Source organism: Micromonospora sp. BS32 (genome assembly GCF_059089345.1).
In genome coordinates, this window is record NZ_JBSSHR010000010.1 from 170,162 (window position 1) to 225,468 (window position 55,307).

Annotated in this window: 55 protein-coding genes, 2 tRNA genes and 1 pseudogene (2 of these 58 running past the window's edge); 27 read left to right on the plus strand and 31 right to left on the minus strand. The window is 73.6% G+C overall.

Annotated features, from left to right (window positions below):
* The 6 genes from AC5RWQ_RS17300 to AC5RWQ_RS17325 all read left to right on the plus strand — a co-directional run.
* Positions 1-651, plus strand: partial view of an ABC transporter ATP-binding protein gene (locus tag AC5RWQ_RS17300; RefSeq protein ID WP_494283735.1) — the 3' portion only. Its footprint begins 282 nt before the window's first position; the window shows 651 of its 933 coding nt (coding positions 283-933); its start codon lies off the left edge, out of view; the stop codon is at positions 649-651.
* On the plus strand, positions 648-1,460 hold the full coding sequence (locus AC5RWQ_RS17305; RefSeq protein WP_494283736.1) for an ABC transporter permease: 813 nt from the start codon (positions 648-650) through the stop codon (positions 1,458-1,460). The genes AC5RWQ_RS17300 and AC5RWQ_RS17305 overlap by 4 nt, the downstream gene beginning before the upstream one ends.
* A gap of 258 nt (positions 1,461-1,718) precedes the next feature.
* On the plus strand, positions 1,719-5,444 hold the full coding sequence (locus tag AC5RWQ_RS17310) for a multifunctional oxoglutarate decarboxylase/oxoglutarate dehydrogenase thiamine pyrophosphate-binding subunit/dihydrolipoyllysine-residue succinyltransferase subunit (protein WP_494283737.1): 3,726 nt from the start codon (positions 1,719-1,721) through the stop codon (positions 5,442-5,444).
* Positions 5,445-5,514: 70 nt separating this feature from the next.
* Positions 5,515-5,694 (plus strand): DUF6104 family protein, encoded by a 180-nt coding sequence (locus tag AC5RWQ_RS17315; RefSeq protein ID WP_334490048.1) that lies wholly within the window; start codon positions 5,515-5,517, stop codon positions 5,692-5,694.
* A 93-nt stretch (positions 5,695-5,787) separates the two neighbouring features.
* A complete protein-coding gene (gene pta / locus AC5RWQ_RS17320; RefSeq protein ID WP_494283738.1) occupies positions 5,788-7,857 on the plus strand; it encodes a phosphate acetyltransferase in 2,070 nt (689 codons plus the stop codon).
* Positions 7,854-8,972 carry an acetate/propionate family kinase gene (locus tag AC5RWQ_RS17325; RefSeq protein ID WP_494283739.1) on the plus strand — a complete coding sequence of 373 codons (1,119 nt, stop codon included), beginning with the start codon at positions 7,854-7,856 and terminating at the stop codon, positions 8,970-8,972. The genes pta and AC5RWQ_RS17325 overlap by 4 nt, the downstream gene beginning before the upstream one ends.
* 58 nt (positions 8,973-9,030) lie before the next feature.
* On the opposite strand, the gene AC5RWQ_RS17330 is transcribed toward AC5RWQ_RS17325, so the two are convergent.
* On the minus strand, positions 9,031-9,204 hold the full coding sequence (locus AC5RWQ_RS17330; protein WP_494283740.1) for a hypothetical protein: 174 nt from the start codon (positions 9,202-9,204) through the stop codon (positions 9,031-9,033).
* Between the two features lie 159 nt (positions 9,205-9,363).
* Between AC5RWQ_RS17330 and AC5RWQ_RS17335 the strand changes: the two genes are divergently transcribed.
* Positions 9,364-10,251 (plus strand): alpha/beta hydrolase family protein, encoded by an 888-nt coding sequence (locus AC5RWQ_RS17335; protein WP_494283741.1) that lies wholly within the window; start codon positions 9,364-9,366, stop codon positions 10,249-10,251.
* 134 nt (positions 10,252-10,385) lie between these two features.
* Positions 10,386-11,351: an alpha/beta hydrolase family protein gene (locus AC5RWQ_RS17340; protein WP_494283742.1), complete on the plus strand. Its 966-nt coding sequence runs from the start codon at positions 10,386-10,388 to the stop codon at positions 11,349-11,351.
* 25 nt (positions 11,352-11,376) lie between these two features.
* Here AC5RWQ_RS17340 and AC5RWQ_RS17345 read toward each other — a convergent pair whose 3' ends face one another.
* From AC5RWQ_RS17345 to AC5RWQ_RS17355, 3 genes are all read right to left on the minus strand, one after another.
* The gene (locus tag AC5RWQ_RS17345; protein ID WP_494283743.1) at positions 11,377-12,339 is read right to left on the minus strand and encodes a zinc-binding dehydrogenase; all 963 of its coding nucleotides are present in this window, start codon (positions 12,337-12,339) and stop codon (positions 11,377-11,379) included.
* Positions 12,340-12,470: 131 nt separating this feature from the next.
* Positions 12,471-13,649, minus strand: a complete 1,179-nt coding sequence (locus AC5RWQ_RS17350; RefSeq protein WP_494283744.1) for an NAD(P)-dependent malic enzyme — start codon at positions 13,647-13,649, stop codon at positions 12,471-12,473.
* Positions 13,650-13,814: 165 nt separating this feature from the next.
* Positions 13,815-14,162, minus strand: coding sequence for a S24/S26 family peptidase (locus AC5RWQ_RS17355; protein WP_494283745.1), 348 nt, complete (start codon positions 14,160-14,162; stop codon positions 13,815-13,817).
* 84 nt (positions 14,163-14,246) lie between these two features.
* Between AC5RWQ_RS17355 and sodN the strand changes: the two genes are divergently transcribed.
* From sodN to AC5RWQ_RS17370, 3 genes are all read left to right on the plus strand, one after another.
* A complete protein-coding gene (gene sodN / locus AC5RWQ_RS17360; protein ID WP_334490076.1) occupies positions 14,247-14,651 on the plus strand; it encodes a superoxide dismutase, Ni in 405 nt (134 codons plus the stop codon).
* Between the two features lie 65 nt (positions 14,652-14,716).
* On the plus strand, positions 14,717-15,208 hold the full coding sequence (locus AC5RWQ_RS17365) for a GNAT family N-acetyltransferase (protein ID WP_494283796.1): 492 nt from the start codon (positions 14,717-14,719) through the stop codon (positions 15,206-15,208).
* Positions 15,205-15,609 carry an ATP-binding protein gene (locus tag AC5RWQ_RS17370; RefSeq protein WP_334490079.1) on the plus strand — a complete coding sequence of 135 codons (405 nt, stop codon included), beginning with the start codon at positions 15,205-15,207 and terminating at the stop codon, positions 15,607-15,609. The genes AC5RWQ_RS17365 and AC5RWQ_RS17370 overlap by 4 nt, the downstream gene beginning before the upstream one ends.
* A gap of 20 nt (positions 15,610-15,629) precedes the next feature.
* On the opposite strand, the gene AC5RWQ_RS17375 is transcribed toward AC5RWQ_RS17370, so the two are convergent.
* Positions 15,630-16,019 (minus strand): hypothetical protein, encoded by a 390-nt coding sequence (locus tag AC5RWQ_RS17375; protein ID WP_494283746.1) that lies wholly within the window; start codon positions 16,017-16,019, stop codon positions 15,630-15,632.
* A 43-nt stretch (positions 16,020-16,062) separates the two neighbouring features.
* Between AC5RWQ_RS17375 and AC5RWQ_RS17380 the strand changes: the two genes are divergently transcribed.
* Complete coding sequence (locus tag AC5RWQ_RS17380; RefSeq protein WP_494283747.1) at positions 16,063-17,013, plus strand: diacylglycerol/lipid kinase family protein; 951 nt, start codon at positions 16,063-16,065, stop codon at positions 17,011-17,013.
* A 446-nt stretch (positions 17,014-17,459) separates the two neighbouring features.
* Positions 17,460-17,717 (plus strand): WhiB family transcriptional regulator, encoded by a 258-nt coding sequence (locus AC5RWQ_RS17385; RefSeq protein WP_334490087.1) that lies wholly within the window; start codon positions 17,460-17,462, stop codon positions 17,715-17,717.
* A gap of 121 nt (positions 17,718-17,838) precedes the next feature.
* On the opposite strand, the gene AC5RWQ_RS17390 is transcribed toward AC5RWQ_RS17385, so the two are convergent.
* The 4 genes from AC5RWQ_RS17390 to AC5RWQ_RS17405 form a co-directional block, all read right to left on the minus strand.
* Positions 17,839-18,558 (minus strand): sirohydrochlorin chelatase, encoded by a 720-nt coding sequence (locus AC5RWQ_RS17390; protein WP_494283797.1) that lies wholly within the window; start codon positions 18,556-18,558, stop codon positions 17,839-17,841.
* Positions 18,559-18,635: 77 nt separating this feature from the next.
* On the minus strand, positions 18,636-19,397 hold the full coding sequence (locus AC5RWQ_RS17395) for a phosphoadenylyl-sulfate reductase (protein WP_494283748.1): 762 nt from the start codon (positions 19,395-19,397) through the stop codon (positions 18,636-18,638).
* Entirely contained in the window at positions 19,394-19,552 is a 159-nt protein-coding gene (locus AC5RWQ_RS17400; protein WP_494283749.1) for a hypothetical protein, read from the minus strand. Before AC5RWQ_RS17400 ends, AC5RWQ_RS17395 begins: the two co-directional genes overlap by 4 nt.
* Positions 19,549-21,261, minus strand: a complete 1,713-nt coding sequence (locus AC5RWQ_RS17405) for a nitrite/sulfite reductase (RefSeq protein WP_494283750.1) — start codon at positions 21,259-21,261, stop codon at positions 19,549-19,551. Before AC5RWQ_RS17405 ends, AC5RWQ_RS17400 begins: the two co-directional genes overlap by 4 nt.
* 537 nt (positions 21,262-21,798) lie before the next feature.
* Between AC5RWQ_RS17405 and AC5RWQ_RS17410 the strand changes: the two genes are divergently transcribed.
* On the plus strand, positions 21,799-23,274 hold the full coding sequence (locus AC5RWQ_RS17410; protein WP_494283798.1) for a glycosyltransferase family 39 protein: 1,476 nt from the start codon (positions 21,799-21,801) through the stop codon (positions 23,272-23,274).
* Positions 23,275-23,293: 19 nt separating this feature from the next.
* Here AC5RWQ_RS17410 and AC5RWQ_RS17415 read toward each other — a convergent pair whose 3' ends face one another.
* Entirely contained in the window at positions 23,294-24,823 is a 1,530-nt protein-coding gene (locus tag AC5RWQ_RS17415; RefSeq protein ID WP_494283751.1) for a histidine kinase N-terminal domain-containing protein, read from the minus strand.
* Between the two features lie 24 nt (positions 24,824-24,847).
* A complete protein-coding gene (locus AC5RWQ_RS17420) occupies positions 24,848-25,879 on the minus strand; it encodes an SIS domain-containing protein (RefSeq protein ID WP_494283799.1) in 1,032 nt (343 codons plus the stop codon).
* Between the two features lie 183 nt (positions 25,880-26,062).
* Between AC5RWQ_RS17420 and AC5RWQ_RS17425 the strand changes: the two genes are divergently transcribed.
* Positions 26,063-27,895: a tetratricopeptide repeat protein gene (locus AC5RWQ_RS17425; RefSeq protein WP_494283752.1), complete on the plus strand. Its 1,833-nt coding sequence runs from the start codon at positions 26,063-26,065 to the stop codon at positions 27,893-27,895.
* 77 nt (positions 27,896-27,972) lie between these two features.
* Here AC5RWQ_RS17425 and AC5RWQ_RS17430 read toward each other — a convergent pair whose 3' ends face one another.
* Positions 27,973-29,559 (minus strand): MDR family MFS transporter, encoded by a 1,587-nt coding sequence (locus AC5RWQ_RS17430; protein ID WP_494283753.1) that lies wholly within the window; start codon positions 29,557-29,559, stop codon positions 27,973-27,975.
* 106 nt (positions 29,560-29,665) lie between these two features.
* Between AC5RWQ_RS17430 and AC5RWQ_RS17435 the strand changes: the two genes are divergently transcribed.
* Positions 29,666-30,259 (plus strand): TetR/AcrR family transcriptional regulator, encoded by a 594-nt coding sequence (locus AC5RWQ_RS17435; RefSeq protein WP_334490107.1) that lies wholly within the window; start codon positions 29,666-29,668, stop codon positions 30,257-30,259.
* Positions 30,260-30,305: 46 nt separating this feature from the next.
* On the opposite strand, the gene AC5RWQ_RS17440 is transcribed toward AC5RWQ_RS17435, so the two are convergent.
* Complete coding sequence (locus AC5RWQ_RS17440; protein ID WP_494283754.1) at positions 30,306-30,818, minus strand: GNAT family N-acetyltransferase; 513 nt, start codon at positions 30,816-30,818, stop codon at positions 30,306-30,308.
* Entirely contained in the window at positions 30,815-31,030 is a 216-nt protein-coding gene (locus tag AC5RWQ_RS17445; protein ID WP_494283755.1) for a biotin/lipoyl-binding carrier protein, read from the minus strand. The genes AC5RWQ_RS17440 and AC5RWQ_RS17445 overlap by 4 nt, the downstream gene beginning before the upstream one ends.
* A 264-nt stretch (positions 31,031-31,294) precedes the next feature.
* On the opposite strand from AC5RWQ_RS17445, the gene AC5RWQ_RS17450 reads away from it, so the two are divergent.
* Complete coding sequence (locus AC5RWQ_RS17450; RefSeq protein WP_369700219.1) at positions 31,295-31,369, plus strand: 50S ribosomal protein bL37; 75 nt, start codon at positions 31,295-31,297, stop codon at positions 31,367-31,369.
* A gap of 58 nt (positions 31,370-31,427) precedes the next feature.
* On the opposite strand, the gene AC5RWQ_RS17455 is transcribed toward AC5RWQ_RS17450, so the two are convergent.
* The 6 genes from AC5RWQ_RS17455 to AC5RWQ_RS17480 all read right to left on the minus strand — a co-directional run bounded on the left by AC5RWQ_RS17455 (position 31,428) and on the right by AC5RWQ_RS17480 (position 35,455).
* On the minus strand, positions 31,428-31,880 hold the full coding sequence (locus AC5RWQ_RS17455) for a hypothetical protein (protein ID WP_494283756.1): 453 nt from the start codon (positions 31,878-31,880) through the stop codon (positions 31,428-31,430).
* A gap of 113 nt (positions 31,881-31,993) precedes the next feature.
* Positions 31,994-32,272, minus strand: coding sequence for a mycothiol system anti-sigma-R factor (rsrA, locus tag AC5RWQ_RS17460; protein WP_334490128.1), 279 nt, complete (start codon positions 32,270-32,272; stop codon positions 31,994-31,996).
* A 1-nt stretch (position 32,273) separates the two neighbouring features.
* Positions 32,274-33,092, minus strand: a complete 819-nt coding sequence (locus AC5RWQ_RS17465) for a sigma-70 family RNA polymerase sigma factor (RefSeq protein ID WP_494283757.1) — start codon at positions 33,090-33,092, stop codon at positions 32,274-32,276.
* Positions 33,093-33,420: 328 nt separating this feature from the next.
* Positions 33,421-34,032 carry an alpha/beta hydrolase family protein gene (locus AC5RWQ_RS17470; RefSeq protein ID WP_494283758.1) on the minus strand — a complete coding sequence of 204 codons (612 nt, stop codon included), beginning with the start codon at positions 34,030-34,032 and terminating at the stop codon, positions 33,421-33,423.
* A 132-nt stretch (positions 34,033-34,164) separates the two neighbouring features.
* Entirely contained in the window at positions 34,165-34,557 is a 393-nt protein-coding gene (locus tag AC5RWQ_RS17475; RefSeq protein ID WP_494283759.1) for a WhiB family transcriptional regulator, read from the minus strand.
* A 199-nt stretch (positions 34,558-34,756) separates the two neighbouring features.
* Positions 34,757-35,455, minus strand: a complete 699-nt coding sequence (locus AC5RWQ_RS17480) for an SOS response-associated peptidase (RefSeq protein ID WP_494283760.1) — start codon at positions 35,453-35,455, stop codon at positions 34,757-34,759.
* Positions 35,456-35,557: 102 nt separating this feature from the next.
* Here AC5RWQ_RS17480 and aroA point away from each other — a divergent pair, with 102 nt between their 5' ends.
* The 4 genes and pseudogenes from aroA to AC5RWQ_RS17500 all read left to right on the plus strand — a co-directional run bounded on the left by aroA (position 35,558) and on the right by AC5RWQ_RS17500 (position 39,774).
* A complete protein-coding gene (gene aroA / locus AC5RWQ_RS17485) occupies positions 35,558-36,859 on the plus strand; it encodes a 3-phosphoshikimate 1-carboxyvinyltransferase (RefSeq protein ID WP_494283761.1) in 1,302 nt (433 codons plus the stop codon).
* Positions 36,860-36,980: 121 nt separating this feature from the next.
* Complete coding sequence (gene rsgA / locus AC5RWQ_RS17490; protein ID WP_494283762.1) at positions 36,981-37,964, plus strand: ribosome small subunit-dependent GTPase A; 984 nt, start codon at positions 36,981-36,983, stop codon at positions 37,962-37,964.
* 26 nt (positions 37,965-37,990) lie between these two features.
* On the plus strand, positions 37,991-38,809 hold the full coding sequence (gene hisN / locus AC5RWQ_RS17495; protein WP_494283763.1) for a histidinol-phosphatase: 819 nt from the start codon (positions 37,991-37,993) through the stop codon (positions 38,807-38,809).
* A 60-nt stretch (positions 38,810-38,869) separates the two neighbouring features.
* Positions 38,870-39,774, plus strand: a pseudogene (locus AC5RWQ_RS17500) (hypothetical protein).
* Here AC5RWQ_RS17500 and AC5RWQ_RS17505 read toward each other — a convergent pair.
* On the minus strand, positions 39,729-40,931 hold the full coding sequence (locus tag AC5RWQ_RS17505; protein WP_494283764.1) for a glycosyltransferase: 1,203 nt from the start codon (positions 40,929-40,931) through the stop codon (positions 39,729-39,731). The pseudogene AC5RWQ_RS17500 and the gene AC5RWQ_RS17505 overlap by 46 nt on opposite strands.
* Before the next feature lie 231 nt (positions 40,932-41,162).
* On the opposite strand from AC5RWQ_RS17505, the gene AC5RWQ_RS17510 reads away from it, so the two are divergent.
* The 3 genes from AC5RWQ_RS17510 (at position 41,163) to AC5RWQ_RS17520 (ending at position 43,607) form a co-directional block, all read left to right on the plus strand.
* Entirely contained in the window at positions 41,163-42,164 is a 1,002-nt protein-coding gene (locus AC5RWQ_RS17510; RefSeq protein WP_494283765.1) for an SDR family oxidoreductase, read from the plus strand.
* A gap of 56 nt (positions 42,165-42,220) precedes the next feature.
* Positions 42,221-42,961 (plus strand): ATP-binding protein, encoded by a 741-nt coding sequence (locus tag AC5RWQ_RS17515; protein ID WP_494283766.1) that lies wholly within the window; start codon positions 42,221-42,223, stop codon positions 42,959-42,961.
* Between the two features lie 73 nt (positions 42,962-43,034).
* Positions 43,035-43,607 (plus strand): DUF5709 domain-containing protein, encoded by a 573-nt coding sequence (locus tag AC5RWQ_RS17520; RefSeq protein WP_494283767.1) that lies wholly within the window; start codon positions 43,035-43,037, stop codon positions 43,605-43,607.
* A gap of 13 nt (positions 43,608-43,620) precedes the next feature.
* On the opposite strand, the gene AC5RWQ_RS17525 is transcribed toward AC5RWQ_RS17520, so the two are convergent.
* Together AC5RWQ_RS17525 and macS are read right to left on the minus strand one after the other, a co-directional pair.
* Positions 43,621-44,289 (minus strand): response regulator, encoded by a 669-nt coding sequence (locus tag AC5RWQ_RS17525; protein WP_494283768.1) that lies wholly within the window; start codon positions 44,287-44,289, stop codon positions 43,621-43,623.
* Positions 44,286-45,437 (minus strand): MacS family sensor histidine kinase, encoded by a 1,152-nt coding sequence (macS, locus tag AC5RWQ_RS17530; RefSeq protein ID WP_494283769.1) that lies wholly within the window; start codon positions 45,435-45,437, stop codon positions 44,286-44,288. Before macS ends, AC5RWQ_RS17525 begins: the two co-directional genes overlap by 4 nt.
* A gap of 120 nt (positions 45,438-45,557) precedes the next feature.
* On the opposite strand from macS, the gene AC5RWQ_RS17535 reads away from it, so the two are divergent.
* Positions 45,558-45,992 carry an ATP-binding protein gene (locus AC5RWQ_RS17535; RefSeq protein WP_494283770.1) on the plus strand — a complete coding sequence of 145 codons (435 nt, stop codon included), beginning with the start codon at positions 45,558-45,560 and terminating at the stop codon, positions 45,990-45,992.
* Between the two features lie 9 nt (positions 45,993-46,001).
* Here AC5RWQ_RS17535 and AC5RWQ_RS17540 read toward each other — a convergent pair whose 3' ends face one another.
* Entirely contained in the window at positions 46,002-46,940 is a 939-nt protein-coding gene (locus AC5RWQ_RS17540; protein ID WP_494283771.1) for a ribose-phosphate diphosphokinase, read from the minus strand.
* 64 nt (positions 46,941-47,004) lie between these two features.
* Between AC5RWQ_RS17540 and glpK the strand changes: the two genes are divergently transcribed.
* Entirely contained in the window at positions 47,005-48,489 is a 1,485-nt protein-coding gene (gene glpK / locus AC5RWQ_RS17545) for a glycerol kinase GlpK (protein WP_494283772.1), read from the plus strand.
* Here glpK and AC5RWQ_RS17550 read toward each other — a convergent pair whose 3' ends face one another.
* A complete protein-coding gene (locus tag AC5RWQ_RS17550; RefSeq protein WP_494283773.1) occupies positions 48,490-49,323 on the minus strand; it encodes a phosphoribosylaminoimidazolesuccinocarboxamide synthase in 834 nt (277 codons plus the stop codon).
* A gap of 125 nt (positions 49,324-49,448) precedes the next feature.
* On the opposite strand from AC5RWQ_RS17550, the gene AC5RWQ_RS17555 reads away from it, so the two are divergent.
* Positions 49,449-50,822 carry an ABC transporter substrate-binding protein gene (locus AC5RWQ_RS17555; RefSeq protein WP_494283774.1) on the plus strand — a complete coding sequence of 458 codons (1,374 nt, stop codon included), beginning with the start codon at positions 49,449-49,451 and terminating at the stop codon, positions 50,820-50,822.
* 63 nt (positions 50,823-50,885) lie between these two features.
* Here the strand turns inward: AC5RWQ_RS17555 and AC5RWQ_RS17560 are convergent, their stop codons facing one another.
* From AC5RWQ_RS17560 to AC5RWQ_RS17585, 6 genes are all read right to left on the minus strand, one after another.
* Complete coding sequence (locus AC5RWQ_RS17560; protein WP_494283775.1) at positions 50,886-51,125, minus strand: hypothetical protein; 240 nt, start codon at positions 51,123-51,125, stop codon at positions 50,886-50,888.
* A gap of 133 nt (positions 51,126-51,258) precedes the next feature.
* Positions 51,259-51,332, minus strand: a tRNA-Met gene (locus AC5RWQ_RS17565).
* Positions 51,333-51,546: 214 nt separating this feature from the next.
* Positions 51,547-51,620: transfer RNA gene (locus AC5RWQ_RS17570), tRNA-Met, on the minus strand.
* Between the two features lie 59 nt (positions 51,621-51,679).
* On the minus strand, positions 51,680-52,624 hold the full coding sequence (locus tag AC5RWQ_RS17575; RefSeq protein WP_494283776.1) for a hypothetical protein: 945 nt from the start codon (positions 52,622-52,624) through the stop codon (positions 51,680-51,682).
* A complete protein-coding gene (locus AC5RWQ_RS17580; protein WP_494283777.1) occupies positions 52,614-53,123 on the minus strand; it encodes a SigE family RNA polymerase sigma factor in 510 nt (169 codons plus the stop codon). Before AC5RWQ_RS17580 ends, AC5RWQ_RS17575 begins: the two co-directional genes overlap by 11 nt.
* A 148-nt stretch (positions 53,124-53,271) precedes the next feature.
* Positions 53,272-55,307 carry the 3' portion of a UPF0182 family membrane protein gene (locus AC5RWQ_RS17585; protein ID WP_494283778.1) on the minus strand. It continues 946 nt past the right edge of the window, so the window shows 2,036 of its 2,982 coding nt (coding positions 947-2,982); its start codon lies beyond the right edge, outside the window; the stop codon is at positions 53,272-53,274.

Genomic DNA, 55,307 nt, shown 5'->3' on the forward strand with positions numbered 1-55,307 from the left:
GCGCACAAGGGCCGGACCGGCCGTAACCACCTGCGGGTGATCTGCGCGGCGGCCGGCCTGCCGCAGCGGCGGGCGGACGAGGCGCTGGCCCTGGTCGGGCTGACCCCGGCGGCGAACCGCAAGTTCAAGGGCTACTCGCTGGGCATGAAGCAGCGGCTGGGCATCGCCGCGGCGATGCTGGGTGACCCGCGGGTGTTGATCCTCGACGAGCCGGCCAACGGGCTGGACCCGGAGGGCATCCGGTGGATGCGGGGCTTCCTCAAGGGCCTCGCCCAGGACGGTCGCACCATCCTGGTCTCCAGCCACCTGCTCTCCGAGATGCAGCTGCTCGCCGACGACGTGGTGATCATCGCGGCCGGCCAGCTGGTCCGGCAGGGCCCGGTGGACCAGGTGATCGGCTCGATGGCCAGCGGCGCCCAGGTGCGGGTGCGCACCCCGCAGGCCGAGGAGCTGACCGCCGCGCTGAAGGCGCAGTCGGCCACCGTCGCCCCGGACGGGCACGGCGCACTGCTGGTGGACGGGGTGGACGCCCCGACCGTCGGCCGGGCCGCCCTGGCCGCCGGCGTGGAACTGCACGAACTCACCACGGAACGGCCCGACCTGGAACGGGTCTTCCTGGAGCTGACGGCCGGGAAGGCGGGCATCCGATGAACCTCGTCCGGTCCGAACTGCTCAAGATCCGTACGACCAGCACCTGGTGGCTGCTCGGCATCGGGGCGTTCCTGGCGACCGCCCTGGCCTTCGCGATCAACGCCTGGCTGGCCCACCAGGTGCTCAGCGGCAACGCCGAGGACTTCGGGGTGAGCGGGGACCAGGCGGCGGCGCCCGCCCAGGCGGCCAACCTCTACACCTCGGGCCAGTACCTGGGCCTGCTCTTCGTGATGCTGATCGGCATCCTGATGGTGACCAACGAGTTCTTCCACCAGACGGCGACCACCACCTTCCTCACCACGCCACGGCGTACCTCGGTGATCCTGTCGAAGCTCGGCGCGGCCTCGCTGCTCGGCTTCGGCTTCTGGCTGGCCACCACGGTGATCGACCTGGCCGCCGGGTCGATCTTCCTGACCCTGGACGGGCACGGCACCCAGCTCGGTGAGTGGACGGTGCACCGGGCGCTGCTGCTCAACCTGCTGGCGTATGCGATCTGGACGATCCTCGGGGTGGGCATCGGCACGCTGATCCCCAACCAGCTCGGCGCGGTGATCACCGCGGCGGTGCTCTACCTGGTCGGCACCCAGGTGGTGCAGCTGCTCTTCTTCCTGCTCTCCGGCTGGCTGGACAGCCAGGCGGTGGTGAAGTGGCAGGTGGTCTGGCCGGCCGTGGCGTCCCAGGTGATGATCAGCGGGGGCAGCACGGAGCTGACTCCCGACTGGTGGGTAGGCGCCCTGGTGCTGGTCGGTTACGCGCTGGTCAGCGGTGTCTTCGGCGTCCTGATCACCCGGCGGCGCGACATCTCCTGACCTCCGCCGGCCCCGACGGCCCGGTACGACGGCGACCCGCCGCCGTGCCGGGCCGTCGGGCCATAACAGGCGCGGACGGGACACGCGGCGTTTACTGAACTTCTGGCATCTTCTGTGAAACGGACCACCCGTCAGAGGCGGAAATGCCTGGCGCACTCCCACGGCGTAGCCTGGGACCCGTCGCTCGCGTGCCCTTGATCGGGTGCCGGCGGACACCGCGTGACATACGAACCCGCGTGAAAGAGGCGATTACCGGCCGTGTCGACCCAGCAGACTTCGCAGGAGAACCCACTGGCGGGTTTCGGCCCGAACGAGTGGATCGTCGAGGAGATGTACCAGCGCTACCTCGCCGACCCGTCGAGCGTCGACTCGGCATGGCACGACTTCTTCGCCGACTACCGACCGGCCCCGGGTGCCGCTCCGGCCCGTCCGGCCGAGGAGAAGGCGCCCGCCAAGCCGGCCGCGCCCGAGCCGGCCGGCCAGCAGGAGGCCGCCGCGACGGTGGCCCAGCCGACGACGAAGCCCGCCGCCCGACCGGCCCCGGCCAAGCCGGCCCCGGCGAAGGCCGCCCCGGCGGCGCCCGCCGCGAAGGCCGCCCCGTCCAAGCCGGCCGCGAAGGCCGCGCCCACCGGCGCCGGCACCACCCCGCTGCGCGGCGTGGCCGCCAAGATCGTTCAGAACATGGACGCCTCGCTGGCCGTGCCGACCGCGACCAGCGTGCGCGCGGTCCCGGCCAAGCTGCTGGTGGACAACCGCATCGTGATCAACAACCACCTCGCCCGCGGCCGCGGTGGCAAGGTCAGCTTCACCCACCTGATCGGCTACGCGCTGGTCCGGGCGCTGGTCGAGCACTCGGAGATGAACAACTCCTTCACCGAGGTCGACGGCAAGCCGGCGGTGGTCCGCCCCGAGCACGTGAACCTGGGCATCGCGATCGACCTGGCCAAGCCGGACGGCTCCCGCAACCTGGTGGTCCCGTCCATCAAGGCCTGCGAGCAGATGGACTTCCGGCAGTTCTGGCAGGCGTACGAGGACGTGGTCCGGCGCGCCCGCCGCAACGAGCTGACCATGGAGGACTACTCCGGCACCACCATCTCGCTGACCAACCCGGGCGGCATCGGCACGGTGCACTCGATCCCGCGCCTGATGCAGGGCCAGAGCGCCATCATCGGCGTCGGCGCGATGGAGTACCCGGCCCCGTACCAGGGCATGAGCGAGGCCACCCTCGCCGAGCTGGCGGTCAGCAAGATCATCACGCTGACCAGCACGTACGACCACCGGATCATCCAGGGCGCGCAGTCCGGCGAGTTCCTCAAGGTGATGCACGAACTGCTGCTCGGCGAGCGCGGTTTCTACGACCAGATCTTCACCTCGCTGCGCATCCCGTACGAGCCGGTGCGCTGGGTCCGGGACGTCGCTGTCGACTCCGAGGGCCAGATCAACAAGACCGCGCGGGTGCACGAGCTGATCCACGCGTACCGGGTGCGCGGCCACCTGATGGCCGACACCGACCCGCTCGAGTTCAAGATCCGCAAGCACCCCGACCTGGACGTCCTCCAGCACGGGCTGACCCTGTGGGACCTCGACCGGGTCTTCCCGGTCAACGGCTTCGCCGGCAAGCAGCGGATGAAGCTGCGCGAGATCCTCGGCGTGCTGCGCGACTCGTACTGCCGCCGCGTCGGCATCGAGTACATGCACATCCAGGACCCGGAGGAGCGCCGCTGGATCCAGGAGCGGATCGAGCGCAAGTACGAGAAGCCGCCGGCCGACGAGCAGAAGCACGTGCTCAACCGGCTCAACGCCGCCGAGGCCTTCGAGACCTTCCTGCAGACCAAGTACGTCGGGCAGAAGCGCTTCTCGCTGGAGGGCGGCGAGTCGCTGATCCCGCTGCTGGGCGAGATCCTCGAATCGTCCGCCGAGGGCGGGCTGGACGAGGTCGTCATCGGCATGGCCCACCGCGGCCGGCTCAACGTGCTGGCGAACATCGTCGGCAAGCCGTACGAGAAGATCTTCTCGGAGTTCGAGGGGCACCTGGACCCGCGTTCGACGCAGGGTTCCGGCGACGTGAAGTACCACCTCGGCCAGAACGGCAAGTTCACCACCCCGGACGGCGACCACGCGGTCAAGGTCTCGCTGGTGGCGAACCCGTCGCACCTGGAGGCCGTGGACCCGGTGCTGGAGGGCATCGTCCGGGCCAAGCAGGACCGGATCGACCTCAAGCTGGAGGGCTACACCGTGCTGCCGCTGGCGGTGCACGGTGACGCCGCCTTCGCCGGCCAGGGCGTGGTGGCCGAGACGCTCAACCTCTCCCAGCTGCGCGGCTACCGCACCGGCGGCACCGTGCACGTGGTGGTCAACAACCAGGTCGGCTTCACCACCGCCCCGGAGTACTCGCGCTCCAGCCTCTACAGCACCGACGTCGCCCGGATGATCCAGGCGCCGATCTTCCACGTCAACGGCGACGACCCCGAGGCCGTGGTCCGGGTCGCCCGGCTGGCCTTCGAGTACCGGCAGGCGTTCAACAAGGACGTCGTGATCGACATGGTCTGCTACCGCCGGCGCGGGCACAACGAGGGCGACGACCCGTCGATGTCCAACCCGCAGATGTACAAGATCATCGACTCGAAGCGGTCGGTCCGCAAGCTCTACACCGAGGAGCTGATCGGGCGGGGCGACATCACCGTGGAGGACGCGGAGGAGCTGCTGCGCGACTACCAGGCGCAGCTGGAGCGGGTCTTCAAGGCCACCCGCGACGCCGCGACCACGCCCCGCCAGCTGAGCCGGCCGCGCCGCGAGGACGAGCCGGAGCCCCAGGTCGAGACCGCGACCGACGCCGCGGTGGTCAAGGCGATCGGCGAGGCGCACGTCAACCTCCCCGAGGGCTTCACCCCGCACAAGCGGATCCAGCAGCTGCTCGACCGGCGGGCCAAGATGTCCGTCGAGGGCAACATCGACTGGGGCTACGGCGAGATCATCGCGCTCGGCTCGCTGCTGCACGACGGGATCACCGTCCGGCTCGCCGGTCAGGACTCCCGCCGCGGCACCTTCGTCCAGCGGCACGCCTCGGTGGTCGACGCCAAGACCGGCGAGGACTACCTGCCGCTGAAGACCCTCACCGCCGACGGCGAGCGGTCCCGCTTCTTCGTGCACGACTCGCTGCTCTCCGAGTACGCCGCGATGGGCTTCGAGTACGGCTACTCGGTGGAGAACGTCAACGCGCTGGTCTGCTGGGAGGCCCAGTTCGGCGACTTCGTCAACGGCGCCCAGTCGGTGATCGACGAGTTCATCTCGTCCGGCGAGGTGAAGTGGGGCCAGCGCTCCGCGGTCACCCTGCTGCTGCCGCACGGCCACGAGGGCCAGGGCCCGGACCACACCTCCGGCCGCCCGGAGCGGTTCCTCCAGCTCTGCGCCGAGGACAACATGCGGGTGTCCATCCCGACCACTCCGGCGAACTACTTCCACCTGCTGCGCCGCCAGGCGCTGTCGCCGAAGCGCAAGCCGCTGGTGGTGTTCACGCCGAAGTCGCTGCTGCGGCACAAGCTCTGCGTCTCCCAGGTCGAGGACTTCACCACCGGCACCTTCCAGCCGGTGCTCGCCGACACGGCCGCCCCGGCGCCGGAGCAGGTGAAGCGGGTGCTGCTCTGCTCGGGCAAGGTCTACTACGACCTGTTCCGGGCCCGGGCCGAGCGGGGCGTCACCGACACCGCGATCATCCGGATCGAGCAGCTCTACCCGATGCCGGTGGAGGAGATCCGGGCCGCCCTGGCGCAGTACCCGAACGCCGAGGACTTCGCCTGGGTGCAGGAGGAGCCGGCCAACCAGGGCGGCTGGAGCTTCGTCGCGCTCAACCTGCTGGAGCACCTGACCGACGTCCGGCTGCGCCGCATCTCCCGTCCGGCCGCCGCCGCCCCGGCGGTCGGCTCGGCCAAGATGCACGAGGTCGAGCAGACCGCGCTGATCGAGGCGGCTCTCCCCCGCCCGTGACCCACCCGAACCCGGCCCGTCCCCTCCCGGGGGCGGGCCGGGTTCGTCGAATCCAGCCAGAGGAGGCACGGTGTACTTCACCGACCGTGGGATTGAGGAACTGGTCGAGCGGCGGGGCGACGAGCAGGTGAGCATCGAGTGGCTCGCCGAGCGGCTGCGCGACTTCGTCGACCTGAACCCCGAGTTCGAGACCCCGATCGAACGCTTCGCCACCCACCTGGCCCGGTTGGACGACCCGGACGACGAGTAGTCGCCCCGCCCCGGACCGCGGTGTGATCAAGGACCGGGGTGGGCGGGACCAAGGTCCCGGGCGGGGCGCGGCGCGATCTTCTAGGGTGGGGTCGTGGCCCGCAGCGTCTATCTGACCAGCGTGGGTTCCGGCGGGGGTAAGTCGACCATCGCGCTCGGGCTCGCGGAACTCCTCTCCCGGCAGGTCGAGCGGATCGGCGCGTTCCGCCCGCTGGTCGCCGGCGGCGGCCCCGACCCGATCCTCGCCCTGCTGCACGACCGCTACCGGGTCGACCTGCCGCAGGAGGAGCTGACCGGCGCCACATACGCCGAGGCGAGCGCGCTGGTCGCCGACGGGCGGCGGGAGGAGCTGATCTCCCGGATCGTCGAGCGCTACCGCGACGTCGAGCGGCGCTGCCCGGCGGTGGTCGTGGTGGGCAGCGACTTCGCCGACGGCGGTGACGGCGCCGGGCCCCGCGAGCTGGCCTTCAACGCCCGGCTGGCGACCGAGTTCGGCAGCGTGGTGGTACCGGTGATCGACGGCTTCGGGCAGGAGCCCGAGGCGATCGCGGCGGCCGCGCGCGGGGCGTACCACGATCTGGAGGACCTCGGCGCGACGGTGCTGGCGGTGATCGCCAACCGGGTGCCCGGGGCGATGGCGCTGCCCGAGCTGCCCGTCCCCGCGTACGCGATCCCGGAGGTGCCGACCGTGTCGGCGCCGACGGTGGCCGAGGTGGCGGCGGCGCTCGGCGCCACCCTGCTCTCCGGCGACGACGCGGCGCTCGGCCGGGACGTGCTCGACTTCGTGGTCGGCGCGGCGCACGTGCCCACCCTGCTGGACCACCTGACCGAGGGCGCGCTGGTGATCACCCCCGGCGACCGGGCGGACCTGCTGGTCGCCGCGAGCGCCGCGCACGTCGCCGGCCAGGTGTCGGTGGCCGGCCTGGTGCTCACCCTCGGCGAGCAGCCCGACCCCCGGGCGATGCGCCTGGTGGAGGGGCTGAACACCGGCCTGGCGGTGCTCTCGGTGCCCAGCGACAGCTACGACACGGTGGCGGCGTCCAGCCGGATCGAGGGCCGCCCCGGCCCGGCGAACCCGCGCAAGGTCGAGGCGGCGCTCGGGGCGTTCGAGAACAACGTCGACACCGTCGACCTGGCCCGCCGGCTGCGGGTCAGCCGCTCCGAGCGGGTCACCCCGCTGATGTTCGAGTACGACCTGATCGACCGCGCCCGGGCCAACCGGCGCCGGCTGGTGCTGCCCGAGGGGACCGAGGAACGGATCCTGCGGGCGGCGGAGATCCTGCTCCGCCGGGGCGTGGCCGACCTGACCCTGCTCGGCCGCCCGGACGACGTCGCCCGGCGGACCCGCGAGCTGGGCATCGACGTGGCCGGCGCGGACGTGGTCGACCCGGCGACCAGCGCCCTGCGGGACGAGTTCGCCGCCCAGTACGCGGAGGTGCGGGCCCACCGCGGCGTCACCTACGAGCTGGCGCACGACGTGGTGGCGCAGCCCAACTACTTCGGCACGATGATGGTGGCCACCGGGCACGCCGACGGCATGGTCTCCGGGGCCACCCACACCACCGCGGCCACCATCCGCCCGGCGTTCGAGATCATCCGCACGGTGCCGGGGGTCTCGGTGGCCTCCAGTGTCTTCTTCATGCTGCTCGCCGACCGGGTGCTGGTCTACGGCGACTGCGCGGTCAACCCGGACCCGGACGCCGCCCAGCTCGCCGACATCGCCATCTCCTCGGCCGACACCGCGGCCCGGTTCGGTATCGAGCCCCGGGTGGCGATGCTGTCGTACTCGACCGGCGACTCCGGGGCGGGCGCGGACGTGGAGAAGGTCGCGGCGGCCACCAAGCTGGTCCGGGCCCGCCGGCCCGAGCTGCTGGTCGAGGGCCCGATCCAGTACGACGCGGCGATCGACCCGCAGGTGGCGGCCACGAAGCTGCCGGAGAGCGTGGTGGCGGGGCGGGCGACGGTCTTCATCTTCCCGGACCTGAACACCGGCAACAACACGTACAAGGCGGTGCAGCGGTCGGCCGGCGCGGTGGCGGTCGGCCCGGTCATGCAGGGCCTGCGCCGACCGGTCAACGACCTGTCCCGGGGCGCGACCGTCGCCGACATCGTCAACACCGTGGCGATCACCGCCATCCAGGCCGCCGCCGAGGAGTCGTCATGAGCCGGATCCTGGTCCTCAACTGCGGGTCGTCGTCGGTGAAGTACCGGCTCTACGACGGCGAGGCGGTCCGGGAGAAGGGCACCGTGGAGCGGGTCGGTGAGCCGGGCGGCGGCCCGGCCGACCACGAGACGGCGGTCCGGGAGATCCTCGACCGGCTCGACCTGGACGGGCTGGCGGCGGTCGGGCACCGGGTGGTGCACGGCGGTCGGCGGTTCAGCTCGCCGGTGCTGGTGGACGACGCGGTCTTCGCCGCGATCCAGGAGCTGGTGCCGCTCGCCCCGCTGCACAACCCGGCCAACCTGGCCGGCATCGAGGTGACCCGGGAGGCGCTGCCGGAGGTGCCGCAGGTGGCGGTCTTCGACACCGCGTTCCACCACACCCTGCCGGAGGCCGCCGCCACCTACGCCATCGACCGGGACACCGCCGAGCGGTACGGCATCCGCCGGTACGGCTTCCACGGCACCTCGCACGCGTACGTCTCGAAGCGCACCGCGGAGCTGCTGGCGCGCCCGTACGAGGAGCTGCGCACGATCACCCTGCACCTGGGCAACGGGGCGAGCGCCTGCGCGGTCGACGGGGGCCGCAGCGTCGCCACCTCGATGGGGATGTCCCCGCTGGAGGGCCTGGTGATGGGCACCCGCAGCGGCGACCTAGACCCGACGGTCATCTTCCACCTGCGCCGCGAGGCCGGCCTGTCGGTCGACGAGATCGACAACCTGCTCAACCACCGCAGTGGCCTGCTCGGCCTGACCGGGGTCAACGACATGCGCGAGGTGCTCCAGCGGCGGGAGGCCGGGGACCGGGCGGCCGCGCTCGCCTTCGACGTCTACTGCCGCCGGCTCACCGGCTACGTCGGCGCGTACTACGCGCTGCTCGGCGGGGTCGACGCGGTGACCTTCACCGCCGGGGTCGGCGAGCACGCCGCCCCGGTGCGGGCCGCCGCGCTGGCCGGGCTGGAGCGGCTCGGCATCGCCGTGGACCCGGTGCGCAACTCGGCCAGCGGCGACCGGGTGATCTCGCCGGACCTCGCCGAGGTGAGCGTCTGCGTGATCGGTACCGACGAGGAGCGGGAGATCGCCCGGGAGACCCACGCGGTCGTGGCCGCCCGGAGCTGAGCCGCCGGGCGGCCCCGCGGCCCGCCGCTGCCGGACCGGCGGGCAGCGGCGGGCCGGATCAGCCCAGCGCCAGCCAGGCCACGGCGACGACCAGCAGGACCGCCACCACGGCGGCGCCGGCGATCAGCGGCAGTCGGGAGTTCGTGGCGGCCGGCGCGACGGCCTCCGGGGAGTGCGCGAAGGCACGGAACTGCTCGGTGTTGCCGCTCGGGTCCATGTACTCGTCAGACATGCCGGAGACCCTAGCGAAACCACCCGCGGCGCGGCGTCCCGCCGGACCGAGGGTGACCGGTCCGATCCGAGCGGTGGAGGCGGTCCGGGCCGGGTGGCGGTCGGCGGACGGTCCGGACGGCGGGCCCGGGGTACCCCCACGGCGGCCTACCGTGACGGGATGGGGGCGAGGCGGCTGGTCGGCGTGCTGATGACGACGCTGCTGACCGGTTGCGGCCCGGCCGTCGCCGCGGCCCCGGGGCCGCCGCCGGCCCGGCACGCCCCGGACCGGCTCCACCCCGTCGCGGTACGCACGTTCACCGTCGACCCGGCCGGTCCCCGGCCGCTGCCGGTGACGCTCTGGTATCCCACCGAGGGGGGCCGGGTGGCGCCCGGTCGCTTCCCGGTGGTGGTCTACAGCCACGGCCTGCACAGCCTTCCCGAGCTGCACGCCGGGCTGACCGCCCGGTGGGCCGCCGCCGGTTTCGTGGTGGCCGCGCCGGCCTACCCGCACACCAACCTGCGGGCGGCCCGGTTCACCCGCGCCGACGTGCGGCACCAGCCGGCCGACGGCTGGCGGCTGATCCGGTACCTGGTCGGACTGGACGCGCGGCCGGGCGACCCGCTCGCCGGGCACCTGGACGTGGCCCGGTTCGCTGCGGCCGGTCACTCGGCGGGCGGCTTCACCACCGCCGGGATGTTCACCTCGGGCCACTCCGCCCGGCTGCGGTCCGGCATCGTCATCGCCGGCGGCGGTCTGGCCGGCGCCTTCGCCGGTCCGGCCGCTCCCCTGCTCTTCGTGCACGGCACCGCCGACCCGGTGGTGCCGCTCTCCGTCGGGCGGGCCGCCTTCGACCGCAGCACCGGCCCGGCGGGGTTCCTGAGCGTGCTGGGGCAGGGGCACGGCGAGTACCTCACCCCGGGCCGGCCCGGCTACGACGAGGTCCTCGCCACCACCACCGACTTCCTCCGCTGGACCCTCTACGACGACCCGGCGGCGGCCCACCGCCTCCGCGCCGACGCCACCCACGCCGGCCGCACCACCCTCGACGACCGGCTGGCCCGCTGACCGGCCGAACGACGCCGCCGGCCTGTCCCGGCTCCGCGACAGCCTGCCCGGCGGAGCCCACCGTCGGTCCCGCCCGGGTCATCGTGGGTCGGGAAGTGGCTGGTCACCCCGTCGGGCGGGGCACAATCGGATTCATGTCCCGTCGCCCCACCCCGATGCTGCTCGCCGCCGCCCTGCTCAGCGCGGGTCTCGTCGGCTGTTCCGCCCCCGCTCCCACGGCCCGGCCCGCCGCGCCGCCGGAGCTGCCGAGGGCCACCACCCCGGCGCCGCGGGTACCGGCCGGCAGCGCGCCGGCCGAGTCCTTCGCGGTCGGCGTACGCCAGTTGACGCTGAACCGGGGCGGCGACCGCCGGCTGCCGGTGACCCTCTGGTACCCGGCCCGGGGTGAGGCGGGCGGCGCGGCTGAGCGCGGGGCGACGGCGGCGGCCGGCCGGTTCCCGGTGGTGATGTTCAGTCACGGGCTGGGCGGCCGGCCGGAGGACTACCGGCTGCTGCTGACCCGGTGGGCGGCGGCCGGTTTCGTGGTCGCCGCACCGACCTTCCCGCACACCGGCCGGGGCGGCGACGGCAACGTCCTCGACGTGCTCAACCAGCCGGCCGACGTCTCGTACGCCCTAGACAAGGTGCTCGCGCTGAACGGCACGGCGGGCGACCCGCTGCGCGGCCGGCTGGCCACCGACCGGGTGGCCGCGGCCGGGCACTCGGCGGGCGGGGTGACCACCATCGGGCTCTTCACCGCGAGCCGGGACAAGCGGCTCGACGCCGGGGTGGTCTTCGCCGGCACCGCGCTCGGGGTGGGCACCGCCTTCGCCGGTACGGCGGCACCGCAGCTCTTCGTGCACGGCGAGGCGGACGAGGTGGTCGACTACGCCGCCGGAAAGGCCGTCTACGACGCGGTGCCCTGGCCGAAGGCGATGCTCAGCCTGCCGAAGGGCGACCACGGGCGGGCGCTGCTCGCCGACGGCGCCGCGCTGCGGGTGGTCTCCGACACCACGCTGGAGTTCCTCCGCTGGACCCTCTACGGCGACGCGAAGGCGAAGGCTCGGATGCCCGCCGACGCGGCGCGCGGCGACCTGGCCACCCTCGACGACCACCTGTGAGCGGCCGTCGAGGGCGGCGTGCCGGTCAGGCGGTGTGGTCGAGGACGACCTTGCCGAAGACGTCACCGGAGTGCAGCCGGGCGAAGGCGTCCGCCACCTTGCCGAACGGCACCACGCTGTCCACCACCGGGCGGACCTCGTGCTCGGCGCAGAACGCCAGCAGCTCGGTCAGCTCGTCCGGGGTGCCCATCGAGGTGCCGAGGATCTCCAGCTGCATGGCGAAGACCCGGCGCAGGTTGACCTTGGGGTCGTAGCCGGCGGTCGCGCCGGAGACCACGATCCGGGCCATCGGGGCGGCCGACTTCAGCGAGTGGTCGAAGGTGGCCGCGCCGACCGTCTCGATCACCACGTCGACCCGCTCGGGCAGCCGCGCCCCGGGCTCCACCGCGGTCGCCCCGAGCGCGGTGATCCGCTCCCGCTTGCCGGCGTCGCGGCTGGTCGCGTAGACCCGCTTGCCCAGCGCCACGCCGAGCGCCACGGCCGCGGTGGCGACCCCGCCGCCCGCGCCCTGCACCAGCACCGACTCGCCGTCGGCGACCCGGCCCTTGGTGGTGAGCATCCGCCACGCGGTGAGCCAGGCGGTGGGCAGGCAGGCCGCGTCGGTCACCGACAGGCCCGCCGGCAGCGGCAGCAGGTTCACCCGGGGTACGGCCACCCGCTCGGCGAAGGTCCCCTGGTAGTGCTCGGAGAGGATGGAGACCCCGCGCGGGTCGCCGGGGGTGGGGATCACCGGGTAGATGACCACCTCGTTGCCGTCCGGATCGGTGCCGACGGCGTCACAGCCGAGGATCATCGGCAGCTGGTCGGGGCCGAGCCCGACGCCGCGCAGCGACCACAGGTCGTGGTGGTTGAGCGAGCTGGCCCGCACCTGCACGGTCACCCAGTCGTCGTCCGGGTGGGTCGGCTCGGGACGGTCACCGACGGTGAGCGCGGCGAGCGGGTTGTCGGCGTCGAAGCGGGAGGCATAGGCGGCACGCATGGTCGGCACCGTAACAAGCCCCGCCGCCCGACAGAACCTCAAGCCGCCCGCCTCTCTCCAAGTACCCGGAAAGAGTGGCCTCCCGATGTCGGGAGGCCACTCTTTCCGTGAAAGTGCGCGAACCTTGCCGGGCGGGTCGGTCAGGCGCGGGCGACGCCGTCGCGGCGGGCCGCCTCGGCGACCGCCTCGGCCACCGCGGGGGCGACCCGGGGGTCGAGCGGGGACGGCACGATCGCCTCGGCGGTGAGCGATCCGGCGACCACCCCGGCGATCGCGTCCGCGGCGGCCACCTTCATCCCGTCCGTGATCCGGGTGGCCCGGGCGTCCAGCGCGCCGCGGAACACGCCGGGGAAGGCGAGCACGTTGTTGATCTGGTTGGGGTAGTCGCTGCGCCCGGTGGCGACCACGGCGACGTGCCGGGCGGCCACCTCCGGGTGCACCTCCGGGTTCGGGTTGGCCAGCGCGAAGACGATGCCGCCCGGGGCCATCCCGGCCACCGCCGCCTCCGGGATCTGGCCGCCGGAGACGCCGATCAGCACGTCCGCATCGCGCAGGGCCTCGGTGATGTCGCCCTCGCGCGCCTCGGCGTTGGTCGTCTCGGCCAGGTGCGCCTTGGTCTCGGTCAGGTCGGCCCGGTGCCGGCCGATGATCCCCTTCGAGTCGCAGACCACCACCTGGTCCGGGTTCACACCCCCGGCGACCAGCATGTGGGTGACCGCCACCCCGGCCGCGCCGGCGCCGCTGACCGTCACCCGCAGGTCGCCGAGCTTCCGGTTGAGCAGGGTCGCCGCGTTGCGCAGGGCGGCCAGCACCACGATCGCGGTGCCGTGCTGGTCGTCGTGGAAGACCGGGATGGGCAGGGCCTCGTCGAGCCGGCGCTCCACCTCGAAACAGCGCGGGGCGCTGATGTCCTCCAGGTTGATGCCGCCGAACGACGGGGCGAGCGCCTTCACCGTCGCCACGATCTCGTCGACGTCCTGGGTGTCGAGGCAGATCGGCACCGCGTCCACGCCGGCGAACTGCTTGAACAGCACCGCCTTGCCCTCCATCACCGGCAGCGCCGCGCGGGGGCCGATGTTGCCCAGCCCGAGTACGGCGGAACCGTCGGTGACGACCGCCACGGCGTGCGACACCCACGTGTAGTCGTCGGCGAGGGCGGGGTCGGCGGCGATCGCCTCGCAGACCCGGGCCACACCCGGGGTGTACGCGAGGGAGAGGTCCTCCCGGCTGGTCAGCGGGACCGTCGAGGCGACGGCCATCTTGCCGCCGACGTGCAGCCGGAAGACGGGATCAGCGGGATCCACGGTGGACGCAGACATGGTGACTCCAGGATCTGTCGAGCAGACGGAGCGGCCGGCGCGGGCGCGTGGTGGTGAGGCGGATCCGGCGGCGCGCGGTGCAGGGGGTCACCCGGGCACTTTTCGAGCATAGTGGGGACGCCGGCGCCCGGATGTGAGCAGGGTCATAACAGGGGCGGAGCGGGGTCACGACAGGGGGTGCACGCGCCCCGGGCGGGGCCAGTAGCGGGCCACCACCCGGCCCAGTACGTCGGCCACCCCGTACGCCCGCGAATCGTCGGTGATCAGCTCGTTGTCGCCGCGTACCCACCAGCCGCCGTCCTGTGGTCGGACCACGCGCTTGACCACGAGCAGCCCCGGGCGGGTGCGGAAGACCGCGACCACGACGTCGCCGGGGCGGACCGCCCGGCCGCCCGGGCGGACCAGCAGCGCGTCGCCGTGGCGCAGCGTGGGCGACATGGACGGGCCGATCACTCCCACCGCAGCCAGCGGCCGGCGCAGCCGGGCCGGCGGTCCAGTCCCCTCGACCGTCACCAGGTTTCCCCTCTGCCCCTGCCGGGGACGTCCCCAGGAGTAATGTCGGCTTGGATCATCGCAAACATCCCGTGGAGGACACTGATGCGACTTCCCCGCATCCTCACGCCCCGTTTGACCGCTAGCGCCCATTGCGACCTGCCGTGCGGCGTGTACGACCCGGCGCAGGCCCGGATCGAGGCCGAGTCGGTCAAAATGATCTGCGAGAAGTACCAGTCGAACACCGACCCGGAGTTCCGCACCCGGGCGATCCTGATCAAGGAGCAGCGGGCCGACCTGGTCAAGCACCACCTCTGGGTGCTCTGGACCGACTACTTCAAGCCGGCCCACTTCGAGAAGTACCCGCACCTGCACCAGCTCTTCAACGAGGCCACCAAGGCGGCCGGCGCGGCCGGTGCCAAGGGTGCGACCGACCCGGCCAAGGCCGACGAGCTGCTGCAGAAGATCGACGAGATCTCGAAGATCTTCTGGGAGACCAAGAAGGCGTGAGCCTCGCCTCTTCGGCACCGACGATCCGGCCGGCGCGTCCCGAGGACGTGCCGGCCGTCGTCGCGATGGTGCACGAGCTCGCCGCGTACGAGCGCGCCCCGGAGCAGTGCCACCTCACCGACGCGCAGTTGACCGCCGCCCTGTTCGGCCCGGCACCGGCCCTCTTCGGCCACGTCGCGGTGGACGGCGACGACCGGCCGGTCGGGTTCGCGCTGTGGTTCCTCAACTTCTCCACCTGGGCCGGCGTGCACGGCATCTACCTGGAGGACCTCTACGTCCGTCCGGAGCACCGGGGCACCGGGGCGGGTCGACTGCTGCTCGCCACGCTCGCCGCGATCTGCGTGGAGCGCGGCTACCAGCGGCTGGACTGGTGGATGATCGACTGGAATCCGGCCGCCCGCTTCTACGCGTCGATCGGCGCCGCGCCGATGGACGAGTGGGTCCCCTACCGGCTCACCGGGGCGGCGCTGGCCGATCTCGCCGCCCAGGCGGCGACCGTGACCGCCCGCGCGGACGCCGGGGCGGGTAGAGTCCCCGACCGGGGGGATGAGGCGTGACTCAACTGACCGGCCAGCCGACCACCGACGACGACGTGGTGCACCTCACGGTGCCCGCCGACGGCGGCTACCTCGGCGTGCTCCGCACCGCCACGGCGGGTCTCGCGGCCCGCCTCCAGTTCGCCCTCGACGAGATCGAGGATCTGCGGATCGCGGTGGACGAGGCCTGCGCGATGCTCCTCGCGATCGCCACCCGCGACGCCGAGCTGTCCTGCCGCTTCGCGGTCACCGAGGACGCGCTGACCGTCGAGGTGACCGTGCCGACCGTGCGGGGCGCCACCCTGCCGTCGGAGTCCTCGTTCGCCTGGAAGGTGCTCACCGCGCTGACCACGGGGGCCACCGCCCGGGCCGACGAGGGCCGGGCCACCATCTCGCTGCTGACCCGCCGCTCCGGCTACTGAGCCCCAGCGGCGGCCGGCGCTCACCCGACACCGAGCGCCCGGGTGGTGGGCGGGCTGACCAGCAGCGCGCAGACGCCCACGCCGAGCAGCATCAGCGGGACGCCGAGCCAGCCCATCCCGCCCTGGACCATGTACCAGCCGACCGGCAGCAGCATCAGCTGGAGCACGATGGCCGGTGCCCGCGCACCGCTGCGACGACGGGCCAGCGCACCGCCCAGGGCCCAGAGCGCGGCCGCGCCGGCGACGGCGAACCCGGTCACGAAGAGCGCTGACACCAGGTCCGTCTTGGCGGCGGTGAGGTCCGCCCAGACCAGCCAGGCGGCGAGCAGCGCCAGGGCGACCGCCTCGCCGCGCAGCAGGCGTACGGCCCACCGCAGGGTGTCGGGAACCGGCTCGGAGTCGATCGTCACGCGCGTCACGATACCCGCGCCCGATCGCGGTACAGTGCCGCCCATGCGGGCCGTCCTGGTGGTCAATCCGAAGGCCACCACCACGAGTGAGCGCAGTCGGGACGTCCTGGTCCGGGCGCTGCGCAGCGAAGTAGACCTGTCGGTGCGGTACACCCGGCGGCGGGGTCACGCCACCGACCTGGCCCGCGAGGCGGCCGAGGAGGGCGTTGACGTGGTCGTCACGCTCGGTGGCGACGGCACGGTCAACGAGGTGGTCAACGGCCTGATGGCGGCACAGCCGCCGACCTTCCGCACCGGCGGCACGTCGGCCGAGCGGCTGCCCGCGCTGGCCACCGTGCCCGGGGGCTCGACCAACGTCTTCGCCCGCGCCCTGGGGCTACCCAGGGAGTGGCCGGAGGGGACCAGCATGATCCTGGAGGGGCTGCGGCTGGGCCGCTCCCGGAGGATCGGGCTGGGCCGGGCGGACGACCGCTACTTCACCTTCTGCGCCGGCTTCGGCGTGGACGCCGCGGTGATCCACCGGGTGGAGCAGGCGCGCAAGCGGGGACGGGTCTCCACCCCGGCGCTCTACTTCCGCTCGACGCTGAGCCAGTACTTCCTCGCCTCGGACCGCCGGCACCCGACGATCACGCTGGAGCGGCCCGGTGAGACGGCCGAGGCCGAGCTGGCGACGGTCATCATCCAGAACACGGCACCGTGGACGTACCTGGGTGAGCGGGAGATCAACCCGAACCCGGAGGCGTCGTTCGACCTCGGGCTCGATGTGATGGCGCTGCGTCAGCTCCGCGTCGCCAGCACTACACGGACGGTGACCCAATCCCTGTCCCGACAACCCGATCCGCGCGGCAGGCAGGTGCTGCGGCTGCACGACGTGGCCGAGTTCACCCTGGTCGCGGGCCGTCCGCAGGCCTTCCAGCTGGACGGCGACTATCTCGGGGAGCGACAGAAGGTCAGATTCACCTCCGTACCCGAGGCACTGAGAGTAATCTGCTAGGTCTCGGGTAACGCCCTTGGTTGAGCGGTCAGGACACCGCCCGACGCGGTGGCCGCCACACCGAGGGGATAGGTGCCGGAATGTCAGCAATGTCACGCGGACTGTACTATATTGATCCTCGACTGTGGTACGGCGGGTAACCAGGGAAGCCTGAAACCCGGACAAAAGGGTCGTGAGCTTGCTCACCGAGCGGAGTTTTTCCGAGCGTCGCCCTTGACATCACGTACGTTCGTGAAAGTATTCACAAGCGAACTTGAGTTACCGGGACATTGCCTGGATATGCTCAGTAGGTTGAGCTGTTCCAGCAGGCCCCAGGGGCTGAACGAGCCTGCTCACGCGCTGCCGAATAGTCGGATGCGAACTGTCACGACCGGCACCGCGGATGCATATAAAGAAAAAGCAACAGCGTTATCTGCCGCCCATCCAGAATGAGGAGTGTTGCCGCCATGGACTGGCGCCACGATGCCGTCTGCCGCGACGAGGACCCGGAGCTGTTCTTCCCGATCGGGACGTCCGGCCCGGCCCTCCTGCAGGTAGAGCAGGCGAAGGCCGTCTGCCGGCGCTGCCCCGTGACCGACGCCTGCCTGCAGTGGGCGCTCGAGTCTGGGCAGGACGCCGGCGTCTGGGGCGGGATGAGCGAGGAGGAGCGCCGCGCGGTCAAGCGCCGCGGCGGTCTCCGGGTGCTGCGCGCTCACTCCGCCTGACCGATCACACAGCCGTCCGCCCCGGTGGGTTCCGACCCGCCGGGGCGTTCTGCTGTCCGGATACGACACACCGGGGTCGGTTACCCCGACCGCACCCTTTTCGATCATGATGAGACGCCGGTCACCGCGGGCCGTCCGCGTCCACCCGGCGCAGCACCAGCTCGGCCAGCTCCGACGCATCGGTCAACGGCCCGCTGACCGCCACCGCCCCGGCCTCCCGCGCCCCCACCACCACCGCGTCGTGGAAGAGACCGGGCGCCAGGAAATAGCCGACCACCGCCACCCGCCGGGCGCCCGCCGCGCGCAGCCGGGCCACCGCGATTCCGGCCGCCGGTGGCGCCGCCGAGGCGTACGACACCCGGCAGGGCACCCCGAGCCGGCCGCCCAGCGCCGCGGCGACCCGCCCCACCGAGCCGCGGGCCCGGGCGTCCCGGGTGCCCGCGGCGGCCAGCACCAGCGCGTCCACGCCGCCCGGCTCCGCCTCGACCAGCCGCCGCTCCAGCCCGGCCAGCAACCCCGCGTCGACCGTCCCGTCGGCCGGTCCGAGCACGTCGGTGACCCGTACCGTCAGCTCCGGCGCGGACTCCCGGGCAGCCGCCACCGCCGCCGGGATGTCCACCCGGCGGTGGTACGCGGCGGTGAGCAGCAGCGGCACCAGCACCGCCGAGGTGTGCCCGGCATCGGCCAGCGCCCGCAGCACCGCCGTCGGCCCCGGCTCGGTGTGGTCCAGCCAGCTCGGCAGGACCGGCGTGCCCGGCCGGGCCGTCTCGACCGCCCGGGCCAACGCCCGGGTCGCCTCGGCGGCCCGGGGATCCCGACTGCCGTGCGCGACCAGCACCACCGGCGAGGTCCCGGGCGGGCAGGGCGCGGACGGGCCGGCGGCCGGCGCGGACGACCCCACGCCGGCCTCCGCGTCGCTCAGAGGTGCAGCCCGCACTCGGTCTTCTCGAACATGGCCCACCGGCCGGCGCGGGGGTCCTCCCCCGCCTTGGTGCGGCGGGTGCAGGGCCAGCAGCCGATCGAGCCGTAGCCCCGGCTGAACAGCTCGTTGACCGGGATGTCGTACCGGGAGATGTAGGAGTCCACGTCCGCCTGGCTCCAGGCGGCGATCGGGTTGACCTTCACCTTGCCGCGCCGGGGGTCGAAGGTCACCACCGGCGTGTTGGCCCGGGTGGGCGACTCGTCCCGGCGCAGGCCCGCGGCCCAGGCGTCGTACCCGGACAGCGCCCGCTCCAACGGCTCCACCTTGCGCAGCTGGCAGCAGTCGTCCGGGGAGCGGTTGAACAGCCGGGGGCCGTACTCGCCGTCCTGCTGGCCCACGGTCTGCCGGGGCCGGATCGACCGGACGTTCACCGGCAGCCGGCGGGCCACCTCGTCGCGGACCCGCAGCGTCTCGGGGAAGTGCAGCCCGGTGTCGAGGAAGACCACGTCCACCCCGGGAGCCACCCGGGAGACCAGGTGGGCCAGGACGGCGTCCGCCATCGAGCTGGTCACGCAGAACCGGTCGCCGAAGGTGTCGGCGGCCCAGCGCGCGATCTCCAGCGCCGGGGCGCCCTCCAGCTCCCGGCCGGCCCGCTCGGCCAGGGCGCGCAGCTCCTCCGGGTCGCGGCGGGCCGGGTCGGCCGGCTTCGGGCCGCCGGGCCCGACCAGGCCCAGGTTTGCGGCGGAAACGAGGTTCATCGGATGACCCCCCGGGAGAGCAGGCCGGTGAACTTGACCGTGAAGACCCGGGCGCAGGCGTGGCACTCCCAGGCGCCGTGCCCGGCCTCGCTCGGCCGCAGATCCTCCTCGCCGCAGTACGGGCAGTACAGCGGCGCGGAACGGGCGTCACTCATCGCAACTCCTCCTCGTCGACCCTGATCACCCAGTTGGCGAACGTCTCGCCGTCGGTCCGGCCGGCCAGGTAGCGGCGGGCCAGCCGTTCCACGTACTCGGGAAGCTCATCGGCGGTGGTCTTCAGGCCGCGCAGCTTGCGGCCGAACCCGGCGGTCTGCCCCTGCGCCATGCCGAGCCCGCCGCCGAGGTGCACCTGGAAGCCCTCCACCTGGCGGCCGTCCGGGCCGACCACCAGCTGGCCCTTGAGCCCGATGTCGGCGACCTGGGTGCGGGCGCAGGCGTTCGGGCAGCCGTTGAGGTGGATGGAGATGTCCGCGTCGAAGTCGCGCAGCCGCTCCTCCAGCCGGGCCACCAGCTCCTCGCCGCGGGCCTTGGTCTCGACGATGGCCAGCTTGCAGAACTCGATGCCGGTGCAGGCCATGGTGCCGCGCCGCCAGGCCGACGGCCGGGCCTCCAGGCCGATCCCGCGCAGCTCGTCGACCAGGGCCTCGGTCCGCTCCGGCGGCACGTCGAGCACCAGCAGCTTCTGGTACGGGGTGAGCCGCACCCGGTCGCTGCCGTGCGCCTCGACCACGTCGGCCAGCTTCGCCAGCTGCCCGCCGGAGACCCGGCCGACCACCGGGGCGGCCCCGACGTAGTTGCGCCCGTCGCGCTGCGGGTGCACGCCGATGTGGTCCACCGGCTTGTCGGGCAGCTGCGGGGCGGGACCGTCGAGCAGGGTGCGGCCCAGGTACTCCTTCTCCAGCACCTCGCGGAACTTCTCGATGCCCCAGTCGGCGACGAGGAACTTCAGCCGGGCCCGGTTGCGCAGCCGGCGGTAGCCGTAGTCGCGGAAGATGCCGACCACGCCGGCCCAGACGTCCGGCACCTCGGCCAGCGGCACCCAGACGCCGAGCCGCTTGGCCAGCATCGGGTTGGTGGAGAGGCCGCCGCCGACCCAGACGTCGAAGCCGGGGCCGTGCTCGGGGTGGTCGACCCCGAGGAAGGAGATGTCGTTCGCCTCGTACGGGGTGTCGACCAGCCAGGAGATCGTGGTCTTGAACTTGCGCGGCAGGTTCGAGTAGGCCTTGTCGCCGACGTACCGACGGACGATCTCGTCGAGCGCCGGGGTCGGGTCGAGCACCTCGTCGCGGGCCACCCCGGCGACCGGGCTGCCCAGCACGATCCGCGGGCAGTCGCCGCACGCCTCGGTGGTCTGCAGGCCGACGGACTCCAGCCGGCGCCAGATCTCCGGCATGTCCTCGACCCGGATCCAGTGGTACTGGATGTTCTGCCGGTCGGTGATGTCGGCGGTGTCCCGGGCGAACTCCCGGGAGATGTCCGCGATGACCCGGAGCTGGGCCAGGTTGAGCTGGCCACCGTCGACCCGGACCCGGAGCATGAAGAACTCGTCCTCCAGCTCGTGCGGCTCGAGCACGGCGGTGCGCCCGCCGTCGATGCCCGCCTTGCGCTGGGTGTAGAGCCCCCACCAGCGGAACCGGCCGCGCAGGTCCTGCGGGTCGATCGAGGCGAAGCCCCGGTGGGCGTAGATGTTCTCGATCCGGGCCCGGACGTTCAGCGGGTCGTCGTCCTTCTTGATCCGCTCGTTGGCGTTGAGCGGCTCGCGGTGGCCGAGCGCCCACTGCCCCTCGCCGCGCGGACGGCGGGGTGCCCGGGCGGCGGGTGCCGGCGGGGTCTCGGGACGGGCCGGGGTGCTGCTGACCGCCATCGCGGCGTCCTCCGTTTTGTCTGCTGTGCTGCGGTGGGAGCGCGGACGCGGCGGCCGACCCGTGGGACGGGCCGAGGACGACGATGTCGGAACGGCCGGCGCGGAGAGCGCGCCCGAGACGGAATGGTCGGGCGTCGTCAGTGGGCCGGACAGATCGCGCTGCGCACGCGGCCGTAATCGACGTGGCGACGAGCCACGAAGCGGCGGACGACAGCGGTGAGCATGGGCCCCATGCTTCCACACCCCCGGGTGACCGGCCAATGACCGCGTGCCGCATCCCACATCACGGGCCGCGCGCGGGCAGCGACCTCTACCGGAGTTCGTTGCGCAGGGCCGTCCCGCAACTCGTCACCCGGTGTGGGGAGCATGGGGTCACGGTCGGGGCGTAGCCGCAGCCCGCGAATCGGCACACCGGCCCGACGCGCGGCGCCGCGCTGTGTGAGGCTGCGACATGTGACCGCACCTTCGGAGCCGAGCCCGGCCGGCGACGCCGTTCCGGCCTGGCACCAGCGACGGTGGCTGGTCTGGTTGACGCCGATGCTGCTCACCCTGGCGATCAGCCTGACCGGGATCGGCCACGCGCAGCCCTGGCGCGACGAGCTGGCCACCTGGAGCGCCGCCACCCGGCCGGTCCGCGAGCTGATCCGGCTCAACGGCACCGTGGACGCCACCGCCGGGGCGTACTACCTGCTGATGCACGGCTGGATCGCGGTGTTCGGGGCCTCGCCCACGGCGCTGCGGCTGCCGTCGGTGCTGGCCATGGCCGGGGCGGCCGGGCTGACCGCCGTACTCGGCCGACGGCTGCTCGGCGGGCGGGCCGGCCTCCTCGCCGGTCTGCTCCTCGCGGTGCTCCCGGGCACCTCGCGGTACGCCCAGGAGGCCCGCCCGTACGCGATCGCCAGCCTGCTCGCCGTGCTCGCCACCCTGCTGCTGGTACGGGCGCTGGACCGGCCCACCTGGGCCCGCTGGGCCGGTTACGCCGCCGCCGTCGTCGGGCTCGGCCTGGCCCACCTGCTCGCCCTGAGCCTGCTCGCCCCGCACGCCGTGGTGGTCCTGGTCGCCTGGTGGCGAGGCCGGGCCGCGGCCGGCCTCGACAGCTCCCCGCACTCAGCCGCCGAGCACCCGGCCCGCGACGAGCCCGATCCCGACCGGCCGGCGCGGGCCGGGGCCCAGGACGGGCGGCTGCTGCGCTGGCCGCTCGCCCTGCTGGTCGCCGGCGTGCTCCTGCTGCCGCTGCTGTCGACCGCCCGGGGCCAGCGCTCCCATCAGCTCGACTGGATCGAGCCGGCCCGGCTCTCGGACCTGTCGGCGCTGCCCGGCGGGGTGGCGGAGAGCAGCGTGGTCGGCGGCCTGCTCGTCGGGCTCGCCGCGCTCGGCGCGGGCCGGGTCGGCCGGCGCGCGCTGCTGCCCGGCGCGTGCGTGCTGCTGCCGGTGCTGCTGCTCTACCTCGCCGCGCTCGCCGTACCCCTCTGGGTGCCCCGCTACCTGCTCTTCACCGTGCCCTTCGCCTGCCTGCTCGCCGGCGCGGCGCTGGCCACGGTGCCGGCGCCCGCCGCGCTGGCCGTGCTGACCCTGGCCGGCCTGCTCGGTCTGCCCGACCAGGAAGCACTGCGCCGGGCCCACCCGCCCGCCGGCCTGATCGATTACCGGGGCGCGGCGCAGCTCGTCGCCGCCGGTCAGCGGCCCGGCGACGCCGTCGTCTACTCCCCCCGCGGCGGCTGGCTCTTCTTCGACCTCGGCATGGCGTACCACCTGGAGGAAGACCGGCCCCGGGACGCGCTGCTGGTCCGGGACCAGCGGCAACGCGGCGACTTCTGGGCCAGCGAGTGCGCGCGGCCGGCGGAGTGCCTGGCCGGCGTGCAGCGGGTCTGGCTGGTGGTCGCCGGACGGCGGTCCGACCCGTTGGCCGCGGTGCCCGGCGCCAAGGGGCGAACCCTGCGGGACGGCTTCACCGTCGAGCGGGTCTGGCCCCGGCCGGGGGTGACCGTGGCGCTGCTCAACCGGCCCGGCTGAGCGGCGCCACCCGCGCGGGTCAGGCCTTGGCCAGCGGGACCACCAGGACGGCCTCGGTCCCCCGGGCGGCGCCCTGGCGCAGCTCGATCGAGCCGCGCAGCTCGCCGGTGACCAGGGCCCGGACGATCTGCAGACCCAGTCGCCCGCCCTTGTCGGCGTCGAACTCGGCCGGCAGGCCACGGCCGTTGTCGGTGACCGAGACGTGCAGCTGCTTGCGGAACCGGTGGGCGGAGACCACCACCTGCGGCGCGGCGCCGCCCTCCGGGGCGGGGCCGGCGCCGTCCTCGCCCGCCGGCGGGAAGCCGTGCTCGACGGCGTTGAGCAGCAGCTCGTTGAGGACCATCACCAGCGACGTGGCGATCTCGGCGGGCAGCACGCCGAAGCTGCCGGTCCGCCGCATGCCCACCGACACCTCGGTCGCGGCGACCTCGGTGGCCGCGCTGGCCACCCGGTCGACGATGCCGTCGAACTCGACCGCCTCGTCGCTGGACATGGAGAGCGTCTCGTGCACCAGGGCGATCGAGGCGACCCGGCGGACCGACTCCTCCAGGGCGACCCGGGCCTCGGGCATGGAGACCCGGCGGGCCTGCAGGCGCAGCAGGGCGGCGACCGTCTGCAGGTTGTTCTTCACCCGGTGGTGGATCTCCCGGATGGTGGCGTCCTTGGTGATCAGGGCGCGGTCACGGCGGCGTACCTCGGTGATGTCGCGGACCAGGACCAGCGCGCCGATCGGCACTCCGGCGGGCATCAGCGGCAGCGCCCGGGTGAGCATGGTGGCGCCCCGGGCGTCGATCTCCCGCCGGGGCGGCGCCTCGCCGCGCAGCGCGGCGAGGATGCCGTTCGCCGCGTCGGTGCCCTCGAGCGGATCGCCGGCCAGCCGACGGTGCAGCTTGGCCAGGTCCTCCCCCACCAGATGGGAGGCGTATCCCAGCCGCCGGTACGCCGACTGGGCGTTCGGGCTGGCGTAGGTGACCTTGCCGTTGGCGTCCAGCCGGACCAGGCCGTCGCCGACCCGGGGCGCGGAGGTGGTCTCGCCCGGGTGCCGGGGCGGCGGGAAGGTGCCGTCGGCGATCATCTGGGCCAGGTCGTCGGCGGTGGTGAGGTAGTTCAGCTCCAGCTGGCTGGGCGTCCGGGCGGTGGAGAGGTTGGTGTCCCGGCCGACCACCGCGATCACCTCGCCGTGCTCCCCGCCGGCGCTGCGCAGCCGGACCGGGATCGCCTCATGGCGGGCCGGCACGTCGCCGTACCAGACCGGGTCGCCCTCCCGCCAGATCCGGCCCTGCCGGTGGGCCACCTCCAGGTGCGCCACCTCCGGCCCGCCGACGATCCGACCCACCTGGTCGTCCAGGTACGCGGTGGGCGCGGTCGTCGGGCGGACCTGGGCCACGCAGAGGAACGTCCCGTCGCCGTCCACCGGCACCCAGAGCAGCAGGTCGGCGAAGGAGAGGTCGGACAGCAGCTGCCAGTCCCCGGCGATCCGGTGCAGGTGGTCGATGTCGGCCGGGCGGAGCTGGGTGTGCTCCTCGGCGAGGTCGCGCAGCGTGGACACGCCCACAGCGTGCCACGCCGGAGGTCACATCGTCGCGGTGACCTTCTTCAGACCACGCGGTGCGTCCGGGTCCTCGCCCCGGGCCAACGCCAACGCCAGCGCCAACCGCTGCAACGGCAGGATGTCCAGCAGCGGGGCGTAGCGCTCGTCGACCTCGGGGACGGCCATCCGGGTGGCCCCCTCGACCTCGGCGGAGCCGACCACCACCACGTCGGCGCGGCGCTCGCCGAGCCGGGGCAGCACCTCGCCCATCGACCGGCCGCCGGGGCCGGAGCCGACCACGGCCAGCACCGGCACGTCCGGGTCGGTCATCGCGAGCGGGCCGTGCAGCAGGTCGGCGCCGGAGAAGGCGAGCGTGGGCAGGTACGAGGTCTCCATCAGCTTCAGCGCCGCCTCCCGGGCGGTCGGGTAGGCGTACCCCCGGCCGGTGGTGACCAGCTGGCCGGCGAAGCGGTAGCGGGGGGCGAGCTGGGCCGGGGTGGGATCGGCCAGGGTTCGTTCGGCCAGCTCGGGCAGGGTCGCCAGGGTCGCGCGCTCCTCGGCCGGCAGCACGCCGTCGCCGGCCCGGACGCCCTCGACCAGCATCAGCAGGGCGAGCAGCTCGGCGGTGTACGTCTTGGTGGCGGCGACCGCGCGCTCGTGCCCGGCGGCGATGTCGAGGCTCAGCTCGGCGACCCCGGCCAGCGGGGAGTCCGGGTTGTTGGTGACCGCCAGGGTGAGCGCCCCGGAGGCGCGGGCGGCGCGCAGCACCTCGGTCAGGTCGGGGGAACCGCCGCTCTGGCTGACCCCGACGACCAGCGCGTCGGAGAGGTCGGGGCGGGCGCCGTAGACGGTGACCGTGCTGGGCGAGGCGAGCCCGGCGGGCAGGCCGAGCCGGATCTCGGTGAGGTACGCCCCGTAGAGCGCGGCGTGGTCGGAGGTGCCCCGGGCGGTGAAGACCACGTGCCGGGGGCGCCGTTGCGCGACGGCCGCCGCGATCCGGGCGATCTCCCCGGCGTGCTCGGCGGAGAGCAACCGGTCGTATCCGGCCGGCTGCTCGTCGATGTCGGCGGCCATGCCGGCCCCAGGACGCGTCACGGAAGCTCCCCTCCTGCGCGGTTTCCGCGCGTTTCGTGCTCAGTCTTGCACTGTTTCTCACATCCGGGCAATCGTACGCGCAGCAATGCGCAGTGGATCACCGAATCGACGCAGCATCCCCTAGGCTTGCCCAGCCCTGCAATCGACGAGCGAGAGGCCGACGTGACCGAGGAGCGTGAAGACGCCGCGCTGCCTCCGGAGGAGGAGCTCGTCCTCGCCCGACGGGCGCTCGACGAGGGCGACCTGGCGCATGCCGCCCGGCACCTCGCCACCGCCCTGGCCCAGGCACCGACTCTGCCAGAGGTGCACGAGACGCTGACCCGGATCGGGGCGGCCTCCGGCGGCGACCTCGACCTGTTCCCGCTCGGTCAACGCGCCTTCGTCGGGGCGGTGGTGGCCCGCGCCCACCTGCTCGCCGCCGCCGGCCGCCCGGCCGAGGGGTTGGACCTGCTGGTCGCGGCCACCGGGCACGCGCCCGGCGTCGACTGGGCCGGGGTGCCCTGGGTGACCGCGCCCGAGCTCGCGCGGCGGCTCGACCCCGACCGCACGGCCCGGATCCTGATGCAGGTCTGCGCGGCGGTGCCGGACCCGGCGCCCCGGGCCCTGCGGGGGCCAGGTCGGCCGTACCTCACCCTGGCCCGGCACGCGGTCGCCGCGCACCCGCGGCACGGCCTGCTGCTGGGCGCGGCGTCCGCGCTGGCCCGGCGCCTCGGCGAGGTCACCCTCGCCGTCACCTGGGCCAGCCGGGGGGTACGCGCGGAGCCCTCCAAACTGGGCGAGGTCTGGCTCGGGTACGCCTACCGCAGCGCCGGCCGGACCCGGGACGCGCTGGCCGCCCTGGAACGGGCCGTCGGGCACGACCCCGACGACCTCGCGGTCTACGCCGACATCGCCGGCACCCTCGCCGACACCGGGCGGCTGGACCAGGCCATCGAGTGGACCGACCGGGCGTTGGCCCGCGACCCGGACTTCGACTGCGCGGTGCACACCGCGCACCGGCTGCGGTTCCTCCGCGACGGCGACGTGGCGCACCTGGTCGCCCTCGCCGACTTCGTCCGGGACCACCCCGACGACAGTCACGAGCACGGCGACCTGGCCGAGTCCTGCCGGAGCCGGCCCTGGCTCGGGCAGCTCACCCCGGCGGCCGGCGTGCTGGTGGACGTGCTGCGCCGCGCCCTCGCCGCCGACGGCACGCCCGGCCGGGCGGTACGCCTCGACGCGCTGGAGCCGCCGAGCGCGATGCGTACCGTGGCGGCGGCGGTGCCCGGGCTCGACGTGGAGGTGCCCGAGGTCGCCGACCCGGACCCGCGCGAGCCGCGCCGGGCCAGCACCTGCCAGCTCTGGCGGTACGACGGCACCACCGCCGCGCCCACCCTGCCGGCCCCCTCGTCGGCGGCGGTCGAGCGGGTACGCCAGCTCGCCCACCCGGCCTGGCCGCACCCGCCGGCCGCGTACGACGCGGCGGTCGGGCTGGCCACCGTGGAACTCGCCGACCTGCTCGGGCTCCTGGTCCACCCGCCCGAGGCGCCGCCGACCGCACTGGGTCGGGTGCTGGCCGGGCAGGACCCGTCGCTCTGGGTGCGCTGCGTACAGGTCTGGGCCTGCCTGGGTCTGCTGCACCACCGCACCGACGAGCCGTGGGCGGGCTCGACCCGGCGCCGGGTGCTGGTGGAGCTGGTCTGGGGCGTGGAGGACTGGATCACCGAGGCGGCACTGTTCGCCCTGGTCAGCGCCGCCTGGGTCGACCCGGAAGTCCGTGCCGACGTGGCACAGGTGGTGGCCGAACGCCTCGCCGACGCGGTGACCGTGGCCCGGGTCCGGCCGGTGCCCATCGTCATCTCCCTGGCCCACCTGGCGCTGGCCACCCCGGCGCTGGACCCGGCCGCCACGGCGCTCGCCCACGGGATCGTCGGCGGCGGGCCGGCCGGAGCGCCCCGCCCCGGGGCGCTGGCCCGCCTCTGGGCCCGCCTGGCCGCGCTCCTGCGCCGCCCCTGACCCGCAGCCCTCCCCCGAAACGCGGCGCGGCCGCGCCGTACCCGGGGAGGGACGACGCGGCCGCGACGGACGAAGGGTCAGGCCACCGGGGCCTTGCCGAGCGCGGTCTCGGCCTGCTCCTCCGGCGTGGCGTCCGCCGGCGGGGCGTCGTTGCTGGACCGCAGCGGGACCTCCTTGATGAACCAGGAGAGCACCGGCACCGCGACGGTGAAGAGCACCGCCCACAGGAAGACGTGCGAAATGGCGTCGGAAAGGCCGCCGAGGACGACCTCGCGGGCCTGCACCGGCAACTCCTTGAGCATCGACAGGTCCATCCCCTGGCCCTTGCCGCCGCCGCTGAACGCGTCGCCGGCGGCCGAGTCGGCGAGCCGGTTGGCGAAGATCGCGCCGAAGAGCGAGATGCCGAACGAGCCGCCGATGGAGCGGAAGAAGGTGGCTCCGCCGCTCGCCGCGCCGAGATCCTTCTGCTCGACGCTGTTCTGCGCGATCAGCATCGAGGTCTGCATCAGGAAGCCCATGCCCGCGCCGAGCACGACCATGTAGAGCGAGGACTCGGCCTTGCTGGTGTCCACGTCCAGCCGGCTGAGCAGGAACATGCCGGCGGTCATCACCACGCCGCCGACGATCGGGAAGATCCGGTACCGGCCGCTGCTGGTGATCGCCCGGCCGACGACCAGCGAGACCACCAGCATGCCGAACATCAGCGGGAGCAGCAGCAGGCCGCTGTTGGTGGCCGAGGCGCCCTGCACGGTCTGCTGATAGAGCGGCAGGAAGTTCATCGCGCCGAACATCGCGAAGCCGAGCAGGAAGCCGATCACCGAGATCAGGGCGAAGTTGCGGTTGGCGAAGAGCCCGAGCGGCAGGATCGGCTCGGGGACCCGGCGCTCGACGAACCCGAACGCGACCAGGGCGACCACGGCCAGCACCGCCAGGCCGAGGATCTGCGGGGAGCCCCAGTCGTACTCGTTGCCACCCCAGGTGGTGACCAGCACGATCGCGGTGATGCCGACCGAGAGGAGCGCGGCGCCCAGCCAGTCGATCTTGTGCTCGGTGCGGTACTTCGGCAGGTGCATGGTGGTGGCCAGGACCAGCAGCGCGACACCGCCGAGCGGCAGGTTGACGTAGAACGCCCAGCGCCAGGAGAGGTTGTCGGTGATGAAGCCGCCGACCAGCGGACCGGCCACCATGGCGATGGCCATGATGCCTGCGATCATGCCCTGGTAGCGGCCCCGCTCTCGGGGCGGCACCAGGTCACCGATGATCGCCATCACGCCCACCATCAGGCCGCCGGCGCCGAGACCCTGGACCGCGCGGAAGGCGATCAGCTCGACCATGCCGTCACCGGGGCCGCCGAGCATCGCCGAGCCGGCCATGCCGCAGAGCGCCGACCCGATCAGGAAGATCACCACGGAGGTCAGGAAGACTGCCTTGCGGCCGTAGAGGTCGCCGAGCTTGCCCCAGATCGGGGTGGAGACCGTGGTGCCCAGCACGTAGGCGGTGACGACCCAGGTGAAGTGGTCGACGCCGCCGAACTCGCCGACGATCCGCGGCAACGCGGTGCTGACGATCATGTTGTCGAGCATCGCGAGCATCATCGCGATCATCAGGCCGAAGAGGACGACCCGCACGTTGGGTCTCGCCGCCGCCTGTGTTTCCTGAGTCATGGGTAAGCTCCCCCGGAGATGTGTCGCACTTACTTGCCGCCCGGCTAGTCACCTTACTAGCCGCACGGTAAGTTGGACAGCAGAAAACCGTCAAGCGAGTTGGGTGGTGGGCGTGAGGGAGAGCACAGGCGGCACGCGGGAACGCATCCAGGCCGTCGCGCTGGAGCTCTTCACCGAGCAGGGGTACGAGAAGACCTCGCTACGGGAGATCGCCGAGCGGCTGAACGTGACCAAGGCCGCCCTCTACTACCACTTCAAGAGCAAGGACGAGATCGTCAACAGCTTCGTCGAGGACCGGCTGCGCCGGATGGACGAGCTGATCGCCTGGGCCCGGTCCCAGCCGGCCACCCTGGCCACCCGGCGGACGCTGATCAACCGGTACGCCGACGCCATGTTCGCCAGCGAGCTGCCCTCGGTGATGCGCTTCTTCGAGCAGAACCAGACGGTGCTCAAGAGCCTCTCGGCCGGCGTGCAGATGCGCGAACGAATGCTCGGGCTGGCCGACCAGCTCTGCCGGGGCGACGACTCCCCCGCCGCCCAGCTGCGCGCCGCGCTGACGCTCTTCGCCGTGCACAGCAGCTGGTTCGCGGTCCGCGCCCCGCACATCACCGACGACGAGCGGAAGAAGATCGCCCTGGAGGTCGCCGACGAGCTGCTCGCCCGGATCGGCGAGCAGACCCCGGACGACGACCAGCACTGACGGGCAAGGCCCGACGAGCCGGATCGACGCGCCCGGGACGGTCGCCTCAGTATCGCGCCGGCAGTTCCAGCCGCAGTCCCAGCAGCTCCACCCCGGGCGCCGGTGACCAGTCCTTCTCGGGCGCGCGCACGAAGCCGAGCCGCTCGTAGAGCCGGCGCGCCGGGGCGGCCATGCCGTCCCGGACGCAGATCATCACCGCCGTGCAACCCTGTGCTGCGGCCCGATCGACACAGGCCCGGGCCAGCGCCTCCCCGGCGCCCCGGCCCTGGGCGGCCGGGTCGACGGCCAGCATCCGGAACTCGGCCTCGCCCGGGCCGGAGAGCTCGGCGTACCGGGATCCGGGCCGCACCAGGGTCACCGAGCCGAGCACGTCGTCGGTCACCTCGTCGACGGCCACCAGGATCTCGCCGTGCTCCGCCCGGGTGGCGACGTCGGCGAGCGTCACCGCGTACCCGTGCTCGCCCTTGAGCTGGCCGTCCGCCTCGTACGCGGCGACCGTCAACCGGGCCACCGCGGCGTGGTCCGTCGGGGTCGCCGGGCGGACCAGCAGGCCGGTCAACCGATCACCGCGATCAGGTCGCCGTCCTGGACCACGTCTCCCTCGTTGACCGCGAGCTGGGTGAGCACCCCGTCGGACTCGGCGACGACCGGGATCTCCATCTTCATCGACTCGAGGATCACCAGGGTGTCCCCCTCGGAGACGGTGTCCCCGGCAGTCGCGACGACCTTCCAGACGTTGGCCACCATCTCGGCACGAACTTCCTCGGCCATGTCCCGGCCCTCCCTCTCGCGGTTGTCTGCCGACGTATCCAATCATGCGACGGCGACCCGCGGGCGGGGAGCGGTCCACACCGCCCTGCGCGGCCACGAGACATCGCCATATCGGCGGAACGCCCGTTCGTGACAGCGGCCCCGGCGGACGATGGCGGGAGCCGGCCGCACTAGCATCAGCGGGTCGGACCCGGGCGCCGGGAGGACCGGTGCGTGCACCGGCGCCGAGGGTCGCAGGGATCCGACCATCACGAGGAGGTCAGCATGGCGAAGAAGGCCCGGAAGAAGAAGGCCCGTAAGAAGAGCGGCGCGAACCACGGCAAGCGCCCCAACTCCTGAGCACGCGGTACGGAGGCCCGGGTCGGTGTCCCCGACCCGGGCCTCCGTCGTCACCGCGTCAGGCGGAGATGTTGTGGCACTGGCGCGTGACGTACCCCCCGTTGGAGTAGAGGTACGCGCAGGCCAGCCCGTAAGGCGCCCAGCCCGCGCCGCGTTCGCGGCTGCCGCTGAGCGTGCACGAGTTGTGCGTGGTGCCCGTGGAGTTGTACCAGAGGGCGCCGGTGCTGGTGAAGTAACGGAAGTCGATCCGCCAGTTGCAGAAGCTGCTGTGCGCGGAGAACCGCGCGTCCTGGTAGTCGATGTCGTGACCGGAGCCGAAGATCCGGTGACAGAGGAACCCACCGGGGATCGGCCAACCCTTGTACGCGAATCCGGACCAGGAATCGCAACCCGACGCGTCGGCCGAGGCCGGCGCGGTGGTCGTCGCGACCAACGAGCCGAACGCCAGGAGCGTCGCGGCGACGACCGCCGACACCCGGGCAGCGACCCGCCGACTGAGAATCTTGCTCACCTAGCCTCCTCACAATGAATCTCGGATGTGAGGAGCGTAGGAAGCGGACGGTCAAAAGCATCGATGTCCGCCGGTTGTGGCAAGTTCCCTTGACGCCTGGCCGGAAGCGTGCCTCAGTCGGCGAGTTCGCGCTCCTCGAAGACCACCAGCTCGGTGAGGCGTACCCGCAGCCGCTCGCGCAGCTGGTCGGGGGCGGTCTCGTTGCCGCAGCAGCGGGCGACGAGCGCCTTCACCTCCTGCTCGATGCCGTACTCGCGCAGGCAGGGCCCGCACTCGTCCAGGTGGTGGCGGATCAGACTACGCCGCTCCTCGGCGCACTCCAGATCCAGGAAGAGGTACATCTCCGCGAGAACCTCGCGGCAGTCCGTCTCGTGCGGCTCTCCACAGCTCATGTCACACCTCCCGGCCGGCAGCGGCGGTCGAGCCCTTCGAGGACTGGGCGGAACTGAAACCACGTTCTGCGGCGTACCCCTCGAGAAGCTTGCGCAGGTTACGTCGGCCCCGGTGCAGTCGGGACATCACGGTGCCGATCGGCGTGCCCATGATGTCCGCGACCTCCTTGTACGAGAAGCCCTCGACGTCGGTCAGGTAGACCGCCAGGCGGAACTCCTCCGGCAACTGCTGGAGGGCCTCCTTGACGTCGCTGTCCGGCAGTCGGTCCAGCGCCTCGGTCTCCGCCGAGCGCAGGCCGCTGGAGGTGTGCGACTCGGCCTCGGCGAGCTGCCAGTCGGTGATCTCCTCGGTGGGCGCCTGGATGGGCTGGCGCTGCCGCTTCCGGTAGGAGTTGATGTACGTGTTGGTCAGGATCCGGTAGAGCCAGGCCTTCAGGTTCGTGCCCTGCTCGAACTGGTGGAAGGCGGCGTACGCCTTCAGGTACGTCTCCTGGACCAGGTCCTCGGCATCCGCCGGGTTACGCGTCATCCGCAGTCCGGCAGCGTAGAGCTGATCGACGAAGGGCATCGCGTCCCGCTCGAAGCGGGCCCTGCGCTCGTCCGTCTTCTCGGTGGTCAACCGCAGATCCCCTCGCGTCGGATGCTTTCCCGCCGAGGATACGCGGACCAACCGGTCCGCAGATTCACTTTCGCCGGGTGTGCTGGTGCTCACCACGGCCGGGCCGTCCATGGTCGCGGGCCAGTCGGGGGCGTCCAGCAGCTGCCTGAGCTGCCGCGCTTCCCGTTCGTCCCGCTCCCGGCTCCGTGTCTCGGTCGGCACCGGTCACTCCCCTCGCCAGTTTTGTCGTCCGCGGGTAGTAACGCCCGGCCGTGGGCCGGACATTCCGTCGGTCGCCCCGTCCCTGGTCCCGGCCCCGGTCGGATACCGGAGCTGGGACCAGGAAGGGCCTGGGAGGACGGTTCCGCCCGCCCGAACCGGGCGGCCGACACCAACCGATGCAACGAGGGGCCACCAACGCCGGAAACGGGCCGTACGGCCCGTCACGCCCCCGCCCCGCGCGCCGCCCCGGGCCACGCCGCCGGGGCCACGATCATGCCGGCCCGCGGGCATGATCACGGATCCTGGACGGACGATCGGGCGGACACGGTCAGCGTGCGGCCCAGCCCCGTTCCCGGAGCCAGGCCAGCACGGCGTCGGCCACCCCGGCCGGGTCCCGGCGCAGGTCGTGCTTCTCGCCCGGCCGGACCACCACCCGCACGCCGTCGCCGACCGGCACCCCGAAGGGATCCCGGTCGCCGTTGACCACCAGCGTGGGCAGCCCGGTCCGCAGTTCGTCCGCCCGGGAGCGTTCCGGCCGGCCCGGCGGGTGCAGCGGGAAGGCCAGCGCGACCACGCCCACGGCTCCCACCGCGCCCGCGGTACGGCAGGCCACCCGCGCGCCGCTGGACCGCCCCCCGACCAACAACGGCAGCTCGGAGTGACGGGTCCGGAGCACGGCCAGCACCGCCGTCCACGCCTCGTCGAGGTGCCCCGCCGGAGCCGGCGCCCGGCGCCCGGCCACCCGGTACGGCTGGGTTATCCGGGCCACCACCACGCCGGCGCCGCGCGCCGCGTCCCGGACCGCGACCAGGTCCGGGGCGTCGACGTCGCCGCCCGCCCCGTGCCCGAGCACGAGCAGGGACGCCGGCGGGCCGGGCGGCAGGTCGGTGGCGACCCGGGCCGGGCCGCGCGGAGTCTCGATCTCGTCGCCGTGCGCCACGGTGCCATTCTGCGCCCCGGCGCCGTCGTCACGTCGAGCGCACCACCGGCACCCGGACCGCCCGCAGACAGCGCGAAGCACCGCCCGCCCGCCTCCGTAGGACGCCGGAGGCGGACGGTCAGCTCGGACGGATCAGCTCAGCGGTACCAGGGTGAGCAGCTGGTCCCGGACCGGCGGGCCGGCGTCGTCGGCCGCGTCCGGGTCGGGTTGCACCTCGCTGCGCCAGGCGACGAGCATGGCCCGCCGCTCGCGCGGCGTGGTGCCGCCCCAGACGCCGTGGCAGTCACCCACCTCCAGCGCCCAGGCCAGGCACGAGCCCTGGACGTCGCAGCTCCGGCAGAGCGCGACGGCCGCGTCGGCCGGTTCGTTGGGTGCCGGAAAGAAGGTCTCCGGATCAACACTCTGGCAGGTTCCTCTGGTCCGCCAGGCCTCGTCGTGTCGACGTTCGCGCAACGCCCGCAACAGTCGCGGATCTCGTCGTGCGGCGGCCACCTCGTGCGGACGGGGCATACGCGCCCGGGTCATCACACCCACCTCCCCCGTGGGACCGGCAAGATCGACGGGCATCGCTCACACCGCGTGAGGACGCTCCCAGTGCCGGCGCTGTGTTCTATCGCACTCGTGGAGGCGGGGACAAGAGGGTGCCAGAAAGATGACCAAAGGTCCGGGCGACGTTTCACCCGGAACTCTGGCAATTCGTGCGCGACAATGTCGCGAATGGTGCTCAGAAGAGCGTCATTTCCTCCTCGACGCGCTCGCCGGCCACCGGCACCCGGGCGATCAGGCCGGGGCCGTCGTTGCGGACGTCGCCCACCGCCGGCCCGACCGGCCGCACCTCCAGCCCGGCCAGCCACTCCGCCGGTGGCGGGGCGAGCAGGGCCGACGGGTCGTCGGCCGGGGAGAGCCAGTCGCCCCAGCGTTCCCGGGGCAGCAGCAGCGGCATCCGGTCGTGCACCTCGGCCAGCTCCCCCACCGCCGCGGTGGTCAGCACGCTGAAGGTGAGCAGCGACTCCGCACGCGACCAGATGCCGGCGAACGCCAGCACCGCGCCGTCCCGCGGGGTCATGTAGTACGCCTGCTTGCCGCCGCCGGACCGGCGCACCCACTCGTACCAGCCGTCGGCCGGGACGAGGCAGCGGCGGCGGGCGAACGGGTCGGCGTACGCCCGGCTGGTGGCCACCGTCTCGGCCCGCGCGTTGATCATGCGAGCGGCGCCGGCCGTCGACCGGGACCAGTGCGGCACCAGACCCCAGCGCCCCATCGAGAGCGCGCGCCCACCTTCCGCGGCGACCCGGACCAGCGGCACCGGATCGGTGGGCGCGACGTTGTGGTCGGGCCCGAGTCGGCCGTCGGTGTCGTCGTACGACTCGAACAGCGCACTCAGGTCGCCGGCGCTCCGGGTCGTCGCGTACCTCCCGCACATGGCGCACACGCTAGCCCCCCGCGGGCTTCCCGGCTGTCCCGCCAACCGGGAGTACGGCCGACGGGCGGCGCCGGGGACCGGTGGAGTTGGCAGAATGTGACCGTGGGGAATCTGACCGCGACCCGGCCGCCGCAGCCGTGGACCGCACCGACCGCCAGCGACCCGGTGTCGGCGACGCTGCGCCTGCCCGGCTCCAAGTCGATGACAGCTCGGGCCCTGGTGCTGAGCGCCCTGGCCAGCGGCCCCTCGACCCTGCACGGGCCGCTGCGCGCCCGGGACACCGAGTTGATGGCCGGCGGGCTGCGCGCGATGGGCGCGCACGTCTCCGTCTCCGACGACGAGCGCTGGCTGGTCCGCCCGCACGAGCTGGTCGGCCCGGCGCACGTCGACGTCGGCCTGGCCGGCACGGTGATGCGCTTCGTGCCGCCGGCCGCCGGCCTCGCCGCGGGGCGGGTCACCTTCGACGGCGACCCGCAGGCCCGGGTCCGCCCGCTCGGCCCGCTGATCGGCGCGCTGCGCGCCCTCGGCGTCCGGATCGAGGCCCCGCCAACGGGCAGCCTGCCGCTGGTGGTGCAGGGCGCCGGCCGGGTGACCGGCGGCGAGGTGGTGATCGACGCCTCCGCCTCCAGCCAGCTCGTCTCCGGGCTGCTGCTGGCCGGGGCGCGCTTCGACCGGGGCGTGGTGGTCCGGCACGAGGGGCCGCCGGTGCCGTCCGCCCCGCACCTGCGGATGACCGCGCAGATGCTGCGCGCCGCCGGCGCGGCGGTCGACGACAGCGTCCCGGACGTCTGGACGGTCGAGCCCGGCCCGCTGGCCGGCCGGGGCTGGGAGATCGAGCCGGACCTCTCCGGCGCGGTCCCGTTCTTCGCCGCCGCGCTGGTCACCGGCGGCGAGGTGACCCTCCAGGGCTGGCCGCGCAGCAGCGCCCAACCGGTCGAGCAGCTGCGCGCGCTGCTGCAGCGGATGGGCGGGGAGGTCACCCTGACCACCGCCGGGCTGACCGTCCGGGGCACCGGCGTGGTGCACGGCCTGGCCGCCGACCTCTCCGACGTCAGCGAGCTGACGCCGGCGCTGACCGCGCTGGCCATGCTCGCCGATTCACCGTCCCGGTTCACCGGGATCGGGCACATCCGCGGCCACGAGACCGACCGGATCGCCGCCCTCGCCCGGGAGTTCGCCGGGCTCGGCGCCGACCTCACCGAGTCCGCCGACGGCCTGGAGATCCGGCCCCGCCCGCTGCGCGGCGGGACCTTCCGGACGTACGCCGACCACCGGCTCGCGCACGCCGCCGCGGTGGCCGGCCTGGCCGTCCCGGGTATCGAGGTGGACGACGTGGCGTGCACCTCGAAGACCATGCCGGAGTTCCCGGCGCTATGGTCGGCAATGGTGACCGGCAAGAGCTGACGCGAACGAGGGGGCGGTCCTGGCGACCAGACGGCGGGAGTACGACGAGGACGACGTACGGGTCCGGCCCGGGAAGTCCTCGCGCCCACGCACCCGTACCCGCCCCCGGCACGCCGACGCGGTGGACGGTTTCGTGATCGCCGTCGACCGGGGCCGCTACACCTGCGTCACGCCGGACTCCCGGCCCGACGACCCGACGATCACCGCCATGCGGGCCCGCGAGCTGGGGCGCAAGTCGGTGGTGGTCGGCGACCGGGTGGGGCTGGTGGGTGACACCTCCGGCGCGGAGGGGGCGCTGGCCCGGATCGTCCGGATCGCCGAGCGCAGCTCGGTGCTGCGGCGGACCGCCGACGACGATGAGACCACCGCCGAGGGGCGGCTGGAACGGGTCGTGGTGGCCAACGCCGACCAGCTGGTGATCGTCAGCGCGCTGGCCGACCCACCGCCGCGGACCGGCTTCATCGACCGCTGCCTGGTGGCCGCGTACGACGCGGGCATCGAGCCGCTGCTCTGCCTCACCAAGGCCGACCTGGCGGGCCCCGAACAGGTGCTCGGCTACTACGCCGAGCTGGAGCTGCCGTACGTGCTGGTCCGCCCGGACTCCGACCTCGACGCGCTGCGCGCGCTGCTCGCCGGCCGGGTGTCGGTCATGGTGGGGCACTCCGGGGTGGGCAAGTCGACGCTGGTCAACCGCCTGGTGCCGGAGGCCGCGCGGGCGGTCGGCGTGGTCAGCGCGATCGGCCGGGGCCGGCACACCTCGACCAGCGCGGTGGCGCTGCGACTGCCGGCGACGCCGGCCGCCGACGGCGACCCCGGTTGGATCATCGACACGCCGGGGATCCGCAGCTTCGGGTTGGCGCACGTGTCGGCCGACAGCCTGCTGCACGGCTTCGCCGATTTGGTCGAGGGCACCGTCGACTGCCCGCCGAACTGCCCGCACACCGCCGACGAGGCGGACTGCGCGCTGGACGCGTGGGTGGCCGCCGGCAAGGCCGACCCGCGCCGGCTGGCGTCGTACCGCCGGTTGCTGTCCTCGCGGGCCGGCGAGGGTGACGGCCGGGCGGAGGTCGAGCGCAATCCGGGCGACCCGCTCGCCGGGTCGTGACGGCACCCTCGCTACCGTTTCCTCCCATGACCGGGTACGCCGACGACATCGCCCTCGCCCACCGGCTCGCCGACGCCGCCGACGCCATCTCGACGGCCCGGTTCCGCGCCCTCGACCTGCGGGTGGAGGCCAAGCCGGACCTGACCCCCGTCTCTGACGCGGACACCGCCGTCGAGCGGGAGATCCGCGCCCTGCTCGCCGAGGCGCGGCCGGACGACGGCCTGCTCGGCGAGGAGTACGGGGAGCAGCCGCCGGCCACTGCCGGGGGCCGGCGCTGGGTGGTGGACCCGATCGACGGGACCAAGAACTTCGTCCGCGGCGTCCCGGTCTGGGCGACCCTGATCGCCCTGCTGGAGGCCGACCGCCCGGTGGTCGGGCTGGTCTCCGCCCCGGCCCTCGGCCGGCGCTGGTGGGGCGCGAGCGGCGAGGGGGCGTACGCCGGGCCGGACGCCGCGTCCGGCGAGCCGATCCGGGTGTCCGCGGTGAAGGACCTGGCCGACGCGAGCTTCTGCTACTCCTCGCTCACCGGGTGGGAGGAGGCCGGCCGGCTGGACGCGGTGCTCCAGATCATGCGGGACAGCTGGCGCAGCCGGGCGTACGGCGACTTCTACGGCTACATGCTGCTCGCCGAGGGGGCACTGGACGTGATGGTGGAGCCCGAGTTGTCGCTCTGGGACATCGCCGCGCTGGTGCCGATCGTGACCGGCGCCGGGGGCACCTTCACCTCCCTGGACGGCACTCCCGCCCCTGGTGGGACGGCCTCCGGCGAGATCAGCGCGATCGCCACCAACGGCCCGCTGCACGCCGGCATCCTGGCCCGGCTGGCTCGGCCAACCGCGCGCTGACCGCCCGGCACCCTCTATCCTCGCCAGGTGGTGTCCTCCGGTTGGTGCTTCCTCGCGGCGATGATCGTCGCGTACGGCTTCGCCAACATGCTGCAGTCGGTCGCCGCGGCGCGGACGACCCTGCACCACACCTTCGATCCGGGGCTGCTGCTGCGGCTGGCCAGCCAACGCACCTACCTGATCGGGCTGCTCTGCCAGGTCACCGGCTTCGTGCTGGCCTTCCTGGCCCGCCGGGACCTGCCGTTGTTCCTGGTCCAGGCCAGCGTGGCCGCCGGGCTGGGGGTGACCGCCGTACTCGGGGTGGTGGTGCTCAAGTGGCGGCTGCCGGCTGCCGAGGTGGGCCTGCTGGTGCTGCTCTTCGGGGGGATCACCGCGCTGGTGCTCTCCGCCCAGCCGGCGCCCTCCAAGGCCCTCGGCACCGCCGGGCTGGTCGCGCTCGGGGTGGCGCTGGTGGGCATCGCGGTGCTCGGCTTCTTCGCGGTACGCCTGCACGGTGCGCCCGGTTCGGTGGCGCTCGGCTCGCTGGCCGGGCTGGCCTTCTCCGCCGCCGCGGTCGCGGCCCGGCCGCTGGCCTCCGCGGCGTCGACCGAGGCGTTCGTCCGCGACCCGCTGCTCTACCTGCTGATCGCGCACTCGCTGGTCGGGCAGCTCCTGCTCGGCCTGGCGATGCAGCGCGGCTCCACCACCGCGGCGGTCGCGGCGATGGACGCGGCCGGGGCGGTGCCCGCCGCGATCGTCGGCCTGCTGCTGCTCAACGACAAGATCTGGCCGGGCCGGGAGTGGCTCGCCGCGACCGGCTTCCTGATCACCCTCGCGGCGGTGATCGGCCTGACCCGGTACGCCGAGCCACAGCACCACCACGCCCGGGCGCGGGCCCGGGAGCGGGCGCTGGCCGCCGCCGGGTCGCGCAGGTGAGCCCTCAGGCCGCCTCGACCGGCTTGCGCCGGCGTACCACCCGCTCGTAGAGGCGCTCCAGGGCGCCGGCCGTCCGCTCCCAGGTGTAGCTGCACCGGACCCGGTCCACCGCGGCGTGCCCGTACGCGAACCGCCCGGCGTTGTCGGCGAGCAGCCGGCGCAGCGTCACGCCCAGCGTGCGGACGTCCCCCGGCGGCACCAGCCGACCGGTCACCTCGTCGACCACCGCGTCGGCGATGCCGCCCATCGCGTAACCGACCACCGGCACGCCGCAGGCCATCGCCTCCAGCGAGACCCGACCGGCCGAGGAGTAGTGCGGGGTGCAGGCCACCACGTCCGCCGAGCGGTACCAGGTGGCCATCTGGTCGTGCGGCACCGCGCCGACCAGCTTGACCTGGTCGGCGACGCCGGTGCGCTCGGCCAGCTCGCGCAGCCGCCGGGCCTCCGCGTGGGTGGCGAGCTGCTCGGGCGGCGGGCCGCCGGCGATCACCAGCTCGGCGTCGCCCACCAGCCGCATCGCCCGGATCAGGTCCTCCTGCCCGTGGCCGGGCGAGAGACCGCCCACGGAGAGGATCCGGGCCCGCTGGTCGCGCGGGGCCGCCTCGCCGTCGGGGTGGAACTGCTCGGTGTCCACGCCGGCCGGCACCATCGCCACCGAGGTGCGTTGCAGGCCCATCCGGGTCAGCTCGTCGACCTCGTCGTTGCACTGGGCGACGGCGATGTCGACCGCCCGGGTCAGCGCCCGCTCGAGCGGGATCCGCTCCCCCGGGCCGTCGTACTGGCCGCCGAGGTGGCGCAGCTGCTCGACGCCGAGCGAGTGGAAGGTCTGCACGACCGGGATGTCGGTCTCGCGGACCGCGTGCGCGGCGGCGAGCCCGCCGATCCAGTAGTGCCCGTGGACCACCTCGGGCATCCAGTCCCCGGCCCAGCGGTCGGCCAGCCAGCGGCCGAACTCCGACACGTACGGGACCAGCTCGGCGGTCGCGGTGGGCCGGGCCGGGCCGACGGGCACCCGTTCCACCCGGTAGCCGTCGACGTCGACGGTCTCCGGCAGGCTGGGGTCCTCGCGGCGTTCGTAGACCCGCACGTCGTGGCCACGTCCGGCGAGTTCGGCGGCGACCCGGGCGATGTGCTCGTGGGTGCCGACGGCCCGGCCGTCGGTGTCCCTCGACGGGCCGGCGTGCGCGCAGACGAGGCCGACGCGCATGGTGCACCTCCATGCGATCTTCGAGGGATGGGTCCTCCGGTCAGAGCGTCCCATTAACCGCGCCCCGGCGAGCCGAAACCTGGCACTTCGGGAGCAGTCGCCGGAGCTGCCGGCACACCCGGCCCGGCGACCGGCGAATTGTGCCGGACGACACGGCCCCACCGGGCCCTCCCCGTCGATTGGCCGGCCCCCGCCCGCATGACCCGCCCCGCCCGGGGGTACCGCTCAGGAATGCCGCTGACCCGCACTCTTGCCGACGCCACCGTGGTGATCACCGGGGCCTCCAGCGGGATCGGCACCGCTACGGCGTACGCCCTCGCCCGTCGGGGCGCCACCGTCGTGCTCGCCGCCCGCAGTGCCGACGCCCTGGCCGACGTCGCCCGGCACTGCCAGGACCTGGGCGGCCGGGCGTTGGCCGTACCCACCGACGTCACCGACCCGGCGGCCGTGGACCGGTTGGCCGCCCGCGCGGCGGCCGAGTTCGAGCACGTCGACGCCTGGGTCAACAACGCCGCGGTGAGCGCCGTGGGGCTTTTCGACGAGATCCCGGTGGCCGAGTTCCGCCGGGTGGTCGAGGTGAACCTGCTCGGCACGGCCTACGGCACCCGGGCCGCACTGCCGTGGTTGGCCGCGGCCGGCGGCGGGGTGCTGGTGAACAACGCGTCCGTGCTGGCCGAGGTGGCCATGCCGTACCAGTCGGCGTACAACGCGACCAAGCACGGCATCCGCGGCCTGGCCGACACGGTCCGCCAGGAGCTGCGGGTGACCGGCCGGGGCAACATCTCCATCTGCACGGTGCTGCCCGCCACCATCGACACCCCGTTCTTCCGGCACGCCGGCAACCACAGCGGCCGGGAACTGGTCCCGCCGCCGCCGGTCTACCCGCCGGAGGTGGTGGCCGAGACGATCGTCCGGCTGCTGCGCCGGCCGCGCCGGGAGGCGTACGCCGGTGGGGCGGCCCGGCTGCTCGGCCTCCAGTGGCGGCTCGCGCCGGCGCTGGCGGAGCGGGCGCTCGGCTGGTACGCCCACCGGACCCAGTTCGGGCCGACCGGTGCGGCCGGGAGCAGCGGGAACGTCTTCCACGCGGACGCCGACGCGGAGCGGGACGGCGGCTGGCAGGGCCGACGCCGGCAACTGGTCCGGATGACCGCCGCCTTCGGGCTGGCCGCCGCTGGCACCGCGGTGGGCACGGTGGCCGCGATCAACCGACGATCACGGACGGACCGTCGATGAGCCGCGCAGAGCGGCCGGATGCGCGCTCCCGGTCCGCCATGCACAATGGGACGATCATGCCGACGGACGCCCGATGCCTGGTGGAGGCGGACGAATCCTCCGCTGTCGTCCGGCTGAGCGGGGTCATCGAACCCACCGCCGTCGACCGGGTGCGCGACGCGCTGCTCGCCCGGCTCTGCGAACGGCCCGGCCCGATCGTGGTCGACCTGGCCCGGTTGCGCTCGGTCGGCCCCACGGCCGGCCGGCTCCTGGCCGAGGTGCGGCACGCGGTCGCCGGCTGGCCCGCGGCCGACCTGCTGGTGATCGACCCGGCCGGCACGGTGACCGGGCCGGTGGCGGACGAGCTGTCGATCTGGGCCACCCCCGACCAGGCGACCGCCGCGCTGGCCCGTACGCCGATGGCGGCGGTGCTCACCGCGGACCTCACGCCGACGGTCGGCGCGGCCCGGCAGGCCCGGGAGATGGTGATCGACGGCTGCGCCCGCTGGGGGATGCCGGAGCTGGCCGAGCCGGGGTGCATCGCGGTGACCGAGATGGTCAACAACGTGGTGGCGCACGCGCTGACCCCGATGACGGTGCGGCTCGCCCCCCGGGACAGCTCCCTGCACATCGCGGTCCGCGACCACTCGCCGCGCCAGCCGGCGTACGCCGGGCTGGCCCCGCTCCACTCGGCCGGCGGCCGTGGCCTGCTGCTGATCGACACGGTGGCCCGCCGCTGGGGCAGCACGCCGGTGCCCGGCGGCAAGGTGGTGTGGTGTGTGCTGCACGCCGAGGACGAGGCTGCCTGCCAGGGCTGACTCATCCCGTTTCGTCCCGATCGCGCACCCGGTCGCCGGTTACCCGGGCCATGGCAGTGGGTAGTGATCAGCCATGCGCGACGACGAGTACCCGACCCCCCTGTCCGACCCCGAGTCCCTCGGCCTGCCCGACACCGCCGACGACGACTCGACCGCCAAGGACGACGTGCTGACCGGTCGCGAGGCGGACGGCCCGGACCCGGCCCAGCTGCCCGGCGACCGTACGCCGGTGGCCGTGGACCACTTCGGCACCACGGCCGACGAGCAGCTCGACGGCGAGTCGCTGGACTACAAGCTCGACCGTGAGCAGTACGAGCGGGCCGCCGACGATCCGCTGGCCGGCCCGGTCGACCCGGAGATCGCCGCCGAGGCGGAGACCGAGCAGGCCGCCGCGCAGGCGCAGCTCGACGCCGACGTGATGGACCCGGGCCCCACCTCGGACCCGCATTCCCCGGTCTCGATCTACGATCACGGCCAGCTCGGCACGGTCGCCGACAGCCAGGTGGGCCGCCTCGTCGAGCCGGACGAGGGCGCGCACACCGACCAGGAGACCGACAACATCGCGTACGACGCGGGCGCGGCCGGGGGCGGCGCGACCGCCGAGGAGCTGGCGATCCACGAGACCCGGCCGCCGGAGTCGCACTGACCCGCCCGGCCGCTCAGCCGTCCAGCCCACGCTCGATCGCGTAGCGGGTCAGCTCGACCCGGTTGTGCAGCTGGAGCTTGCCCAGAGTGTTCTGCACGTGGTTCTGCACGGTGCGGTGGGACAGCCCGAGCCGCTCGGCGATCTGCTTGTAGGACAGCCCCTTCGCCACCAGGCGAAGCACCTCGGTCTCCCGATCGGTGAGCCGGGGTGCCGCCTCGTTCCGGGCGGCGTCCGGTCCGGCGGCGGCCAGCCGCCGGTACTCGCCGAGCAGCAGCCCGGCCAGGCCGGGGGTGAAGACCGGTTCCCCGGCGGCGGTGCGCCGGACCGCGTCCAGGAACTCCGCCGGGGCGGCCGACTTCAGCAGGTAGCCGGTGGCGCCGGCCTTCACCGCGTCCAGGACGCTCTGCTGCTCGCCGCTGGCCGACAACATCAGTACCCGCACCTCGGGCAGCACGGCGCGCAGGCCGTGGATCACCTCCACCCCGGAGACGTCCGGCAGCTGGAGGTCGAGCACCACCACGTCGGGCCGGGCCGCGGCGGCCACCCGAACCGCCTGTCGCCCCTCGCCGCTGGTGGCGACCACGTGGTAGCCGGCCTCGGTGAGGTCCCGAGCCACCCCCTCGCGCCACATCGGGTGGTCGTCCACGACCATCACCCGGATCACCGCGTCCTCCTCGTTCATCCGTCGGCCTCCCGCCCACCGGCACGGGGCCGGGGCACGACCAGTTCGATCTCGGTGCCCTCGCCGGGGGCGGAGACGATCCGCGCCGCGCCGCCCAGCTCGGCCAGCCGACCCCGGATGGACTGGGATACGCCCAGCCGGCCCTGCCGGGCGGCCTCCGCCAGCCGACCCTCGGGGATGCCGGGCCCGTCGTCGCGGACCGACACGGTCACCGTCTCCCCCTCGTCCTCGACCAGCACCCAGGCCCGCCCGCCCGCGTGCCGGTCCACATTGTCCAGCGCCGCCGCGACGGCCGCGGCCAGCTCCCGGGCCGTCGCCGCGGGCAGCGGGACTCCGGTGGCCGGCGCGGCGACCTGCACGGCCGCCGACGCGTGCCGGCCGAGCAGGGTACGCAGGTCCAGCGTGCCGGCCGTGGCCGCGGGCCCGGTCGTCGGGTCCACGCCGGCGATCAGCGCGCGCAGCGCCGCCTCCTGCTCGCCGGCCAGCCGGGCCAGTTCGCCGGCCTCCCCGTCGAGGTGGGCGCCGCGCCGCTGCACCAGCGCCAGCACCTGGAGCACCGAGTCGTGGATGCCCCGCGCGAGCCGCTCCCGCTCCCGGGTCGCCGCCTCCAGCTCGACCGCGCGCTGCAACCGCTCCTCGGCGGTCACCGCCAGCCGCGCGACGTGTCCGACGATCACGCCGGCGAGCAGCAGCAGGATCAGCCCGGTCAGCGACGAGGTGCTGATCCGTCCCCGGCTGACCACGTCCGCCGCGCCGAGGAGCAGTGCGGCCACCGCGCCCCGGCGCCGGCCGCCGGAGACCGCCCAGGCCAGCACCGGTCCGCCCTCCCAGACCACGGCCAGGGTGGGCGTGCCGGTGGTGAGCGCCGCGCGGCCGACCACCCAGGGGGTGACGGCGAAGACCGCCAGCACGACACCGAGGTCGGCCAGGAGCAGCGGCCAGCCCCGGTGGGCCGGGCGGGCGTAACCGAACGCGGTCACCGCGGACCAGGCCAACATCGCCAGCAGGACGGCGACGGCCGCGAAGGGGTGGGCGTACCGGGGGAAGTCGCGGACCACCAGCAGACAGACGTACGCCAGCGAGGCGAATCGGAAGACGGCGACGGACCGCCAGAGCGGCACCTCGAACCCACCGGGCGACGACGGCATGGCCGCCACGATGCCACAGCCGCCCCGCCGGCCGGCCGGCTCGGCCGGTGCGTCCCCGAGAACCTGACGTACGGTGGAAATGGCGCGCACAACTCCGGGAACCGCCGTCGGGACAGGCCCATGACGAACGCAGAACGACCCGCACGGCGTACGGTGGTGCCCATCGAACCTTCCCTCATCATCGCCGAGGCCTTCGATCAGGCACAGGTGACCGAGCTACGCCACTCGGTCAGCTCCTGCGCGCACTCGGCGGGCCTGGGTGGCCAGCGGCTGGACGACTTCGTGCTCGCGGTCAACGAGCTGATCACCAACGCGGTGCGGCACGGCGGTGGGCAGGGCTGGCTACGGCTCTGGCGGCAGCGCGGCGAGCTGGTCTGCGAGGTCTCCGACCACGGCCACGGGATCAGCAGCCAGCGGTTGAGCGACCGCCGGCGACCGGCCCCGGACACCGCCGGCGGCTGGGGGCTCTGGCTGGCCCGCGAACTCAGCGACGCGATGGAGGTCGAGACCGGCTCCGCCGGCACCACGGTCCGGATCCGGGCCGTCTTCGGTTGACCCGGCCGGTCAGCCGAAGAGCGCGCTGACCGACTCGCCGTTGTGGATCCGGCGCATCGCCTCGGCCAGCGCGGGCGCCACCGAGAGCACCTCCAGCTTCGGCACCCGCTTCTCGGCCGGGATCGGCACCGTGTTGGTGCAGACGATCTCCAGCACCCCCGCCTCGGCGCTGAGCCGCCGCAGCGCGTCGCTGGAGAAGAGCCCGTGCGTGCAGGCCAGCCGGATGGACCGGACGTCCCGCTCGCGCAGGTGGGCCATCAGCTCGACCACCGTGCTGCCCTTCGCGATCTCGTCGTCGAGGACGATCACATCCCGACCGGCGACGTCGCCGATGACCGTGCTGATCTTCACCCGGTCGTCGCTGAACCGCTGCTTCGCCCCGGCCGCGACGGGGGTGCCGAGCATCCGGGCGAACGCGGCGGCCTCCTTGGCGTTGCCCAGGTCCGGCGAGACCACCACCGTGTTGGCGAGGTCGTAACCCTTGAAGTGGGCGGCCAGCTCGCGCAGCGCGTGCAGGTGATCCACCGGAACGCTGAAGAAGCCGTGCACCTGCGGCGAGTGCAGCGTCATGGCCAGCACCCGCTGGGCTCCGGCCGAGGTGAGCAGGTCGGCGACGAGCCGGCCGCCGATGGAGATCCGTGGCGCGTCCTTCTTGTCCGACCGGGCGTACGCGTAGTGCGGCAGCACCACGGTGATCCGGCCGGCCGACGCGCCCCGGGCGGCGTCGATCATGAGCAGCAGCTCGACCAGGTTCTCCTGCACCGGCGGCACGAGCGGCTGGATCAGGAAGACGTCCCGTTCCCGGCAGTTCGCCTGGAGCTGCACCTCGAGGCAGTCGTTGGCGAACCGTGAGACCCGGACCGGGTGGAGCGGGACGCCCAGGTGGGCGCAGATCTCGGCGGCGAGTTCGGGATGGGCGGTACCACTGAACACGGCGATGTCACGCACGGTCTGAGATCGTACGGACCCGCAGCGGTTCTCGGGCCGCGCCCCGGCCGGGTACGGTGCCGCAATGACCGGAGAGTACGTCGCCGCCATCGATCAGGGCACCACCTCGTCCCGGTGCCTCGTCTTCGACCGCGCCGGGGAGATCGTCTCCGTGGCGCAACGCGAGCACCGGCAGATCTTCCCCCAGCCCGGTTGGGTGGAGCACGACGCCGAGGAGATCTGGGACAACGTCGAGCAGGTGGTCCGGGACGCGCTGGCCGACGCCGGCATCGGGCCGCAGTCGCTGGCCGCGGTCGGCATCACCAACCAGCGCGAGACCACCGTGGTCTGGGACCGGGCCACCGGCCGGCCGGTGGCCCACGCGATCGTCTGGCAGGACACCCGCACCGGGCCGCTGCTGCGCGAGCTGGACGCGCGGTACGGCGAGGAGAAGCTGCGCCACCGCACCGGGCTGACCCTGGCCACCTACTTCGCCGGGCCGAAGCTGCGCTGGCTGCTCGACCACGTCGAGGGGCTGCGCGAGCGCGCCGAGCGGGGCGAGGTGCTCTTCGGCACGATGGACAGCTGGCTGATCTGGAAGCTCACCGGCCGGCACGTCACCGACGTGACCAACGCCAGCCGGACGATGCTGATGGACCTGGAGACCCTCGACTGGGATCCGGAGCTGCTGGACGCGCTGGGTGTGCCGGCGGCGATGCTGCCGGAGATCTGCTCGTCGGCGGAGGTCTACGGCACCGCCGAGGGGGTGCTCGCCGGGGTGCCGGTGGCCAGCGCCCTCGGCGACCAGCAGGCCGCCCTGTTCGGGCAGACCTGCTTCCGGCCTGGCGAGGCGAAGTGCACCTACGGCACCGGCAGCTTCCTGCTGCTCAACACCGGCGAAAGCCCGGTCACCTCCCGGCACGGCCTGCTGACCACGGTCGCCTACCGGATCGATGGGCACCCGGCCGTGTACGCGCTGGAGGGGGCGATCGCGGTCACCGGCTCGCTGGTGCAGTGGCTGCGGGACAACCTGGGGCTGATCGCCAGCGCGGCGGAGGTGGAGGAGCTGGCCGGCACGGTCGAGGACAACGGCGGCTGCTACGTCGTACCGGCGTTCTCCGGGCTCTTCGCCCCGCACTGGCGCAGCGACGCACGGGGGGTGATCGCCGGGCTGACCGGCTACATCACCAAGGGACACCTGGCCCGGGCGGTGCTGGAGGCTTCCGCCTGGCAGACCCGCGAGGTGGTCGACGCGATGAACGCCGACTCGGACGTGGCGCTGCGCCGACTGCGGGTGGACGGCGGGATGACCGCCAACGAGCTGCTGATGCAGTTCCTCGCCGACGTCCTGGACGTGCCGGTGGTCCGCTCCCGGATCACCGAGACCACCTGCCTCGGCGCGGCGTACGCGGCCGGCCTGGCGGTCGGCTTCTGGCCGGACCTGGACACCCTGCGGGAGCAGTGGCGCTCCGACGCGCAGTGGGAGTCGCGGATGGACCCCGCACACCGGGAGCGGGAGCTGCGGCAGTGGCGCAAGGCCGTGCAGCGGACCCTGGACTGGGTGGAGTGATCACTCCCAGCGGTTGCCGGTGAGCCGCTCGTAGACCTCGACGTAACGGGCCCGGGTCGCCTCGACCACCTCGGCCGGCACCTCGGGCGCCGGGGCCTGCTTGTCCCAGCCGCTGCCGGTCGCCCAGTCCCGGACGTACTGCTTGTCGTAGGAGAACTGGGCGCGACCCGGCTGGTACGACTCGGCCGGCCAGTACCGGGACGAGTCGGAGGTGAGCACCTCGTCGCCGAGGACCAGGCTGCCGTCCGGCGCCCAGCCCAGCTCGATCTTGGTGTCGGCGACCAGGATGCCCCGGTCGGCGGCGAGTTCGGCGCCGCGCCGGTAGACGTCGAGGGTGATCTGCCGCAGCCGCTCGGCGGTCTCGGCGCCGACCTTGTCCACCACCTCGGCGTAGGTGATCGGCTCGTCGTGCTCGCCCACCGGCGCCTTGCTGGACGGGGTGAAGATCGGCTCGGGGAGGATGGCGGCCTCGACCAGGCCGCGCGGCAGCGGCACGCCGGAGACCGCGCCGGTGCGCTGGTACTCGGCGAGCCCCCCACCGGTCAGGTAGCCCCGGGCGACGCACTCGATCGGCACCATGTCGAGCCGGCGGCACCGGATGGCCCGCCCGGCGAACCCGGCCGGCACGTCGGTGGCCGAGATGACGTGGTTGGGCACCAGGTCGGCGAGCTGATCGAACCACCACAGCGACAGGGCGGTGAGCAGCCGGCCCTTGTCCGGGACGGGCGTCGGCAGCACCACGTCGTAGACGGAGATGCGGTCCGAGGCGACGAGGATGAGGTCGTCCCCGTCGGCGTACACGTCCCGGACCTTGCCCGAGTGCAGAAGTTCCACGCGGCCTAGTACACCACGCGGCGTGGGGACGCCCGGCGCGACCACCGGGCGTCCCGCCGTCGGACGGCGCCGCGGTCCGGGGCGCCCTGGTCCGGCGGGCGTTGACACCCGGGCGGAACTCCTGCGTGAATGGTTCGGCCGTCGCCCACCGTGTCACCTGGAGCACCATTTTGCCCGTCGCCCGCATTCCGCTGCCCCGGCCCGCCGACCCGGGCCGGCGACGGCTGCTCGGCGCGCTGCTCGGGGCGCCGGTGCTCGCCGCTGGTGGGCTCACCGGATGCAGCGAGGAGCAGGTGGCGCCGGCGCTGGAGGGGCCGATCGAGCTCTCCGTCTTCTGGTGGGGCGGCACCCGACGGGCGCAGGCCACCGAGCGGGCCCTGCGGCTCTACTCCGCGCGCAATCCCCGGGTCAGCTTCCGGGTCACCTGGCAGGCGCAGGCCGGCTACTACGACCGGCTGGCCACCCAGGCGGCCGGCGGCAACGTGCCGGACCTGTTCCAGATCGACGACACCGTGCTCGCCGAGTACGCCCAGCGGGGCATCGCGCTCGACCTCAGCGGCTACGTCGCCGACCGTCGGCTCGACGTGACCGGCCTGCCGCCGGGGCTGGCCGACTACGGCAAGCTGGACGGCCGCACCTACGGCATCGCCGCGGCGCAGACCCACGCCGCCGTGGTCTACAACAAGGACCTGCTGCGCCGGCTCGACGTGCCCGAGCCGACCACCGGGATGTCCTGGAACGACTACCTCGACTGGGCCGCCCGGGTGACCCGGGCCAGCGGCGGCCGGGTCGCCGGCACCATGGACCCCTCCGGCGACCAGCGGGCCCTCTGGCTCTGGCTGCGCGGCAAGGGCGGCAAGTTCTACCAGGGGCGGCAGCTCGGCTTCGGCTCCGGCGCGCTGCTCGACTGGTTCGAGACCTGGCAGCGGGCCCGGACCGAACGGGCCACCCCGGCGGCGGCGCTGGTCGACCGCGCCGACGGCAGCGACCCGGCCCGCCAGCTGGTGGTCACCGGGCACACCGCCGCCTCGTTCGCCTGGTCGCACCAGCTTCCCGACCTGCAGCGGTACGCCGACGACGAGCTGGCCCTCGTGGCCCTCCCCGGCCCGCCCGCGGCGCAGTGGGACCGGGCCGCGATGTACTGGGCCGGTTTCCACGGCAGCCGCCACCCGGGCGTGGTGGCCGACGTGATCAACTTCCTGACCACGAACACCGAGGCGGGACGGACCCTCGGCACCGAGCGGGGCCTACCCGCCAGCCTCCCGGTACGACGGGCCGTCACCCAGACCCTCGACGACCCGATCCTCCGCCGCGTCGCCGCCCTCGGCGAGGCGCTCGCCGACCAGGTCGGCCCCGCGCCCGCGCCACCCCCGAAGGGGCACGCCCAGGTGCGTACCCTGCTCGCCGCGTCGGCCCGCAACATCCGCTCCGGCCGCGCCGGGGCGCGGGCCACCACGTCGCTGTTCATGGCCCAGGCCCAGGCGGCGCTGGCCCGCTGAGGCCACCGGGGCGACCCGGGACCGTGCAGTGCCGCCCGACGGTGCCGGGCGGCACGACGCGGGTCAGCGTGGCGGCCTGTTGCGACGGTTACGCTGCAGCACCACCACCAGGACGATGGCACCCACCACCACGAGGCAGCAGAGCAGGCCGACGCCCCCACCACCGCGGCGCCGCCGGGCGGCCTCCACCACCAGTTCGCCCGAACCCGTGGACGCCCACGCCGCCACCGGTACGAACACCGAGAGCACGACCGCACCGAGGACCGCGCTCAGCCGGCCCCACCATCTGTTCCAAGAAGACATGGCCCCATCCTCGCCGAGCGGGGCAACCCCGGCACGGTGGATGCGACACCATCGCCGGATGGGAGGGCGGGGCGGGACCGACGCCGGACACGACGAAGGCCCCGGAGCGAACTCCGGGGCCTTCGTCGAGAAGTAGCGGGGACAGGATTTGAACCTGCGACCTCTGGGTTATGAGCCCAGCGAGCTACCGAGCTGCTCCACCCCGCGTCGACTTCATAAGACTAGCGCATCCCAGCAGCGGAGATCAGCCGGGTCACCCGATTCGCCGAAAGACCAGGTCAACGCCCTGCCATACGCCACCAGGGCCGGCCCCGGCCCGCTGGCGCCGGCACCGGACGGGCGCCCGGCACCGGGCGGCGGGCTCACCGCGCACACAGAAAAACGGCCCCGAGGATCAGATCCTCGGGGCCGTTCTCGTTCGTAGCGGGGACAGGATTTGAACCTGCGACCTCTGGGTTATGAGCCCAGCGAGCTACCGAGCTGCTCCACCCCGCGTCGGCCCGCTAACCGTAGCGCACCGACCGCCGGGGCCGCAAAACGGGGCTGCGGCCCCGTCACTCCCACCAGTCGCGGACCGCGTCCACCGCCCGGCGGCTGTCCGCGTCGACCTGGCTCCGCGGGCTGGACGTCCCCTCCCAGCCCTGCTCCCAGAGCACGGTCACCACGTCCCCGATCCGGACCGCCCGGACCAGCCGGACCTCGTCCTCGCCGTTCGGCTGGCCGTTGACGTCGAGGAAGGGCCGGCGCAGCTCGAACAGCACCGACTCGTCGCCGTAGCCGGCGCTGTCCAGCAGCCGCTGCCGGGACGTCACGCCCGGCGCCCCGGACACCTCCTGCTCGGGGCAGTCGCGTACCGCCTTCCGGAGCGCGGCCAGCGCGTCCACCGCCCGCCCGGGACGGTAGATGGTGATGCTGTGCCGGTAACTGCCGTCCGGGACGTACCCCTTCGGGGTGTCGGCCAGCTTGAACGCCAGCGTCCGGGCACGCCGCTGGACGACCCCGGACCCGCCCGGCTCCGCACCGCAGAGCGCCGGCAGCACCGGTCCGGAGCGGAACGCCGGCGTCATGCCGGTGCTGTTCGCCACCGCCAGGTCGAAGAAGGCACGGTCGGGGATCGAGGTGGGCGTCCGGGCGCTCGACGACGCCCCCGGCGTCGAGGTCGAGGTGCCGGGCGCGGTCCGGGAGGTCGACCCGGTCGGCCGCGGCGACCCCGTCGAGGCGGCCGGCGACGGAGCGGTCGCCGGCTGCGCCGCCGACACCGAGGGCGGCGCCGGGGTGTCGGCGGGCGGCCCCACGGGCGTGGTCGCCCCGGCGGTGAGAACGAAATGACTGCCCAGGGCCGTGCCGGCGACCAGCACCGCCGCGGCGAGCGCACCCACCGCGACCCGGGTACGGGCCTGGCGGTCCGCGTGCCGACGGACCTGGTCGGGCGGGATCAGACCGCGCGGGTCCGTGTCGTCGGCCAGCGACCGGTAGAAGCGGTCCAGTTCACGCGACATCGTTCACCTCCAGCTCCTTGGCGGAGACACCCGGCAGCAGCTCGGCGAGGCGCGACCGGCCCCGGGACAGCCAGGACTTCACGGTTCCGGTGGGTACCCCGGTCTCCCGGGCGATCTCCTCCACCGGCATGTCGAACAGGTAGTGCAGGGCCAGCGCCTGCCGCTGGTTGGTCGGCAGCTGCCGCAGCGCGGAGACCAGCAGGACGGTGTCCTCCCCCGGCGGCCGGACGTCCTCCGGCGGCCCGTGCCGGCTCACCGCCGTCCGCCAGCCGCGCAGCCGCCGGAACCGGTCCGCCGCCAGCCGGCTCACCACCAGCCGCAGCCACGCCTCCGGTGCGGGATGTTCGGCCAGCTTCCCCCACTGTCGCCACGCCCGGGCGTACGCCTCCTGCACGAGATCCTGGGCCTCGCCGTGGTCGCCCGCCACCGCGTGGCCGTACCGGAGCGTCCGTGCCGAGGTGCTCCGGTAGAACTCGTCGAAGCTGCGTTCGTCCCTCATGCCCACATCAGGCCTCCCCCGCTTCCTTAGCGCCTGCACTGGAGACGGTGGACGGAGCTCCCGGGTTGCGGGCGTACGGTCGGAAAAGCGACGGAGCCCGCGACCCGGACGGGTCGCGGGCTTCCCCGGAGAGCGGCTCGGTGGGCGGTCAGCCGCCGGGCGAAGGGCTGCCGCCGGGTGCCGCACCCGACGAACCGGCCTGCTGGGCCTGCTGGAACGCGGTCATCGCCTCGTCCAGGGCCTTCAGCGCGCGGCCGTACCGCTCGAAGTCGCCGGACGTCTGCGCGGCCTTGACCTCGCCGATCGCCGACTGCACCCGCTCGGCGGCGGCGGACAGCTCACCGCCGGGCGGCGGCGGGGTGGCCGTCGCGGACGGAGTAGCCGTCGGCGTCGCCCCGCCCTGCGGCGGCGGTGGGTTCGCGCCGCCCGGCGGAGGCGGCGGGGTGGTCCCCTGGCCCGCCCTCTTGCCCTGCTCGACGAGCTGCTTGATGCCGTCGGTCAGGTTGTTGGCCAGCACCACGTAGGAGCCGCCGTCGCCGTACGAGAGGAGCACCCGCTGAAGGAGCGGGTACGCGTCCTGGTTGTTGCTCTTCACGTAGACGGGCTCGACGTAGAGCATCCCGTTGCCGAACGGCAGCGAGAGCAGGTTGCCGTACTGCAACTGGGCCTGACCGCCCACCGAGAGCACGTTGAGGCGCTCCCGGATGTCGCCGTTGTTGGTCATCTGCTGGTGCACCTGGACCGGCCCGGAGACCCGGGTCTGGTCGGGCAGCTCCAGCACCTCCAGCTTTGGTTGACCGTCGACGTACGACCCGGAGATCAGCGCGGCCAGGTTCTGCCGCCCGTTCGGGGTGACCGCCGCGGTGAGCTGGAAGCGCGCTGTGTCCTGCCCGGGGAACTGGGTGAACAGGTAGTACGGCGGCTGCTTCTGCCCGCTGTCCGGCGCGTCCGGCACGTTCGGGACCTGCCAGAAGTCCTGACCGGAGTAGAAGTCACCGGGGTCGGTCACGTGGAACTTGGTGAGCAGGTTGCGCTGCACCTTGAACATGTCGGCCGGGTAGCGGAAGTGCTCGGCCAGGTCGGCCGGGATGGCGCTCTTCGGCAGCACCAGGTCGCCGCCGAACGCCTTGTTCCACGCCTTGAGCACCGGGTCGTTGTCGTCGAACTCGTAGAGCCGGACGGTGCCGTCGTACGCGTCGACGGTCGCCTTCACCGAGTTGCGCATGTAGTTGACGTTCTCCCGGGCCAGCTGGAAGGTGCCCCGGTTGGTCAGCTCGTCGGTGGTCTCCTGCTGGAGGTTGATCCGCTCGGCGTACGGGTAGGTCGCGGCCGTGGTGTAGCCGTCGACGATCCACTGGATCCGCCCGCCCACCACCGCCGGGTACGGGTCGCCGTCGAGGGTGAGGAACGGCGCGACCTTCTCCACCCGGTCCCGGGGGTTGCGCACGTACAGCAGCTTGGAGTTGTCGTTGACCGCCCCGGAGAGCAGGAAGTTCGACTCCTGCTCCTTGATCGAGTAGAGCAGCCTGCGGGCGAACGAGCCGATCTCGACGCCGCCCTCACCGGTGTACGTGTAGTACTGCTCGCCACCGGTGGTCGGGGTGGGCCGGTCGAACTCGGCGTTCTTGTCCTTGGCGGTCTGGCCGACGATCGCGTAGTCGTCGGCCTCCATCCGCTCGCCGTAGTAGATCCGCGGCTGGCTGGCGGGGATCTGCTCGGCCTGGGAGGAGCACGCCTCCTGCGCCTTCTCGCCGAGGAAGCCGGAGACGAAGTACGGCTGACCGCCGCAGACCACCTGGTTGGCCGGGGCGCCCACGAGGCCGTACCCGTGGGTGTAGACCGTGTGCCGGTTGATCCAGTTGTTGTTGGGCAGCTCGCCGTAGTTGATCTCACGGACACCGACCACGTAGTCGGAGGTCTTGTTCGCCACCGCGTACCGGTCGATGTCCAGCTTCGGGCCGAAGTCGTAGAAACCACGGACCTGCTGGAGCTGGGTGTACGTCTCGGAGACCAGCTGCGGGTCGAGCAGCCGGACGTTCGGCACCACCGAGGTGTCGGTGGCCAGGCTCGCCGGCGGGGTGAGGTTGCTGGCCGCGTACCCGGTGGTCTTCGTGCCGCCCAGGCTGAACGCGGCCCGGGTCGCCTCGATGCTCCGGTTGATGTACGGCGCCTCCTTGTCCCGCG

Bases quoted from the DNA above. Each gene is read 5' to 3' on its own strand.
- AC5RWQ_RS17350 (WP_494283744.1), bottom strand. From the start codon at position 13,649: ATGTCTGCGTCCACCGTGGATCCCGCTGATCCCGTCTTCCGGCTGCAC.
- AC5RWQ_RS17365 (WP_494283796.1), top strand. From the start codon at position 14,717: ATGGTGCACGAGCTCGCCGCGTACGAGCGCGCCCCGGAGCAGTGCCAC.
- AC5RWQ_RS17475 (WP_494283759.1), bottom strand. From the start codon at position 34,557: ATGACCCGGGCGCGTATGCCCCGTCCGCACGAGGTGGCCGCCGCACGA.
- AC5RWQ_RS17305 (WP_494283736.1), top strand. From the start codon at position 648: ATGAACCTCGTCCGGTCCGAACTGCTCAAGATCCGTACGACCAGCACC.
- AC5RWQ_RS17400 (WP_494283749.1), bottom strand. From the start codon at position 19,552: ATGAGTGACGCCCGTTCCGCGCCGCTGTACTGCCCGTACTGCGGCGAG.
- sodN (WP_334490076.1), top strand. From the start codon at position 14,247: ATGCGACTTCCCCGCATCCTCACGCCCCGTTTGACCGCTAGCGCCCAT.
- AC5RWQ_RS17395 (WP_494283748.1), bottom strand. From the start codon at position 19,397: ATGAACCTCGTTTCCGCCGCAAACCTGGGCCTGGTCGGGCCCGGCGGC.
- AC5RWQ_RS17420 (WP_494283799.1), bottom strand. From the start codon at position 25,879: ATGGCCGCCGACATCGACGAGCAGCCGGCCGGATACGACCGGTTGCTC.
- AC5RWQ_RS17580 (WP_494283777.1), bottom strand. From the start codon at position 53,123: ATGAGGGACGAACGCAGCTTCGACGAGTTCTACCGGAGCACCTCGGCA.
- AC5RWQ_RS17385 (WP_334490087.1), top strand. From the start codon at position 17,460: ATGGACTGGCGCCACGATGCCGTCTGCCGCGACGAGGACCCGGAGCTG.
- AC5RWQ_RS17335 (WP_494283741.1), top strand. From the start codon at position 9,364: ATGGGGGCGAGGCGGCTGGTCGGCGTGCTGATGACGACGCTGCTGACC.
- AC5RWQ_RS17520 (WP_494283767.1), top strand. From the start codon at position 43,035: ATGCGCGACGACGAGTACCCGACCCCCCTGTCCGACCCCGAGTCCCTC.
- AC5RWQ_RS17330 (WP_494283740.1), bottom strand. From the start codon at position 9,204: ATGTCTGACGAGTACATGGACCCGAGCGGCAACACCGAGCAGTTCCGT.
- AC5RWQ_RS17525 (WP_494283768.1), bottom strand. From the start codon at position 44,289: ATGAACGAGGAGGACGCGGTGATCCGGGTGATGGTCGTGGACGACCAC.
- AC5RWQ_RS17515 (WP_494283766.1), top strand. From the start codon at position 42,221: ATGCCGACGGACGCCCGATGCCTGGTGGAGGCGGACGAATCCTCCGCT.
- AC5RWQ_RS17380 (WP_494283747.1), top strand. From the start codon at position 16,063: ATGCGGGCCGTCCTGGTGGTCAATCCGAAGGCCACCACCACGAGTGAG.
- AC5RWQ_RS17340 (WP_494283742.1), top strand. From the start codon at position 10,386: ATGTCCCGTCGCCCCACCCCGATGCTGCTCGCCGCCGCCCTGCTCAGC.
- macS (WP_494283769.1), bottom strand. From the start codon at position 45,437: ATGCCGTCGTCGCCCGGTGGGTTCGAGGTGCCGCTCTGGCGGTCCGTC.
- AC5RWQ_RS17575 (WP_494283776.1), bottom strand. From the start codon at position 52,624: ATGTCGCGTGAACTGGACCGCTTCTACCGGTCGCTGGCCGACGACACG.
- AC5RWQ_RS17480 (WP_494283760.1), bottom strand. From the start codon at position 35,455: ATGTGCGGGAGGTACGCGACGACCCGGAGCGCCGGCGACCTGAGTGCG.
- AC5RWQ_RS17325 (WP_494283739.1), top strand. From the start codon at position 7,854: ATGAGCCGGATCCTGGTCCTCAACTGCGGGTCGTCGTCGGTGAAGTAC.
- AC5RWQ_RS17430 (WP_494283753.1), bottom strand. From the start codon at position 29,559: ATGACTCAGGAAACACAGGCGGCGGCGAGACCCAACGTGCGGGTCGTC.
- AC5RWQ_RS17535 (WP_494283770.1), top strand. From the start codon at position 45,558: ATGACGAACGCAGAACGACCCGCACGGCGTACGGTGGTGCCCATCGAA.
- AC5RWQ_RS17410 (WP_494283798.1), top strand. From the start codon at position 21,799: ATGCTGCTCACCCTGGCGATCAGCCTGACCGGGATCGGCCACGCGCAG.
- AC5RWQ_RS17560 (WP_494283775.1), bottom strand. From the start codon at position 51,125: ATGTCTTCTTGGAACAGATGGTGGGGCCGGCTGAGCGCGGTCCTCGGT.
- rsrA (WP_334490128.1), bottom strand. From the start codon at position 32,272: ATGAGCTGTGGAGAGCCGCACGAGACGGACTGCCGCGAGGTTCTCGCG.
- AC5RWQ_RS17445 (WP_494283755.1), bottom strand. From the start codon at position 31,030: ATGGCCGAGGAAGTTCGTGCCGAGATGGTGGCCAACGTCTGGAAGGTC.
- AC5RWQ_RS17405 (WP_494283750.1), bottom strand. From the start codon at position 21,261: ATGGCGGTCAGCAGCACCCCGGCCCGTCCCGAGACCCCGCCGGCACCC.
- AC5RWQ_RS17510 (WP_494283765.1), top strand. From the start codon at position 41,163: ATGCCGCTGACCCGCACTCTTGCCGACGCCACCGTGGTGATCACCGGG.
- hisN (WP_494283763.1), top strand. From the start codon at position 37,991: ATGACCGGGTACGCCGACGACATCGCCCTCGCCCACCGGCTCGCCGAC.
- AC5RWQ_RS17505 (WP_494283764.1), bottom strand. From the start codon at position 40,931: ATGCGCGTCGGCCTCGTCTGCGCGCACGCCGGCCCGTCGAGGGACACC.
- glpK (WP_494283772.1), top strand. From the start codon at position 47,005: ATGACCGGAGAGTACGTCGCCGCCATCGATCAGGGCACCACCTCGTCC.